The following is a 42,500-nucleotide window of genomic DNA, read 5'->3' as shown; positions in this document are numbered from 1 at the left end:
CGCTTTGCGACGGGGGTCGTGAGTGGCAATGCTGGTTCTAACCCTCTTTGCCACTCACGACCCCCCGTCACGAAGCACGCAAAGCGCCCAAACCGGGCAACTGCACCGTGAAAAGTGTCCCTTAAGGACAGTCAAGGCTCCTCAGGTCTCCCGGGGGAGCCTGCCCCCGCCACATTTGACTTACCCCTCAATAAGTGGAGTAACGGTCCTTGATCGCGCACAGATAGAGTTTGCCTTGGGCGGCGTGGTGTTCGGTGATTTCTGGTCAACCACTTCACGTTCGGTGCGTCAGCGGTGAAGTCCCGGCGCACCAGGTCGTTGAGGTTCCCTCCGGTGGGGCCGCCTCGTCAGAGGCGTTCGATGCGGTCGGCCTGCGGGCCCCGGTCGCTCTGACGCACCGTGTACCGGACCCGGTCACCCTTCTGCAGCGGCTCCGATCCCATGATCACGGACGCGTGAGCGAAGAGATCGTCGCCGCCTGCGTCCGGGGTGATGAAGCCGAAGCCGCGGTCGTCGTCGTAGCGCGCGATGACGCCCTCGCCGCCTCGTACGGGCACGTCCCGCGCCGCCGGCCCTGCGGCCGCGGCAGGTGCCGACCGCTGCGGCGCCGTCTGGGGCTCGGCGCCCCGGACCAGGTGCACGTCGCGGGCCTGCGGGCCCTTGTCTCCACTAGCCACCTCGTAGGCGACGCGGTCGCCCTCCGCGAGCCACGTCAGCCCCTCGGCCAGGGCCCGGGCGTGAACGAAGACGTCCCCGGCGCCGGAGTCGGGGTTGATGAAGCCGAAGCCCTTGTCCTCGTCGTACCAGGCCACCGTGCCGTCGGCACCGTCCGAGATACCAGCCGCAGCGGGTGAGCCGGCCCCTGCTCCCAGCGGGATCACGTGCTCGGCCTGCGGGCCGCGCTCGCCTTCGACGATCAGGAAGGCCACCCGCTGCCCCTCGGTGACCACGCCGCCGGTCACGATGGCGGAGCTGTGCACGAAGATGTCGGCGCCGCCGCCGTCCGGCGACGCGAAGCCGTACCCCTTGCCCGGCTCGTACCAGTTGACGGTGCCGAGCAGGCCCACGGCGCTGCCGGTGGCCGCATCGGCGGTGACGCGAACGCGCAGCGCCTGGGGCCCGCGGTCGTTCTCGCCGACCTCGAACACGACGGCCTGACCCTCGCGGAGCACTTTCGCGCCGCCGTCCCCGACGATCTCGGAGGCGTGCACGAACACGTCCGGCGAGCCGTCCTCGGGCGCGAGGAAGCCGAAACCCCGTTCGGCGTCGAACCAACGGACGGTCCCTTGCGGCATAAAAGACTCCAGGTCGAGAGGGCGGGTACTGGCCCCCAGTCTCTCTGACAGACCTCCGGTCCGTCGGGCCGGGTCCTCAGGCGGGCGGTGCGGAGCCAGGGGCGGGCCATGGTTCACCTAGCGACACGCCGAGTTTTGAGACCAGGTCTAAGTCACTGTTCAGTAGCTGGAGCGAATCTGGAGCACGCCGTCCAACCCCCGGCAGCCGTACGAGCCCGTCAACGCCGATGAGTTGCAGATTCCCTCGGATCAAAAGTCGACGTCTCGGCGGTCAAGCGCCCCGGCTGATGCCGACCCGGTCCAGGTAGTCCCGCACGGCGGTCCTGCTCGCGCCGGGTGCGCGCAGCGCGAGGTAGCCATCAGGCCGCACCAGGACGAGGGTGTCCTCGGTGACGCCGTACGCGGTCCGCGCGTGCCCCTCGACGTCCACCAGATCGGCACCGCTGCCCGGCGCGCCGACCGACACCGGCTTGACGCGTCCACTGTGGGCGATGCCGACGTCCTGCAGTGGACCGGCGCAGGACTCGCCGAAGCCGAGCAGGGTGAAATGCGGGCCGCGGAAGACGTCGAACAGCCGCCGTGACTTACCGGAGCTGTCCACGCAGGGCGCGTCGGGCGCACGATCACCGGCGTGCGGTCCATTCCCGCCGTCGCCGTCGACGGACAGCGAGCTGGCCGGGTAGCCGAGCCCGAGCTGCTGGCCGTCCGGGGTGCGCCGTCCACGATGTCCGTGCTGCCACCGTTGACGAACCGCTCCGCGACCCTGCGCAGCCCCTCGGCACTCACGCCGAGCGTCCACGAGGCGACCGGGAGCCGCTCCTCCTGGTAGCTGTCCAGCAGCGACTGCCGCGCGCCGGAACACACCATGGCGAGCTTCCAGCCGAGGTTGTACGCGTCCTGGACGCCGGTGTTCATGCCGAGGCCGCCGGCCGGCGGATGCACGTGCGCCGCGTCGCCGGCCAGCAGCACCCGGCCCACCCTGAACCGGTCGGCCATCCGCACGTTCACCCGGTACGTGGACAGCCAGGTTGCCTTCGAGAGCCGGATGCCGTGCCCGCCGGCGAGATCGTCCACGATCCGGCGGAAGTACGGCAGCGAGGGTTCGGGAAGGCTGCCCTCCGCGCCGAAGTCGCTGAACGGTACGGCCTGCAGTTGCCAGGACCGCTCGTGGCGGAACGGGCACAGGGCCAGGAACCCGCGCCGGCGGACGGTCCACTGGTACCAGGCGTCCGGTTCGAGCCCGCTGAGCTCGACGTCCCCGAGCAGCATGGCCTGCTCCTTGTTCTCGCCCTCGAAGCGCACGCCGAGTGCCTTGCGTACGGTGCTGCGGCCGCCGTCGCAGCCGACCAGGTAGCGCGCGGCCACCCGCTCGCCGGTGCCCAGCACCGCATGCACACCGTTCGCGGACTGGCTGAACCCGGCGACGCCTGCGGCCAGTTCCACCCGCACGCCGTCCTCGGCGAGCCGCGCGCGCAGGATCCGCTCGATCCGCCACTGCGGGATCAGCAGCCCGCCCTCGTAGGGCCGATCCGGTGTGGGTGCCCGCTGGGCGTGCGGGTCGGTCTCGGCAACCAGGTCGCCGTCGAGGTACCGCCGGTGTGGCAGGTGCCGGAACCCGTAGTGCAGCACCTCGTCGGCGACACCGAGGTCGTCCAGCACCTCCTGGGTGCGTGCGGTGAGCCCCTTGCCGCGCGAACCGGGGAAGTGCTCGCCTGCTCGGTCGACGATGCGCACGTCGACGCCCCGGCGGGCCAGCTCGATGGCCAGCGTGAGCCCGGTGGGTCCGGCGCCCGCGATCAGGACGTCGGTCATCGGTCCCCGTCCTGGCGCACTGCCGACGCCGATGCGGCATACATGCTCGCCATCACACCCTCCCTGATCCGTGCGGTCACTGAGGCGATCGGCGGTGACGCTAGCCGGTTTCCAGGCAGGGTGTCCTGGTGCTGGAGGTGGAGATGGGGTGGAGATCTGCCTGGGAAATCTCCACCGCGGTTACTCCCGTGAACCGACGACACGCCCGGGGTGGTGTTCGTAGCGTCGTCATCAACGGTCATGCCGTCGCGATAGTGACCATCGAAGGAGCATCACCCATGTTGATCGGATCCCTGCTGAGTGCCACTGGCCTGTTGTTCGGTGTGCCCACCGCGGTGTGGCTGACCGTGGCTGTCCTCGCCGTGGTGGGCGTGCTGGCCTTCAAGATTCGGAAACGCCGACGGCGTTAACCGCCGGACTCCTGCTGGATATGCCCGTCCGCGGTGACCCCACATGTCTGTCACATCGATATCGCCTGTCATACCGACCAGCGTCGGCAACCGGGACAGGCAATGACAGGACGTGTGGTGGCCGGGTGTGCAGCACCCTCCCAACCGGATGGACGGCGACCTAGTGCAGCGAGCATGAGGTGATTCACGAAGTGTTCGTCACCGAGGACCGCGAGGCCGTTTCTCCCCCGACCTGGTTGAGTTGATCGGGCGCACAGCTGATCAACAGCCGGGCGGCGTGCGCGATGTGGTCACGCAGCAGTTCCTGCGCGTGATCGGCGTCGCGCGCGAGAACGGCGTCGAGTAGTGCTCGATGCTCGGCGGCGACGTCGCGGCCGGGTTCGTTGCCGAGGGACACCGACCACTGCCGGTACAGCTCGGCCTCCTGCCGCAACGACCGTGCCGCGTCGAGCAGCCGCTGGTTGCGGCAGCCGACCAGCAGCGCGTGGTGGAAGGCCGCGTGTGCCTGCGACCACTCGTCGGACAGGTGGCCAAAATCGGCCGGGTCGCGATACGGCGCGCGTTCCAGAAAGTGGTGCGCGGCAACGGCATCGGCCTCCCAGCGGGTGTCGCCTTCCCGCACCGACAGCCCCAATACGAGGGACTCGATCTCCGCCCGCGCCTGTGTCAGTTCGGCCAGATCCTGATGGGACAGCGGCCGGACCAGGTAACCCTGACGCGGCCTGGCCACCACCAACCCTTCGGCGACAGTGGCTGTGGAGCGAGGCCAAAGAAGGCAAGGACCTGGACGCTCAGTACCGCGAGCTCATCTCCGCCAACAGGGACAAGCCGAACTTCTGGAAGGTGCCGCTCTACGATCCCGGCGCAGACACCTACCTGTCCGCGGTGTACCGGACCGGGCCGCTGATGCTGCACGCACTGCGCCGCAGTATCGGCGATGACGCGTTCTTCCGGGTGCTGCCCATCTGGCAGAACCTGCACTGGGGCGGCAATGCCTCGTGGCCGGAGTTCGAACAGCTGGCCAAACGGGTGTCAGGAGTGGACCTCGACGACTTCTTCAAGGCCTGGACGCGGAGCACCACGATCCCGGCTGACCGGTACCTCTATCTCGGCCCGCTGCGGCCGTGAGCTGTTTTGATCAGCCCGCGGCGGGGATTCCGCGCGGGTCGAAGGTGACGCGGACGGCGGTGATCCTGACGTTCTTCGACGACGCGAACATCTACGGCCGCTACCAGCTCCCGGCGACCTGGTAGCGGACGAACTGCCATCCCGCCACAGGACAGAAGAACTACGAACCAGGCCCGTGAACCGTCCACAACGGACAGATCGCCGAGACCTCGAGTAGCACACATCTCGGGTGACACCCTCGGCGTCGGCCACACTGCCCGCCAGCCGGGTAGACGACCCGAAGACCGGTCTCATGGAGCAAGACAAGAGCGATCAGCTTCGGAGCACGCGGCCGGACCACACCTGCCGGATCAGGCGGCCCACCCCGCATAACCCAAACCAGCGACCGCCAAGCGATCTCACGCTCATCTGCATGAGCGGACGTCGGCAAGTCAGCGCGCGAGGTGCTCATCCTAGTTCGGTCGCCCAGCCTGCAACGTCCCGATGTGGTGGGAACGGTCGCTCAGGTGGGCGATTTCCGCGTGGGGGTTGGCGTCGAACAACAGCGCGTCGGCGACGGATCCCACGGCGATGGTCGCCTGTTGACCGACCTTCTCGGCCGATACCTTGTAGGGGCTGCCACGACACCGAGTGCGGTCGGTTGTCACGGAGAAACGCGGTCGTACCAGGCAAGCAAACCCAATACGACGCACCACATCGTCAGCACACGTGCCGTTGCCGCTCGCAATCGCGTATGGGTTCACGACAATGATGGCCCATCGGTACAAGATGGGCAGCGGGCAACGTTGTGCACCCCCGAAAAGGGTGTCCTATGTCGCTACGAGATATCCAGTCATCTATCCACATCGGACTTGACCGTGCTACGAAGGGCGGTTTGACACACGGGGCGGCGACGATGGGGATTTCGGCGCCGAGCATCTCGTTGAGCACACCCAACGCGAACGTGTCGCTGATACCCGCTGCCCACTTGTTCATCGAGTTGAAGGTCAGTGGCGCGACCAGAACAAGGGCTGCGGTGCCGAGCATGATGCCCCGTAGCGAACTTCTCGGGCTCCTAGGTCATCCCGTGGCGGATGTCTGGCGTATCTGGGTCCGCCCCTACCGGAATGTCTGACGTCTTTCGGAGGAGTGCCATTCAGGCAGAACGGCGCAAAACATCCACGAAGAGGTGCAGCAGATCTTTGTACTGCACTGCCCAGGACGATGCTGTCTGCGGAGGCCTGGAGGGGTCAGCGTCCTCTTTGCGTGTAGGCGCGGAGCGACAGCGGGACGAAGATGACCAGTAGCGCGGCCGACCCGCAGCATCACATGATCACGTCGTCGACGACGCTCGGCGCCGCACCTACGTCAGTCTGGGGTTCGAAACAGTCAGGGAGCACATGGGCCTGAACTGCTCGTCCAAGACCTGACCATGATCCGCCTGACGTGCCGGCTTCGTTCGGCAGGCCACACGTGCGTCACCCGGCGGCCCAGTCAGCGCGGGTGTGCCGCAAGTGGGTGTGCATCAGGTTCTCCAAGGCGTCCCAGTCCCTCGCCGCGATCGCGGCGAGGATCTCCCGATGTTCACTGGCCGCTCCGGTGAGCCGGCCGCTTTCCGCCAGCTTCTCCAGGCCGTACAGCCGGGTCTGGTCGCGCAGGTTGGCGATACTTTCCAGCAGTCGGCGGTTGCCCGCGAGCGAGAGAAGGGCCAGGTGGAACCGCCTGTCCGTTTCAAGGAAGCTGGCGACATCACCCTCGCGAGCGGCGCGCTCGATTTCTCCGGCCAGGTCGCCGAGGCGGTCAAGGTCCGCCGGACCCGCCTTCGCCGCCGCGGACAACGTGCCTGGCACCTCGAGGAGCTGACGCATCTCGTAGATCTCGTCGAGGTCTTGCTCCTCCATCGCGACGACCCGGTAGCCCCGGTTCCGCACGGGTTCCATCAGCCCCTGGTTCACCAGCGTCAACAACGCTTCCCGCACCGGACTGCTGGACACGCCCAGTCGCGTCGCCAGCGCGGCCGCGGAGTAGATGTCACCCGGCCGGATTTCGCCGGACACCATCGCCTGCCGAACCACCTCCAGAACCTGGTCCCGCAGGCTCGTGTGCTGCAGGCGAACCGCTCCGTTCTCCGTCAAGACCCACCCCCTTCCTTCCACGGATCTTGACTTCCGCATCCTCTTGGCGCATCTTACTCGTTACCGGTGAACGGTAACCGGTAGCCGGTTACTAAGGAGTAACTTATGGCAAAGGCGTCTGACCTGCGGGGTTACTGCACGTTGTGCCGCTCGCGGTGCGGTGCGGTCTACACGGTCGACAACGGCTTGCTCGTCAGTGCCCGGCCAGATCCCGCCCACCCCACCGGGGCCGCCCTTTGCCCCAAAGGCAGGGCGGCTCCCGAACTCGTGCACTCCACCGAACGCTTGCGCAGTCCTCTGCGGCGGACCACCCCCAAATCCGATCCCGATCCGCGCTGGCGAGAGACCGGTTGGGAGGAAGCCATGACCGAGGTAGCCGAAAGGCTGGGCACGATCCGGGCACGCGATGGGGCCGAGGCGGTCGCCTTCTCGGTGACCTCCCCCAGCGGAACACCGATGTCGGATTCGATCGACTGGGTGGAACGGTTCATCCGGCGCTTCGGCAGCCCGAACACGCTGTACTCGACTGAGATCTGCAACTGGCACAAGGACTTCGCGCACGCCTTCACGTTCGGCAGCGGACTGCCGGTCCCGGACTACGCGAGTACCGATCTCGCTGTCCTGTGGGGTCACAACCCGGCGAAGTCCTGGTTGGCTCAATCCGCGGCGTTGGCTGAAGCACGCGCCCGAGGGGCGAAACTCGTCGTGATCGACCCTCGACGGTCCACGAGCGCGCTCCAAGCCGATCATTGGCTGCGGGTTCGGCCCGGGACCGACGGCGCCCTCGCTCTCGGAGTCGCCGGGCAGTTGCTCTCCACGCGAGGTCACGACGAGGCGTTCGTGCGAACGTGGACCAACGGACCGCTGCTGGTCCGGATCGACACCGGCAGGTTCCTCCAAGCGAAGGACATCGATCCCGAGCTGTCCGGCTACGTGGTTTGGGACGAACTGGCGGGACGACCCGAACCGTTCGATACCACGCAGGCGGCCTCCCAACCGGAGCGTTTCGCTCTGACGGGACGTCGACGAGTAACCACCCGGACAGGGCCGGTGGACTGCGTGCCGGCGTTCGACCACTACGCCCAGGCGTGCAGCGCCTGGTCGCTGGACCGGACCGCGGCCGTGACCACGATCGACCCGGCCGCCATCGAAGCCTTCGCCGCGGAACTGGCCACTGCTCAGTCGGTTTCTTACGCCGCGTGGTCCGGCGTCGGCCAGCATACGAACGCCACGCAAACCGAGCGAGCGATCGCCACGCTCTACGCGCTCACCGGCAGCTTCGATGTCCCGGGCGGTAACGTGATCCTGCCCAAGCTTCCCGTCAACCCGGTGACCTCGCCCGATCAGCTCGGCGAGCCGCAACGAGCCAAGGCCCTGGGGCTGGACCGGTTCCCGCTGGGCCCGCCGGCACAAGGCTGGACCAACGCACGCGACTTCTGTCACGCGGTCCTCGAAGGCGAGCCCTACCCGGTACGCGCACTGGTTTCGTTCGGCGGAAATCTCCTGCTGTCCCAACCTGATCCACGGCGGACCGCGGAAGCGTTGCGCAGCCTGGACTTCGGCGTTCACCTCGACCTTTTCGAGAACCCCACCTCGCGGTTCGCGGACCTTCTTCTCCCTGTGCAGACGCCTTGGGAACACGAGGCGATCAAAGTTGGCTTCGAGATCACTCGCGCCGCCCAGGAACGAGTCCAGCTGCGACCACAGATGACCGCCCCTGTCGGCGAATCGCGTTCGGACACCGAAGTCGTCTTCGACCTGGCGGTACGGCTTGGATTCGAGGCCGACTTCTTCGGCGGCCACGTCGAGGACGGCTGGAACCACCAGCTCGGCCCGCTCGGCGTCACCGTCGAAGAACTCCGTCGCTCGCCCGGCGGAATCGACCTGCCACTGAGGACCCGCCACCGCAAGTACGCCGAGGAATCGGAGGACGGCTCCGTGGCAGGGTTCGCCACGCCCACGCGCCGGGTCGAACTGTATTCCGAACGGCTCGCCGAGTACGGGCAGTCACCCGTTCCGGACGCGCACCCACCCGCACCCGATTCCCGGTATCCGCTCGTGCTCACCTGCGCCAAGAACGGCTACTTCTGCCACAGCCAGCACCACGGGATTTCTTCGCTACGGAAGCGTTTCCCCGAACCGACCGTCGAGCTGAGCACCGAGCTCGCCCACGACCGCGGGATCGTGGACGGGCAATGGATCAGCATCACGACCTCGCGAGCCACCATCCGGATGCGGGCGCGGATCGACCCGGCGCTTCACCGCGACGTCGTCGTCGCCGAATACGGCTGGTGGCAACCCGCGCCCGACCTGGCCTTGCCGGGCTCGAACCCACTCGACGACGGCGGCACCAACTACAACCTGCTGATCGGCGACGAGGCACGCGACCCGATCAGCGGCTCCGTGGGCCTGCGCTCGACTTTCTGCGACGTCCAAGCGGACGAGCCCGCGCCCTGGACGGCTCAGCGTGAATTCGTGGTCGAGAACACCGCCTACGAAACGGACGAGATCATGTCCGTCGAACTGCGTCCCGCCGATGACGGCCCGCTGCCGTCGTTCCGCGCCGGGCAGCACGTGACGGTCGCGTGGCGTGATGATCCCGGCCTCACCCGTAGCTACTCCCTCATCGGGACCGCGACGGGAGTACGAACCACGTACGCGCTCGCAGTACGACGGGTCGACGGCGGCCACTTCTCACCGACTGTCCACGAGCGGCTGCGTCCCGGCGAAAGGGTGCTGGTGACTCCACCATCCGGGGGCTTCGCCATCCCACTCAGCCATACGCGACCGATCGTGCTCCTGGCCGCCGGCATCGGCATCACCCCGTTCCTGAGCTACCTCGAAACCCTCACCGAGCTGCCTGCGACCGCACCAGAGGTCGTCCTTCACTACGGCAACCGGGACAGCGCGAACCACGCGTTCCGCGAACGGCTCGCCGCACTCACCGCGGCACTCCCCACAGTCCACGTCGTCGACCACTACAGCCGGCCCGCCCCGGAAGACCGCTATGACGCACGTGGGCGGATTTCGGCCGGAAGTGTCGATGCCGCACTGATCCGCAAGCGTGCGCGCTTCTACCTGTGCGGACCCGAGACCATGCTCGACGAGGTGACCGCCGGGCTCGTCGCGCGAGGAGTCCCGCGGTTCGACGTCTTCAGTGAGAAGTTCCACGCGCGACCCGCGCCGATACGGATTCCCGACGACGCCACCGCGATCGTGACGTTCGCCCGCACCGGACGCGAGGTCACCTGGGCCAAGTCCGACGGCACACTGCTGCAACTGGCCGAGAAGAGCGGCATCTCGATGCCGAGCGGCTGCCGCGTCGGCCAGTGCGAGAGCTGTTCGGTCCCCGTGCTCGACGGGACGGTCTCGCATCTCGTCACGCCATCCGAGGATCTCCCGGACGACCACTGCCTCACCTGCCAATCCGTGCCGACATCAGACCTTGTGCTCGACGCGTGAACGAGAAAGGACCACCGTGTACACCGTCTCCGCCGAGGAAACCGCCGCCGCATTGCCGTTCGGCGCGCTGATTCCCGCCCTGCGCGAGGGTCTTGCCCGCGGGGCAACCACGCCCCCACGCCATCACCACCAGATCGACAAGACGGCGGGCTCCACGTTGCTGCTGATGCCTTCCTGGCGCTCAGGCGGCTTGCTCGGAGTCAAGCTGGTGAACGTCTTCCCCGAAAACAGCGCAAAGGGCCGCCCCGCGCTGTCCTCGGCCTACGTTCTCGCCAGCGCGGACACCGGGGAACACCTCGGGGTCATCGACGGGAACGAACTGACCCGTCGGCGCACGGTCGCCACCGCGGCACTCGCCTCCTCCTACCTCGCTCGCCCGGACAGCCGCGTCCACCTCGTGGTCGGCGCCGGCCACGTCGGATCGCTCGCCGCCGAGGCCCACGCGGCCGTACTCGGCATCCGCACCGTCCTCGTGCACGACCAGCGTCGCGAAGCCGCCGCCGCACTGGTCACCAGGCTCCGGGAGTCCGATGTGGATGCTCATGTCGCCGACGACCTCGACACGGCGATCCCCCGGGCCGACGTGATCTCGTGCGCCACACTCGCCACCAGCCCGATCATCCGAGGCGAGCTGCTGACCCCCGGCACGCATCTCGACCTCGTCGGCAGCTTCCGCCAGGACATGCGCGAAGCCGACGACACCTGCCTGACCCGCGGAACGCTGTACATCGACAGCGAGATCGCACTCGACGAGTCCGGCGACCTCACCCAGCCCCTCCTCGACGGCATCATCACCCGCGATGCCGTCGCGGCCACCCTCCCGCAGCTCTGCCGACGGGAAGCACTCGGCCGCAGGGACGACCACCAGATCACCGTGTTCAAGGCAGTGGGAACGGCATTGGCCGACTTGGCGGCCGCAGCCCTCGTCCATCGCGGCCGTGTCCAGCAGGCCGGCTGACCCACCGGGAGCTCCGCATGACATCGCCCGATTCACCATTCATCACCGAGCCGCCCCACGGCCGTCTGGCACGCATCGCCACCCGCAGTGCGGCCTGGTCTGAAAAATGGTTCCCCAACACACTCGTCTTCGCACTGCTCACCGTCGCGGTAGTCGCAGTCGCCGCGATGGGGATCGGTTCGTCACCCGCCAAGGTCGCGACCGTGTTCGGGGACGGATTCTGGGATCTGATCCCCTTCACCATGCAGATGGCCATGGTCGCCATCGGCGGTTACGTCGTCGCCACCGCCGGGCCGGTCCGCAAAGCCATCACCCGGCTCGCCCGCGTCCCCGGCAACCCGCGCGCGGCCATCGCCATGGTCGCCGCGGTCAGCCTGCTCTCAGCGCTCCTGAACTGGGGGTTCAGCCTCATCTTCAGCGCGCTTCTGGTGCGGCGGCTCGCGGAGCGACACGACCTGCGCATGGACTATCGGGCCGCGTCCGCCGCCGCCTATCTCGGCCTCGGCGGGAGCTGGGCACTCGGCCTCAGCTCCTCCGCCGCGCAACTCCAGGCCAACCCCGCCAGCATCCCCAAATCGCTGCTCCCGGTCACCGGCGTCATCCCCTTCCGAGAGACCATCTTCACCTGGCAGTCCCTCCTGCTCGCCGCGGTCGTCGTGGTCGTGTGCGTGATCGTCGCGTTCCTGACGGCTCCTCGCGCGTCGGCCGCTCGCACCGCGGCGGATCTGGGCATCGACCCGCGTGATCCCGTCGAGGACGACACTCCGCGGTCACGCCCCGGCGAATGGCTCGAGTACAGCCCGCTGCTGACGATCGTCGTCGTCGCCCTGGTCGGCGGCTGGGCCGTTCAGGAGTTCGCCGACAACGACCCCATCGTCGCGATCTCCGGCCTCAACACCTACAACCTGCTCTTCCTCACACTCGGGCTGCTGCTGCACTGGCGCCCCCGCCGATTCCTTGCGGCGGTCACCAAAGCAGTCCCCGCCACCGGCGGTGTCCTCATCCAGTTCCCGTTCTACGCCGGTATCGCCGCGATCATGACCAAGGCTACCGACAGTGCCGGCACGTCGATCTCCCATCACCTCGCCGCGCTCTTCACCTCCGCGGGCAACGACACCACGTTTCCGCTGTTGATCGGCGTCTACTCGGTGGTGCTCGGCTTCGTGATCCCCTCAGGCGGCGGTAAATGGATCATCGAGGCGCCGTACGTGATGCAGGCCGCGAACGACGCGCACGTGAACCTCGGCTGGACGGTCCAGATCTACAACGCCAGCGAGGCCCTGCCCAATCTGATCAATCCCTTCTGGATGTTGCCCTTACTCGGGGTTCTTTCCCTCAAGGCACGCGACATCGTCGGCTACACGTTCGTCTACCTCATCGCGTTGTTCCCGATCGTGCTCGGACTGCTGACGTTGCTGTCGGCGACCTTGCCCTACCACCCGCCCATCCTGCCCTGACGCGGAGGCACAGTCATGACCCTGGACAGCGTTTCGAGCACGTCGTACGAGAACCCTCGACTCAAGGGCTCTTCCACGCCCCCGCACGGAGGACACCATGCCCTAGCGCCAGCAGACTGGTCTCACCGTCGACTACTACGGCCCCCGCTTTTTGCTGCGTCACAAGGCCTAACACCTGCCGCTGACTCCCGCATTCTTCGAGTGGGCACCCAGGTCCTCGACGACCGTGACCAAGGTTTGTCGTCATGACACTTCGCCGGGGGAAGCGTGCGTACGTCGGGTCGGGTGCCGCGTTACGAACGCCTGTTTCGCAGCATCTGCTCTCCTGCGTCCACATAGGACTCGAAGAAGTCCGCGACCTCCGCGAGCCGGGACTGGGCGCGTTCGTCCTCCGCACTCGTCGTTCCGGTCCGGAGCACCCGGACGAAGGCCCGCGTCCGCTCGTGACTGGCCGCGAGGAGCTGCTCGAACCCGCCCACCACCTCGACGAGCAGCCGGCGACTACCCGGCTGCGGGATGGTCCTGGCGAGCCCCCAGGAGACCAGCTCGCGGACGGCCACGCTCACCGCTCCCTTGCTGAGGCCGAGTGCCTCGCCGAGTTCGTCCAGCGACACGGGACCCGCGTTGAGCAGAAGCCGCCCGTAGACCCGGCCCGTCGCCCGGGGCAGGTTCCACGACGCGAGGAAATCGCCCATCGCCGTGGCGAACGCGGCCCGGTCGTCGGCCGCGGTCATACCGGGCGCTCCTCGATCGTCGCGTCCCAGCCGTTGATGATGTCCCGGATCGCCGTGCTCACCGCGTCCGCCGCGTCGAGGGTGACCACGTGTCCGGCATCGGGAACGACGTGCTCGGTCATGCCTTCGGCCCGCGCCCAGCGAGGCATCGCCACCGCGATGTTGCCGGTGCGGTCGCGGTCGCCGCGGATGAGGCCCAGTGGCACGGGAGTGCGGTAGCCCGGTTCCGGGGCGACGAACGACACCGTGGCCCGCCAGACGTCGAGGAAGACCTGTTTGGGCATGTTCGCGAACGTCGCCTCGGACTCGGCGATCCCTTCCGGAGTCACGGCCGAGGCCCTGGCCATGAGACCCGGGAGCCGCGAAGCGGGGATGAGGGCGAGCGCCGGAGCGACGAGTTTCAGCGAGAACCGCTCGACCGCGGTGAGCGGACCGGTGTTCCACGCCGAGTCCACGACGACGAGACCGGACACGCGCGCGGGAAAGCGGCGGACGAGTGCCTGCGCGAGGTTCCCGCCGAGCGAGTGCCCGACGAGGACCGGACGGTCGAGACCGAGGTGATCGAGGAGGGCACTCAGATCGTCGAGCGCGCTCTCCGCGGTGAACCGGACACCCGGCGCGAGGCTCGACTCGCCATGGCCCCGCTGATCCCAGCTGACCACCCGGTGACCAGCCTCGTTCAGGGCCAGTGCCTGCGCGTCGAACATCCGGTGGTCCATCCCGGCGCCGTGCGTGAAGACGACAGGACGCCCGGCCCCCGCCAGATCGCAGTACCGCAGAACCCCACCGTCGCGAGTGAGCACCCGATCCAAATTCACCATATTCTATATATAGACTACATGGCGTGCCGGGCCGAAAACTGACCCTGGAGTCCCCCGCCGTGCGCTGGCGTGAGCACGCTGGAGCATCGACTGGACCCAGCGGCTGGTCGGCAACCGCAAGGAGCGGATGCTGATCAGCGGTGTCGGCAGGCCGGGTGATCACTGGTCGGCGTAGCGCTTGGCGAGCTCCTCCTCTCGGGCGGTGGGCCAGGGGCAGCGGATGTCGCCTTGGGTGGCGGCGAAGAAGAGTTCCATGTGCACGTGCCAGGCGGCGAGGGCTTCGGGGCCGTGTGCGTTTTCTTGGAAAAGGGTCACGGTGGTGCCCTGCAGACGTTCGTGTTGGAACTCCCAGCGCACGACGCCCCGCGGGATCCCGTCCTGGAGCCACTCGTACTCCAGCAGGTGGGGTGCTTCGGAGCGGGTGAGCTTGCCCGGGGTGATGCCGGGGTGGGCGGCACGGGTGGGAACGGTGTCGGTGGCGCCTTCGGTGAGGAGGGCCCAGATGTCGTCGAGCGGGGTCCAGGCGAGGTCGCGGGTGAAGTGGATGCCGTCGGGGTTGTCGGTGCCCTCATCGAGGCCGAACTTCGCGATGTAGTGCTCGATGCGCGAGAGCCACTCGGTGGGTGGCTCGAACTCGGTGCCGTCGGCGTGGGCGACCAGGGCGTCCAGGCAAGTGATCCAGCCGGGGACCTCGCGGCCGGCGGAGAGCTTCGACGAGACCACGGCGGTGAACACCAGCAGGCAGCCGTCGGCCTGAGGGAGGATCTCGAAGCGCAGCACGTCGTTCGCCCAGCGGAAGGCGAAGACCTTCGGCGGGTCGGACTCGAGCAGTTCGCCCTCGCCGCCGTCGGCATCGACCGGGGCGGCGTCCGGGAAGGTGAAGCGCAGGGTGCGACCGTCGATCGTGACCTCGGCCGGGAACCAGTGCTTCATCTCGGCCGGTTCGGTGACCACTCGCCAGACCTTCTCCGGCGAGTGCCGCAGCCGGCGCTCGAAGCGCAGCACAGGTTTGCCCTCGATCATCTGCAGTTCCGCGTCCACGGGTCAGTCCCCTTCGATCTCGTCGAGTCGGTGTTCGAGCGCGTCCAGGCTCTTCTCCCACATCGCGCGGTAGGGCGCGAGCCAGGCCTCGATCTCCGCCAGCGGGCGCGGGTTGACGCGGTACCAGCGGCGCTGGGCGTCCGTGCGCACCTCGACCAGGCCAGCCTCGCGCAGCACCTTGAGGTGCTTCGACACGGTCGGCTGGGTCAGCGTCAGCCGGTCGACGAGGTCGCCGACCGGCTGCTCGCGTTCACGCAGCAGGTCGAGGATCTCCCGGCGACTCGGATCCGCCAGCACGACGAAGGTAGATGCCATGAAAGCAATATAGCCGAAGAAGCATATAAGTGCTCGGTGCGCCCGCCACGCGGCTCGACGCGGCGGTTCAGTTGTTCAGGCGGATGGCCACGTCCGTGGTCCACCTGTGCGGGTCGAGCTCCACCGCAGACCGAGACTCGACTACGGCGAGCTCGGCGAGTCAGCAAGTCGAAGCCCGTACGGCTCTGGGCGACATCCTCCACCCGGGCGGTCATCCACATTTAACCCGGCTGTCACGCTGACCAGCCACATGCCTCGAATGCGCCCTCACCGCAAGCGTCACGCGTCCGATACTGCGGTGCAGTGCCGCACTGCACCGCACATGACTGTGGGCTATTCACTGAACCTGACGTCGTGAACGGCGCCGGGAGCGGCGAACTCCAGTAACCGCAGGGCTTCGGCTTCGATGGCTTCTCGGTCGGTGGCGGCGATCGAGCGCAGCGGTACGACGGTGAGCACACCTGTGCGGTCCTTCGTCCAGGTCGCGGCCACCGTGCCGTCGACGAGCACAATGGCCGCGACCGCGGCGCCCTGGCAGACCTGACGCAGGATCGGCTCGGTCATCACGCGCGTGCGGTCGGCGTGGGCGGGCAGGGTCGCGTCGAACTCCGCGAGGAGCCGGACAGGCGCGGGCAGTTCCGGCGACGGGATCTCGTGGTCCGGCAGGTCGAACAGCTCGCGCCCCGCTTCGTCGGTGTATGTCCGCAGTTCCGGCCGCAGCTGCTCGAAGACCTCACGCAGTCCGCTCACCCCGGACCAGGTCCGGGCGTCGGCGACGGTGGCCGGCCCGAACGCTGCGAGGTAACGCCAGATCAGCTCGCGCGCCGCCATCGGCATTGACAGCACACCGTCGGCTGGTCCAGGCCGAATCCCGGAAAAGTGAAACCATGAAACTGGCCAATGTGGACGGACGCGCGGTCCTGATGACCGCCGACGACACCGGAATCGACGTCGAAACCGCGTCGGGTGGCAAGTTCGGCCCCGGCCTCGTGTCCGTTTACGAGAACTGGGACGGCTTCCGGGCCTGGGCACGACAGCCGCCCACCGAACCCGGCGTCGCCTTCACCCGCACGCAGCTGGGCTCACCGTCGCCGGCCCCGCGGCAGATCGTCGCGATCGGCCTGAACTACGACACCCACGCCACCGAGTCCGATTTCGAGGCACCTGAGAGACTTCCCCCCGACATTCACCAAGTTCGTCTCCGCGCTGACCGGCCCCGACGCGGAGGTCGCACTACCGGCCAGTGGAGGCCATCAACCCGGTGCTCGCCGCCCAATCGTGCCAAGATTCTCGTGGTGGCTCCGCGTTCCCTCCCCTTCGACGTGGAGCCACCCCCTTTCCGCGCAGTTGCCGCGCGCTCCCGACATCGCCTGTCATCATTCACACGAATTTCCCTGGGGCAAAACTGGGGCACGAGGGGGTTCCGAACGGTCTTAAAGTGCATCCAGCAGCGCTGAACCACAGCGCTTTTCCTGCGGTTTCTCCGTTCCCGCAGGTAGAAAGCCCCTGCGCACCTCACTGGCAGTGAGGGGGTCACGAATGCTGTACTCGCAGATCAGAAAGCTGTCATTTAAGTGACTCAGAGATTCGCGCAAGACGACACGCACCGCCGAAGCCGACTACCCACAGTCGCAGGCGAAGGCGTCAGACGAGTCTCCGGCAATGACGTCAATCCAGAGCTGACCACTTCGTGAGCAGGTATCGACAAGCAACGCACGCGTCCACGACCGCAGATCCCCACCGCAGCCGTCGTGACGAGGAAGCAGAAACGCTGCTACGCCAACAAGCGGCTCCGCAGAGCACTCCTCCACCTATGAGCACACCGGAACAAACGGAGACATAACGGAGCCCAGTCGCGATCAACGTCGAGGCGAAATCGCCGCCGAAGGGCCAACATCCCCGCAGGTCGGCAGCGATGTTGATGTTGTGGGCCGGGTCGGGCTCGAACCGACGGCCAAGGGATTATGAGACCGCAGCTCCGGCATGCCAGCCAGTGACGTCGGATGCTAAATTCTGCCGGTTTGTTCAGGTCAACGCCTAGTTAAGCCGGGGCCGAGTGCCGCTGTATGTCGGCTTGTATCGGGCTCTACGTGGGCACCGGAGCCCAATCGGAGACGACGTGCCCGTCCATTCGGCAGCGCGTTGCCGCCAGCAGGACCACCACGCCCGCCCCGCTCACCGGCACGGCATCCCCGCCTGCACAGCCGGAATCGCCCCCCCCAAAAAAAACGATCAAGACATTCCCGTCACACCCTGCATCGCGATATCCACCGCCCAGCTGCACGAGGCCTTCACGGCTGGCAAGTCTCCACCGCTTCGCGCCGACATGGCCTTCGACACCATGACACCGCCGATCACCTCGGAGTCAAGTCCGCACCGACGTCGTCGAACGGGACTGTTCCAAGATCGGTGTTTCCGGCCCGACACGCTGGGCTGAGGTCCGGCGGGATGGGCGCGTGCACCGAGTTGACCCGGACTCCGCGGGTGGCGTATTCGACGGCGGCGGTCTTGGTCAGCAGCCGCACTGCTCCCTTGGTCGCTTGGTACGCGGCGGCGGCGCCGCTGCCGACCAGGCCGAGCACTGAGGAGGTGTTGATGACGGAGGCGTTGCCGGAGACACGCAGCAGGGGCATGGCGGTCTTCATTCCGAGCCAGGTGCCGGTCTGGTTGACCGCGACCACCCGGTCCCAGCCGTCCTTTGTGGTCTCCTCGATACCGGGCCAGTCCACGACACCGGCGATGTTGACCAAGACGTCAAGGCGGCCGAAGTACCGCCGGGTGAGCTCGATCGCCTCGCTCCAGTTCTCCGGCGATGAGACATCCAACCTGACCGACAGCACATCGGTGCCCTCGGCTTTCAGGCGCGCGGCGAGCTCGTCCGTGGTGTCCTGGGCGATGTCGGTGACGACCAGGCCTGCTCCTTCGCGGGCGAACAGTTCCGCGGTTGCTCGACCGATGCCGCCGGTCGCGCCCGTGATCAACGCGACCTTGCCTGCGAGGCGTCCGGGCATGACGTGCTCTTTTCTCTCGTCGTGGTTGTTGGGAGTCAGGCGGCGGTGTAGCCGCCGTCGGTGGCGATGACCGCGCCGGTGATGAAGCTGGAGCGGGGCGAGGCCAGGAAACCGATCACCTCGGCGATCTCTTCGGGCTGCGCGACCCGGCCCAAGGGGTGGGCGGCGCCGAAGGAGCGCAGATACTCCCGGCTGTCGGCGCGGAAGTTGTCGAGCATGTCGGTCTCGATCACACCGGGGGCGACGACGTTGGCGCGGATGCCGTGCGGGCCGCCCTCCAGCGCCAGCACCTTGGTCAGCTGCGCCAGCGCTCCCTTGGACGCGCTGTAGCCCGCGGCTTCGACCAGCCCGACGGTGCAGGCGAACGACCCGACAGTGACGATCACACCCCCGCCGTGTTCGCGCATCGCCCGGAACGCCTCCCGGGCGTGCAGGAACGCCCCGCGGGCGTTGATCGACATCAGCTCGTCCCAGTCGGCCGCGGTGGTCTCGGTGATCGGCTTGTTCACCGATCGACCGGCGTTGCTGACCAGGATGTCCACGCTGCCGAACCGGTCGATCGCCGCGGCGATCGACCGCACCGCGGTGTCTTCCCGGGACACATCGCCGATCAGGGTGGACACACCGTTGAACCGGGTGGCGAGATCGTCCACCTCGGGGCGGAGGTCGGTGGCCAGCACACGCGCGCCGCGGGCGTGCAGCCAGGCGACCGTGGCCGCACCGACCCCGCGGGCGGCACCGGTGACCAGCGCGACCTTGCCCTCCAGCTCATGGCCCACGAACTCGCCGTCGGTGGGTGGCACGCTCATCGCCGTGCCTGCCCTTGGTGATCGGCAGCGGCGGACTCGCGATAGAGGACGAGATGCTCGTGGTAGAGCACGCCGTCGCGGATGTCGCCCGTCGCGGTGAAGCCGGTGTCGTCCACGTAGTCGAGGTGGTTCCCGGTCACCGCGTAGCGACCGGTGTAGGCGCTGCGCCGTTCGCCGCGCGCTTCGTCGTAGCGCCCGTCGGCGCGCAGTTCTTGCCGGATGTGCCCGTCCGCGGTGACCCACATGCCGACCACGTCGATATCGCTCGTCATACCGCCCAGCGTCGACGACGGCGACAGGCGATGGCAGGACGTGTGGTGACTGGGTGTGCCGCACCCACCCAACCGGGCGGCCAGCGACCTACCCTGATGCCATGGCCAGTGGTGAACTGGGGGCGTTCCTGCGAGCGCGCCGCGCACAACGATCTCCCGAAGACGCGGGCGTGCTCTACTCCGGCAGGCGCCGGGTGCCCGGCCTGCGCCGCGAAGAAGTCGCCGTGCTCGCCGGGGTGAACGCCGACTACTACACCCGCCTGGAACAGGGCCGCGAGACCCACCCGTCACCGCAAGTGCTCGACGCCCTCTGCCGCACGCTGGATCTCGACCCCGACGCCCGCGAGCACCTGTACCGGCTCGCGGGCACCACACCGGACAACACACCCACGCCTGCGCCCCAGGCCGTGAGCCCCGAACTGCGGCAACTCATGGACGGCTACCCGCACACCCCCGCCTTCGTGCTCAACCGCATCCTGGACGTCCTGGCCGCCAACACCCTCGCCGACGCGCTGTTCTCACCATTCCGCGCGGTGGACAACCTCGCCCGCATGACCTTCCTCGACCCCGCAGGACGACAGTTCTACGCACGCTGGGACTGGACCGCACAGGCCACCGTGGCGAACCTGCGGGTAGCCGCGGGCTTCGACCCACATGATCCTGGCCTGCGGCGCCTCGTGGCCGAACTCAACGAAGGCAGCGCGCACTTCCGCACCTTGTGGGAAACCCACCAGGTGCGCGGCAAGACACGCGAACCCAAACACCTCGTGCACCCCGACGTCGGCCCGCTCACCCTCACCTACCAGGCATTCGACGTGCGCAGCGCCCCCGGCCAACAACTGATCATCTACCACGCCGAACCCGCCACACCCAGCGCCCACACCCTCGCACTGCTCAGCAGCCTCCACGCCACCACACACCACGCGCGCACGGTCGACACCTAACTCGCAAAACGGCCCCAAAGAGCCACCCCAGTAACCAGACGACACCAGCCTCAGCGCAGCCCCCGTTCGAAGCCACGCCCTGGCCCCCGGTTGCCCCCACATATCCGGAGAAGGCCGGCTCGGCGCTTGGCCAGCCACCCCCTGCGTGAGCGGCACGTCCGCTATTCGGCATGTGCGGGCGTTTGCAGAGACGCACGATCAGCGGCAGAAGAGGATGGTTGCCGGACCATGCGTGTCGGCGGATCCGGAATCGGCGCCGGGTAGTCCAGTACGAAATTGGAAGTTCAGTTCTCGGCTGTGTTGGCCCGGCCGCTGTAGTCGGCAATTCGATGCCCGGTGTGCCACGGTCGCGCCGCTCCGGATGTCCACCAACGTCGCCATAGCGAGGGATGTTTGAGTAGCGTCGGCAGAAGCGGCAGAGGGTCGAAGTAGGTCATGCGCTCGATCGCTTTGCCGTCGCGCAAGACGAACCGGTCGATGTTCGGCCATTCGATCAGTTCGCCCCTGACGTGAGCGCGCAGCCGGAGTTCGATGAACATCAGATCCGAGTCGCCTCGCCACCGGTCCACTTGTGCGCGCAGGTCGGGCAGCAAGCGCCAGATCCGCCGGAACTCTTCCTGTGCGGCCGCGATCCCCTGCATCGGTACGGCCAGGGGCTGGGTCAACACGATGTCCGGGTGCAAGATCTCTGGCATCCGCTGGGGAGAAGGGTCGTTCCAGAAGTCGATGAAGTTCGCGACGAACTGCTCGGGCTCTTGCATGTGGCCGTCTCTTCCGTGCGGGCTGGTCTTGGTTGTCAGGCATGGTGTTCGAGAGGTGGCAAGAATTGTCACGACGCGACCGGACAGATGCTGTCCTCCACCACAAGCGGCGGTGCTCCGTCGCGTGGCGCTTATTCTTGATCACATGACCGCTCCGGCACTTCCACAAACGTGCGCTCCCGTACGGTTGTGGCTTCGGCTCGGGCACGCCGTCTACCTTGGCCCTCTGCTGCGCCTTGGCCCCCACTCCTCGGCGATCGCCTGTCTGGGCGTCGGCCTCGACGCGCCCTTCACCGTCCGGGCCGACGGGGTGCCGGACCTGACCGTCCGCAGTTTCCTGTTCCGCGCCAGGGTCCGGTACGAGTTCCGCGACGGTGCGGGCCGGATGCTGTTCTGCTACTTCGACCCGACCTCGGCGCGGATGTCCCGATGCCTGGGCGGTATGCGGCGCGTCACCGACGCTTTTTGCACCGGCCACCGCCACGAGGCGGACCTGATCGACCTGGCCACCCGGGACGAGGTGGACTTCGAGCAAGTGCTGGCGGCGGCCAGCATCCCCGTGGTGGGCACCGGCGACGCGCGGATCGCCCGCGCGGCGGCCCGAATCCGGGCCGACCCGGCGTGCCCGCAGCGCGCCGAGGCTGCCGCCCGCGAGGCGGGGCTGTCCAGGTCACACTTCCTGCGGAAGTTCTCCGACCAGACCGGCACCAGCTTCCGCCGCTACGTGCAGTGGGCACGGATACTGCGCGTGGCCGAGGCCTTCGCCAACGGCCACGATTTCACCCGCGCCGCCGCCGACGCGGGATTCGCCTCGCCATCACATCTCACCGGCACCTTCCGCGGCATGTTCGGACTCACCCCCACCGCCCTGGCCGCCCTCAACCCCCAAATCCTGCTCCACGAGCGCGACACAGCCGACCACGGCCGATAACACGTCCACCAGCTGTCCGACTTCCGCGTCTCGGCATGAGCGCGCGCTCGGCTGTCCAGCGTCCGCCTATCAGCAGGTGAGTGTGGTCAGGTACCGGATGCCATGTAGGCGGCGAGGATGTAGTTCGGGTGACGGTCGAGGTTCTTGCGTGCCCGGTTGTAACGCATCGTCGTACGCGAGTCCGCATGGCGGGCGGCGATCTGCACGTCCCGCAGGTCGACGCCGGCGTCGAGCATCGTGGTCACGAAGGTGTGGCGCAGCATGTGCGGGTGCATCCGCGGGAGCCGCACAACCGACTGCTCGGCCAGTCGCCGCAGCCGGCGGGTGGCACAGTGCCGGTCCATCCGCCGCCCCCGCAGGTTGAGCAGGATTGGCCCCGAGGGGCGGTCACCCATAGCGTGGTCGATGGCTCGCCCGACCGCTGGCGGAAGCGGCACCAGAACGATCTTGGTGCCTTTGCCGACGACCCGCAGCACCCGGTGCCCATGCTCCTCACCGACATCGGCGACGTCGCTGCCGCAGGCCTCGAAGATCCGTAAGCCCAACAGCCCGAACATTGTCACCAACGCGAAGTCGTTCCGGTTACCCGACTCACGGGCCGCGCTCAGCAACGCTTCGAACTGCAGATGCGACAACCCCAGGGTGGGTGATTCGGCGGGGGACGACCGGTTGGCGGACGTAGTCCGCGGGTGAGTGCTCCAGCACGGCGTCGATCACGCAGGTCCGGTAAAAGCCGGTGACGACCGCCATCCGGCGCGAGACAGTCGACGGCTTGAACCGGCGGACCTCCTGCATCCACCGCACATACCGCTCGACCTGCGCCCGCCGGATCTCCAGGGGGCCGATGTCCTGATCAGCGCACCAGGCGAAGTAGATTCGCAGGTCGGACTGAGTGTGAACCCGGGACGTGCCGGTGTATCGGCCGAGATATGCCTCCGCGGCAAGTCTGAGGGTAAGGTCGTCCTCGATCGAGGTGTCGGGCTGGGTTCCGGGTGGATTTGCCATGGTTTCCACGGTCGACGCGAGGCCTACTTGCCACTATGCCCGTCGCCCACCCGCGGCATAGCGGGCATTTGACTTACTGCGAATGGTCCTGTGTCTCCAAGCGATGGCGTGGGCTACCAGTGCTGCTGCGATGGCAGTCCGCCCCCAGTATCAATACCGTCATGTCCAGAAGTCTTTAGTAGTACTCGCGACCGTAGGCGTCCAGCTCAGGGATAACCCGAATGAGTCGCTGTTCGTATTCGGCGAGGACGTTCCATCTCCAGTCATCCAGGAGACCTCGTTGCTTCAGCCAGACGGAGACACAACCGGCTGGGTCTGCATCAAGCATCACCATGTCGAAGCCTGCCACGTCGGCACTTCGCCCAGGCTCGGGAACGGCGCCTTGTTGTGGGCCTCGAAAAGCATCGTGACTGTTGCCGGCCGATCCGTGAGATCCAACGACTTCCTCCTCCTGAGAGTTGTCCCGCAATCGCCGTGGCAGGAGCGGTCCGCGCGTGCTCGGCCCTCGCACAGTGACGAACCCGGTGTTGCGAGAGCGTTCGGTGATGTGCGTCAGCTCGGGCATGAGCGACACGTTTAAGTGATGTCGCCGAGGCTGGCCGCACGGGCCCGGAGGTAGCGCTGTTCGGGGAGACTCAGGGTCTTGGCGGCGGCTGACTCGTAGGCGGCTCGGGTGGCTTCGGGGTCGCTGGCGTGTTCCAGGAGGTGGGCGCGGACCGAGTCCAGGCGGTGGCCTGTGGTCAACTCCGGTGCGAGCGCGTCCAGTTCGGCCAGACCGGCCTTCGGTCCGTGGACCATGGCGATGGCCACGGCACGGTTGAGGCGTTCGACAGGGCTGGGGACAAGGTGGACGAGGACGTCGTAGAGGCCGAGGATCTCGGGCCAGTCGGTGCTGTCGGACGAGTCCGCCTCGTCGTGGACGGCGGCGATCGCGGCCCTCAGCTGGTAGGGGCCGGGGCGGCGTTGGGACAGAGCCCAGGTCACCAGGGCCACGCCCTCCTCGATCGCCGCCTTGTCCCACAGCCCGCGGTCCTGCTCGTCGAGGGGGATCAGTTCGCCGCCCGCCCCGGTCCGCGCGGCGCGGCGGGCGTCGGTGAGGAGCATCAGGGCAAGCAGGCCGGTGACCTCACAGTCGCTGGGCAGCAGGCGGTGCACCGTACGGGCCAGCCGGATGGCCTCGCCCGCGAGTTCGGCCCGCTGGAGAGAGGCTCCGGAGGTGGCCGTGTAGCCCTCGTTGAAGATCAGGTAGAGCGTGTGGAGGACGGCGGGCAGCCGCTCCTCCCAGTGATCGGGGCGGCCGAAACGCGTGCCCTTCACCCGCTGCTTGGCCCGGCTGATCCGCTGGGCCATCGTCGCCTCCGGCACCAGATGCGCGCGGGCGATCTCGGCCGTCGTCAGACCGCCGACGGCCCGCAGTGTCAGCGCGATCTGGGCGGGCGGGGGTAGATCCGGATGGCAGCAGAGGAAGAGCAGCGTCAGTGTGTCGTCCTCGGAGGGCGCACGATCGGGCCCGGGCGGCGGCGCGGTGAAGGCGTCGCGCGGTGTGAGCGCCGCTGCCTTCTCCTCACGCAGCCGCCGCGCCTGATCACTGCGCAGGGCGTCCGTGAGCCGCCGCGAGGCGACTCTGATCAGCCAGCCCCGCGGATTGTCCGGAACCCTCGACTCGGGCCATTGCCCGGCCGCTGCCAGCAGCGCCTCCTGTACGGCGTCCTCGGCGGCGTCGAAGTGCCCGTACCGGCGCACGAGCGCGCCGAGGACCTGCGGCGCGTGCAGGCGCAGCAGGTCCTCGACCTCGCTCGTACGTCTCAACCGTCTCCCCTGCTCACACTTCGCCGAGCGGCCGGATGACGACGGGGTACGTGTTCGTGCCCTCGGGAACGGGGCACTGGGTGATCCGCGCGGCGATCTCCGTGACCCGCTCCAGGCTCGCGCACTCCAGGAGCCAGTAACCGGCGATCACTTCCTTGGTCTCGCCGTACGGCCCGTCGGTGATCACGGGTTTGCCGTCCGCGCCGGCACTGACGAGGCGGGTCCTGGCAGGTTCGGCCAGCCCCTGGGCATCGATGAACTCGCCTGTCTCGGCGAGGTCGTTGTTGATCGCCCCCATGTGCTGGAACATCGCCTGCATATCCTTGTCGCTCCAGGCCGGGAGACCGGCGGCGCCCGCCTGGGCCTCGTAGTCCGCCTGCGTGCCCTGCACCATCACCAGGTACTTCATGAGTCCGCTCCTTCGGCTCGGGCCGCCCTTGGCGGGCGGCTCTCACAGGGGATGTCGGAGCCGGCCCGCGCTTCTCTACACATGCGCGGAAGTTTTCCAGTCTCGCGGGAAGAGCGTCCGGAGTCCCGCTGCTTGGCCTGTCGACCGCCGGTCCATTCTCCGTCGTGAGGACGGGCTCCGACTCGGCCTCTTCCGCCTCGTACGCCTGGCACTCAGGGTTCTTGCACGGGCCGGGACGCCACAGGGGCACGAACACGCCCACGGTCTTGTGCCGGCGCACGACCTGCTCGACAGGGTGGCCGCAAATGGGACAGACATACCCATCACTGGCCATGTCCTCAGGATATTGCGGTATAGCCCGGGCCGACAGGTGAGCGACGTGCCCGCGTCAGCTAGGCGCAGTTCTTCGATGCGGCGTACGCCGACATGTGGCTTGGCCATCGGCGGGCGGCCGGTGATTCCGTAACACCTCGGTGAGACGGCGCGGCGGATGGAACGATCTTGTCGTGGCTGGTGTGATCACGGCGTCGGTGCCCGTCTTGGATAACCCCGTTCAGCGGGCTGAGCCTGCGTAGCTTCCGCAAGCTGATCACCGCGCTACGACGAGACCGCGTGGACCAGGTGCGCCAAGGTCGGCCTTGGAGCCTGCCGCTGGAAGACCGCGTGCTGCTGGTCACCACCTATTGGCGTGTAAACCTGACGCTTCGCCAGCTGGCCCCGCTGTTCGGCGTCTCGAAGTCTGCGGCCAACCGCATCATCGATCATCTGGGGCCGTCACTCGCGCTCCGGCCCCGCAAGCGGTTCCGCAAGGACACGGTGCTCATCGCGGATGGCACCCTGGTGCCCACCCGCGACCATACGATCGCCGAGCAGTCGAAGAACTACCGGTACTCCACCAACCACCAGGTCGTCATCGACGCCGACACCCGGCTCGTCGTGCTGGTCGGCCAGCCTATGCCCGGCAACCGCAACGACTGCAAGGCATGGGAGGAGTCCGGAGCCAAGACCGCCGTCGGCAACACCACGGTGATCGCAGACGGAGGCTACCGGGGTACCGGGGTACCGGCCTGATCATCCCGCATCGTCGCGAACGTGGTCAGCGCGACCTCCCGGCCTGGAAGGAGGAACACAACCGCTCGCACAAACAGGTCCGAGCCCGCGTCGAGCATGCTCTTGCTCGCTTGAAACCTCGCCCTCACCGGATGAGCGGGCAAGCCACACAGTGCGCGACTGTGTCCCAAGCGACCCGAAGATCACTTACGGGACAACTCTTAGGCCGACGAAGCAATGGTACGGGCGCACGCTCATCGGCAGAAGCGGACATTCAACGAACGGGCCCGCCCAGCGGCATGGGAGTGCATCCGGTCGTCACGTACCCGAGGAGCGAACTACGCGCCTGGCGATCTCCGCGTCCAGCGGGCTCATGTCTTCGCTGACCGGCTCCGATGGCGGCCACCACCGGAAGTCCAGCGCTTCAACGTTCACGGTCAGGCTCGGCACGACCTGAAGTCGAACCACATAGACAGCGAGGAGTTCCCGACGCTCCGGCTTCGTGAGATCGAACTCGGCCACCGCGCCGAAGGTCAGCTCCACCTGATGGATGCCGGTCTCCTCGCGCAGCTCCCGACCGGCGGCCTGGCGGGGGGTCTCGCCTGGCTCCCGCGTTCCTCCTGGAAGCTCCCATTGCTTTCGCCAGCTGTCGAACATCATCAGGACGGCGTTCGCGTGGACGACCACAACCAGCGACGCGGGCACGGTCACTTGCTCGACCGGGTACGCCAGCTCCTCTTCCGCCGTGAAACGCAAGTCGATCAATGCATTGCCCGTACGATCACGGATCGGAAGTGCGACCATGACGCCAATCTAAGCCCCGGCCCGCGGCGTCCTCGGTCACCGGGGTCCTGCGTGCTGCTGGCGGTAGGGGTACGGAATGGTGTTTGTCAGAATTTCGTACAGGAGTTCCTTAACCGGGCTGGGACACTCACGCCGCTGGTCAGCGCTTTGTTCGTGGTAGGCGATCTTCCACTGATCGCTGGAGTCGGTGATCCACTCGAGGTCTTCGTCTCCGAGGATCAGGCCTGGTCGATTGCTTACTCTCCGGGGCTTCCGATGGAAGGCGAGATCGGTGAGGCGCCGGGCCGCCCGGTAAGGCAAACGCTCCTGGCGGGTCGGGTAGCCGAACTCGGCGGCTGCGGATGTGTCGCGACGTCGAACTGCATCGGTCCGACCTCTGCGCGCACCGGACCTGGATCACTCGGTTCACACCGAATTTTCCGACCCCTCGCGGAACTGCCAGGCTCGGCCGAAGTCGCTGGGCCGGGCGACGGCGCCGCGGGTGGTGACGCGGCTGGGGAGGCCGGGAAAGCGGACTGTGGGCCGGCCGGTATACACCGTGTCGCCAGCCCTCAGCGTGGTGGCGTTGATCAGCCCGATCACGTCTCCAGGATAGGCGGAGGTATCTCTGGCGTGGAGGTGGCCGAAGACTATTTGTGCGTACTCGGTGGCGAAAGGCTTGCCGGTGGTGGCGTGAGTGACGACCATTCCGCGCTTGAACACCCCGGAGCACACACGGGCGAAGGCCACCTGGCCGCGGCGGTCCGGATCCATTCTGGTCTGGACCCTGAACACGAACGCCGAGAACGGTGCGTCCAGGGCGCGGGCCCTGCCGTCGGTGTCCGTGCGCGGCATGGGCCGAGGGGCGCGTTCGGCCAGCAAGTCCAGCAGGTGTCGGACGCCGAAGTCGCACACGACGGTACCGAACAGCACCGGAGTCGCGGTGACGGCGAAGAACCGGGACGCGTCGAATTCGCCGCCGGTGGCGCACACTAATTCCACTTCTTCCTGGGCTCGCACCCAGTCCGCTCCGAGATCGCTCTCGTTCTGGTGTGCGACGAACCGTCCCTCCGGCGCGGTGATCGCCCCGCTCGGCGTGGGCCGATACGGAACGAACTTCCCGCTCGAGACGTCGACGACGCCGCACAGCTGCCCGGCGATCCCGACCGGCCAGGTCAGCGGCATGGGCTGCAACCCGATCCGGTCGGTCAATTCGTCACAGAGCTGCAGGGCTTCCCGGCCGGGCCGGTCCCACTTGTTGATGAAGGTGATCACCGGGATCCCCAGGTGGCGACAAACATCGAACAGTTTCAGCGTCTGTGGTTCCAGGCCTTTGGCCGCATCCAGCAGCATGACGGCGGAATCAACGGCCGAGAGGGCCCGGTAGGTGTCTTCTGGGAAGTCCGCGTCCCCCGGGGTATCAAGGAGGTTGATCACCGTGTCGCCGTAAGCGAACTGCACCGCCGCGAAGGACATGGAGGCACCGTGTGCGCGTTCCGTCTCCATCCAGTCAGTCCCTGTCGCCGAGAGCACTCGCGCGTGATACGCCAACTTCCCGATCAATGTCGACTTGCCCGCGTCCGGCTGGCCGATGACCGCGAACGTGCGGCGACGGCGTGCCTCGGCGATCACCTGACTTCCGCCCCCTTCGGCTGTGTGCACACTTGCCTCCTGCGGGTCATGAGCGTGGGTGCCGGCCGACACCCTGACTTCCCTTCACGTCCGCGTCACTCGCCGACTTCAGGCGGCACAGTTACCCGAAGAACACCCGGCGAGCACAAGGGTCACCGCGCGCGCGAGAACGGCCGCGACGTCAATTCTTGGGCACGATTCAAGGATTCGGCACCCTTCCCGGTCGTGGCAACCACGAGGCAGCATCCTGCCACTGAGATCGCTCACCCAGGACGTGTGCGGAAAGGTCGAGACGGATCGCGAGACCCCGCGCCCTCGCACAGCAGCCGCAGATGGAGGAGCTCGACCTCGGGATTCTCGATAAAGTGGAAAAGCGCCGCCATGTCGCATCCAACCGCGACTGGATAGCACTTAGCCGCGGTTGCGTTCGTGTGCCATGGTCAGCACGCTCGACATTCTCGAGGCCTCATCGTCGGAGCCGCTCAGGTTCGGCGCGACGAGCTGGACGGACGTAAATCTCCCTCCACTGCAGGCTTGTCCGTTGATGGCTTTGGGGTCCTCCCGACTGGGAATCAGATTCACGGTGCGGGAGCTGCCGGCCGGTTGCCCTTGAACCTCCAGCAGCGTGGAGAACAGCTCACAGGCACGATCCGGCGCGATCTCCTTGCCTGAGGCGATCAGGTCGCGAGCCGCTTCCAGTTTACGAGCCGTCTCCGGATCGTCGAGCAGTCCCGATCTCTTCACCTGCTCTATTGCTGCGGGCAATTGCGTTGCCCACGTTCCTGCTGACGCACCGAGCACCTGGACGCGACCCCCTGCAGGCGTCTCCCAGTGACACGCGGGCAGCCCGCCGACAGACAAAGTCTCCGGATCGGACACCTCTCCGGCAAGCATCGACAGCTCAGCCGGTGTGAGAAGTTCACACAAAGCGCCCGGAGTGGACGTCGTGGTAGGCGGGTTAGCGGACGATGGGGCCACGCTCTCGGCGACCTTGCCTTGCGGCGCCGACGCCGAACCAGACTTGTCCGACGAACACCCAACCAGCCATAGCATTGCCGACACGGCGACAAACACCGCGATTCGAGCGGCTCTCAGATAGCCGAGGCGCTCCACGTTTGACATCTTGCGCTCATCTCCCCCACCCAAAGTGAACAGAGGCTACCAGGACCGCAGTTGCGAACAGGCTGTGAGCGTGTCGGCGGACGCACGACGAGGATGATCGCGTGTCCGACGACCACCTGTGAGTGATGTGACACCAACAGCGGCGAGATATCCCCGTCAGGCCACACGTTGAAGCACGCCTGTCGCGACCGGCGGGTACCCATCTTCCGACTGCTGTCGGTCGCTGTTTTTCGAATCAATGTCTCACGACAAGCGTGTGCCACCCTCCACAGAGGACTGACAGGTTCGTCGAGTCTGTTTCACGCCGGTGGGACTGGAGCAAGGGTGTGGTGGTTGCCCAACTGCACCGTACTGCATCGAATTGCCTTGCTTGCATAGGTTCTGACGTGACGTCTTGTATGGTCACAGGTCAGAGGCACTGTCCAAACCAGACTAACAGCGAGAGGGTCAGAATCGCTGTTCTCGCGGGGCAGCGCGTCCGCTACCGCAGAGTTGATCCGACAGGCGACTGGATCGCCGGGTCGTTGTCGGCGTGGTGGTCCGGTTAGCGTGGCCGGATCGATCATCCACGCTCCCGAGGGACGGGCCAGCCGATCATGAGCACGTCGTACGTCTACCGGATCACCAAGTACAACCCAGCCGATCGCGACGACCAGGGCGCGTACCGCGGTACCGAGGACGTGACGAGCGACCACGGTCCGGTGGAGGCCGCCTACCTCGCCGCCGTGACGGCGTTCGCCGAGGACACCGGCGTGACCCTGCTGAACATCCGCGACCCCGAGGTCAGAGGATTGGCCAACTTCGGGGTAGAGCCGCCCGTCGAGGGCCACGGACTGCATGGGCTGTTCCCTTCCGACCTCACCGGCTACCACGACGGCGCGCAGATCACCCTGGACGTCGGGCGTGAACTGGTGCGCGCCATGCTGCGTGACAACGGTGCGTGGTGCCGGCTCGAGGCCGAAGACCGCTTCTTCGTCCACGTCGGCTACGACCAGTACCTGTACATCGGAAGCGACCGGCAGTGCGGACGTGCGGTCACGCTGACTACCGCGAGCGGGTTGTTCGTCGAACCGCTGGACGGTTCGCCCTACGACCCGGACGGTGACGGGCCGCACGAATCGCGTCCGGCGGACGCGGCGTTCTGGGCCGAGGTGGCGGCACTCGTGGCACAGCGCGGCGGGGTCCTGCTGGAAGAGCAGGTCGTCGGCAACCACTCCCGCTGGCATCGGCTCACCGCTGACACGGTGCCCGACCTCGGTCCGCGCGCCCTGCTGAACTTGTGGCCGGACCTGTCCACCGATGTCGCAGCAGTGCTGCACACGATGTCGCCGACCTTCACCGGCTGGGCCGTCCTGGAACACGCGGACGGCGGCATCCACTGCTTCCACGCCGACGGCGATGACCGGGCAGCCCTGGCCGAAGCGTTCACCGGCGCCCGCGCGGCCACCCTCCTGTCGCACACCACCGACGGCCACAACCCACTGCTCGTGGCCGTGCGACCCGACGACGACGGAATCGTCCGCGCCCGCTGGACCATCTGAACCACGGCGGCGAACAGAAGACCGGCTCAAAGAGATTCACGGCACAGGAACTCGGTCATCCAGACGAGTGGCGAACGCCAGTCGATTCCCTGGCCGTCGCCGGAAACGAAGGACTGGCGCCATACAACAGGTGACGTCCCAAGCCCCAGTCCGAATCCTCATGGAACCTCCGAATCGGCCGGCGACCGCACGACCGTGACCCCACACCCCTGCCGCCGAACAAGACCTCGTAGATCCTGGATCCACTCTCCTGGCCCACCCCACGCGACGCTTGACCCGCACTCTCCGTGTATGGCGAACGGGGGCGAACCTCAACCAATGCGACGCCGAGCTCATGACTCCCATCGGCTACCTCAAACGCACCGCCCACGTGACCGCGTCGGTTCCAAAGTGCGCAGGGCGAGAGTGAAACCGTAGACGTCACTGGCCTTCTGCTCGAGAACACGGATCACACCCAGCCGACCTGCGACCACACCCAGCATGCCCAACTATGGAAGCAAAGAGCTCCGAACCTGCTGAAAGTCCCACCACACCGGTCGTGACGAGGAAGCAGAAACGCTGCTACGCCAACAACCGGCTCCGCAGAACACTCCTCCACCTATGAGCACACCGGAGCAAACGGAGACATAACGGAGCCCAGTCGCGATCAACGTCGAGGCGAAATTGCCGCCGAAGGACCAACATTTCTGCAGGTCGGCAGCGATGTTGATGTTGTGGGCCGGGTCGGGCTCGAACCGACGGCCAAGGGATTATGAGACCACAGCTCAGGCATGTCAGCCAGTGTCGTCGGACACTAAGTTCCACCGTTTTGTGCAGGTCAACGCCAGTTTGCTTCCGGGCCGAGTGCCGCTGTGTGTCGGCCTGTATCGGGCTCTACGTCGGCAACGGAGCCCAATCGGAGACGACATGCCGCCCATTCGACTGGGCGAACGGGCGACCTTGCCAGTAACGAGGTTTCGTTGTGACGTATCGTCACTTTGGGGGCAGTGCACCAAGGGGGAGGGAAATTATCCGCTCGAAGGTATCAGCGTCCGCATCTAATTGCCGGTATTGGTGTAGGCGTCCGGGCAAGTTGAGCGACGATTAGTAATCAAGAAGGCAGCCGCCGCGTGAGCAACTTCAAGGTGTTCCATCTACTCCGCCGCGGTGATGACCCATGACGCCGTTCGCTCGATCAGCGGACGCGACGAGCCGACCATCGGGTGTTCACTACGTCGGTGACTGAACAGCTCGCAATCGACCGTGTCACCGTGCTGCGCCGGGCCTGGCGACACGACGACGCCGAGCGGTTGATCGCGGAAGAGCTGAGCGGTGCCGCCGCCGAGGTCGAACTGGGCCGCATCGCCGTCCAGCGTGGTCGGTACGCGCTCGCGGAGGAGCATGTCGAGCGCGCACTGGCGATCTCCCCGGACTTTGAGACGGCCACTGCCTGGCGAGTGGCGATCCTTAGCATGCGTCTTCGCTACCCGGAGGCGCGCGCGGTGGCGGACAAGGCCCTCGCGGTGGCGCCGAAAGCCCACCTCGTGCGGCTCGCCCGCGCCAGGGTCGCCGACGATGAAACCGGTGACGTCCAGTACCTGCTGGACGAGGCCGAGGTCATCCTCGAAGAAGACCCGGGCCACCTGGAGGCGCTGGAGCAGCGCATCTCGGCTCTGGGTGATCTTGCCCGCTACGACGACGCGGCCGTGGCGGCGGAGGACGCGATGCGCCGGCATCCCGGCGCCGCCGAGCTGCTTTTGCGCTGGTCCGCAGTTCTCTCGGACACAGGACGGTGTTCCGAAGCTGTCGAGCACTGCGAGCGCGCCTTAGCTATCCAGCCCGGTTACGTCGATGCGCTGCGAGGCATCTCAGACCACCTGCAGGACGCTGAACGTCATGACGAGGCCCTGGCGAACGCCGAACGAGCGGTACTGGCCAACCCGGAGGTGAGCGGCCTGCACCTGGTGTTGGGGCGGACCTTGGATGGCATCGACGACCATCACAGGGCACTGAGCCACTTCGAGAAGGCCGTCACACTCGACCCCGATATCGTCACGCAACACTGGTGGACGGCACATACCTTGCGTGCTCTGGGACGGTGGGACGAGGCGTTGGAGGTGATCCACGCGGGGTGTGCACGCTTCCCGGACAGTAGCGGTCTGCTGGTGGAGAAGGCGCGGCTGCATTCGGCTGCCGGCGACCTCGCCGCCGCTACCGCGGCCAGCGCGGAAGCGCTGGTTCTCGACCCCACGAATTCGTCAGCCCTCAGGTGCCATGTCGAAAGGCTGAGGAAAGCCAGTAGATTCCAGGAAGCGGAAGCGGTCGCCAGATCGGGCATTGAACTCCGTCCGCACGATGCGGATATGCCTGCTTCTCTTGGCTGGTTCTATGCCTGGCAGGATCGTGACCAGGAAGCCCTCGACTGCTTTCGCCGCGCGGTTACTCTGCGACCGAACTCGGCCTGGCGCATCAGCAGCGTGTGCGCCGCTCTGCGGTGGCTGAACCGGGACACCGAAGCCGAACGGCTCCTCGCCGCAGCCAGCCCACGATTGTCGGATCCGACCGCACTCGTCATGCAGAGCGCCCTGATCAACCAAGAGGCTGGCCGGGATCACGAGGCTCTGGCCCTCTACCAGCAGATCAACGAGAAAACGCCGCGGTACATCTACGCCTGGGACTACAGGGTCGCTGTACTTCGGAAACAGCGACGCCTCGCCGAGGCCGAGCAGGTCGTGCGACAAGCGGTCGAAGTGAACCCTTTCAACGCCGATCTGCGACTGGCACTGGCCTACGTACACGAGGAACGCGGAGGCGACAGCAGCGCGATCACCACGCTCCGGCAGGCCCGCGCCGACATACCACACAGCGTGATGCTGGCCCACTCCCTGGCCGTGTATCTCCGTAGGACGGGCGAGTTCGACGAAGCGTGGGAAACGTTGTCACAGCTGCCGGACAGCGCCGACACCGAACGAGAACGGATCGAGCTATGGCGTGAGGCTCGTGACCACCGACGTGCCATCGCCATCGCGACGGCAGCCATCGACCGCTATCCGCACGATGTCCGGTTCAGGATCGCGCTCGGCGAACTGAGAGTCCAACAGGACGACGACGAAGCCGCGCTCGCGGAGTACGAGACCGCCCTGACGATCGACAAGGCGTCTCGTCTCGCCCTGCGCGGAAAGGCGAACTGTCTGCGCAAGCTCCGGCGGTTCGCCGAAGCCGAGCACTTCCTGATCGCGGAGATCGCTCGATTGCCGAACTACGCGACGATCCGCATGGAACTCGCGTGGACCTACTCGCAGATGGAACGACGCGACGACGGTATCGCCCAGTACGAACAGGCACTGGAGATCGACCCACGCAGCCTTCTGTTGCTGAGAAACTATGCCAACGCGCTGAGCCTGGTGGGTCGCTGGCAGGACGCGGAACAAGTACTGAGTGATGCCGTCGACCGGTTCCCCTATGACGCAGGGCTCATGACCGCACGAGGTAAACTGTGCGACACGTTGAACCAGCGAGAGGAAGCGCTCACCTGGTTTGACAAGGCACTCGCGATTATGCATCGCGCCACTTGGCCGCTGAAGGCGAAGTCGGCAACACTCCGCTCGCTTGGCCGGTTCGACGAGGCGGAACGGCTGCTCATGCCCGCGCTGGAACACAGGACTGTCACCTCGGACGTGGTAGTGGAGTGGGGCTGGGTTCTGCGTGATCGTGGACAGCTCACCCGGGCCAGGCAGGCATTCCAACGAGCGCTCACGCTGACCGTCGGCAGGCGCGACCGGGCCGACGTGCTGCACGGCCTCGGTTGGGTCGCGTTAGCCGCCGACGACTTCCAGCAGGCCGCCACCCACTTCCGGGAAGCCCTCGACGAACATCCGAACTCGCTCGACGCGAAGATCGGGTTGGCGTGGACGCTCCTGCGAGACGGGCAGCCGAACGGGGAGGCTGAGGCCGAGCGGCTGTGTCTCGAGGTCCTCGACCGCCGGCCGCGGCGACACCTCGCGCACACCTGCCTCGGCGTGCTGTACGCACACCAGAACAACCTCCCCCAAGCCGAGCATCACCTGCGGCGGGCCATTGAGATCGACCCATACGGCGGCAGCTACGTCGACCTCGGGGCGCTCTTCGTCCAGATGGATCGGTTCGAGGAAGCAGAAAGCCTGCTGCGCAAGGCGTTGGACCGTGACTGGTACGACAGCCAGGCCCACATCGAGTTGGGCGGCCTTTACCTCCAGCGCGACTTCGACGAGGCGGGGGCCGACGCGAGGCAGGCGGCACAACACCTCCGGCAGGCACTGGTCATCGACCCGTCGCGCGGCGCGGCGGCGATTGGGTTGTCGCTCGCGCTGATCAGATCGCCGGGAGATCTGCCGGCAGCCGAGCGGGTACTGCGCGACGCGCTCGACCGCACCGACTGCGACCAGCCACGCTGGCAGTTGCTGGTCGCGCTCGCCAGGCTGCTCATCAGACACGGCGACGCGGTGCAGCGGCGGGACCTGTATCTGGAAGCGCTCAGCTGCGCGCAGCAGGCGATCGAGCTCGCTGAGAGCCAGGCCGACCCGCACTACGTGGCGGGAGTGGCCGCCTACAAGGCCGGGGAGAGCGGACCGGAAGCACAGGCGCGGCCGTTCTACCGCCGCCGTGCGTTGCGGTACTTCCGACGATGCCTGCGGCACGACCCCCGTCACACCGAGGCCCGGCGGGTGATGAACCTGGCAGAACAGAGCCTCGCGATCACCAGGACCAGCCTGGTGGGCAGCGTGCTGATGATGTTCGTCGCGACGGCCATACTGGTCGTCATGTGGGTCGGTTTCTTCCTGACCGACAAGGTTTCGACCGTGGTGATCACCACGCTCACCCCGGTTCTGGTCGGCCTAGTGGCGTTCGGATTCGTGCTGCCCTTCCTGGTGCGCCTCAAGCTTCCCGGTGGTGTCGAGGCGGACCTGTCCGCCAGCCTCAACCAGGTCTCGTCCGGGCCGACCGGAGAGGACAGCACCGGTCCGGGACAACTCGTCGGCCGCAGCTCGGACGGCACAGGAGGCAGCTCTCCGCTCGGCACTGGGCCACGGGGCGAGCTACCGAGACTCGGGTAACACGCCGGACAGAGACAAGGGCACCTTGGACAGATTCGATACCCACGACCACAACGGCGACCAACCAACTCAGGACACCGAAACCCGTCCTGGAGGACGTGCGGTGGTCCCTTTTGCCGTGACCTGAACAGACGGAGTCGTGCGCAGAGCGGGTTCACGCGCGGAGCGAGGTGGGGCGTAGCCCCTGGTTACCGCTCTGGCCGCGAAGCGACAGATCCTAGCCCGACGCGTTCGCGGTTGTCGACGTCGGCTTCAGTGGAGTGCTGCCGCCGTCGGGCGAGGTAGAGGGCAACCACTCCGCCGCTGCCGACGCCGATGCTCAGCACGTTGAGGCGGGCTTTGACCAGGTCGAGGCCGACGAGTTCGGCGGTGGCCGGCCACCACAACACAGTCACCGCGGCCGCGGTCAGCACCGCCACTACCAGCGCGGTGGTCCACAGCGCCGTCCGGGTCGACTCCGGCAACCGCCGCACCGATAACAACGTCGTCGTCGGGCCCGGTGGCGAACTGGTGGCGGCCTGGGGTCGCGGGGCGCCGGTCATGACCTTCATCGTCGCGGGAACCGGCGGGAACGGTTCGACTGCCATCTGCGGCAAGTCTTCTTCTGCTGTGCAAGAGCTTCGTCGATCGAGGCCTGGCCTGGGGCTATCCTGTGGCCGTTGACTCGCCGTCGTGACGGAGTCCTTGCGGATCCCGGTGGGCCTTGACGACTTTGCGTGCCGAGCGGAGGCCGCCGAATTCTGAGGTTCGGTCATGACTTTGACCTGTTAACGCGAAACCCCGGAGGAGATTCCTCCGGGGCTCGGGTGGATGGGCACCGGGCCAACGGTGGTCCATCGCTCCCTTGGCTCGAGCCAGAGCATTAGTTCGCGCCCAGGGGGTATCGACCCTTCGGATCGATATGACGAACTCTAACCCCCGGCGGGGTGTCTGGAAGTGCCGGTAGCGACGGTTCCAGACACTGTCGCTGTCCAAAACCGCGGGGGCGTGCGTGGCTGCGACCTCGACAAATGCCGCGAAGCCGGTGGGATGCCGAATTTGTACAGGTGCTTCATCTCTGTGCCTTCACTTACGGGCATAATATGAAGCCCGCCCCCACGAGGCGTGCCACACGACATCGTGGGGGCTGTTTCCTTCCGGAAGGCCAAATCCGGCGGGAAACAGGCAGTGATCAACAAGTCTTGAGCCAGAGCACGTGACCTGCTGTCCATCGCACGCTGGGCAGCTTCATAACCCGTGTCCCGAAGGGGGAACTCCACGATGGTGACGGTGTCGTCGATACCGGTCATGCCCGATCCCAGTACACCTTTCCAACCGCATGCCGCGTCCTCGACAACATGGCCGCAAGTGGTCATGACGCTCGGGGTGCTGTTCTTCACTGGCTGGGCACTCACTCGCGGCTATGACTGGTACCTGGCGCTGCTGATCGCCACCTGCGCGGTCATCGTCGGCACCGGGCTGGCCTACATCCCCCGGGTGTTCATGCGCGTCGTACGTGCGCTCGGCAGGGAAGTGTGAGACATGGTCCAGCTTCTTGAGAGCATGAGCGCAGGAGCCAGCGGTTACCGCTTCTTCCCCCCGCGCATCACGAAATCTGAGCTTGCCGCGCACGTCAAGGCCAAAATCGCATCCAATGGTCGTCTCGGCTGGCTGAGGGGCAGGGACGAAGGAAAAGCAGCAATCTACGTCGACCTTTTTCTGCTCGCGGAAGAGAACGACTTCGATGTGGCCGGGCAACTGCCCCGTATCGAGCACCTGGGCGTACAGGTCGGGGTCGAGGCCATCGACCAGCAACCAAAGACTGGAACGCTCACTGCGGACGAGTTAGCGGTCCGGACCCCCAATGATGTCTCGCGCATCGTGCAGCTGGCGATAACTCGTGCCGGGCTCACGGCGGGGCAGGTCGCAATGAAAACAATGATCCACCGCAGTCAGGTCTACAGCCTGGCCAAGCAGGACGGCGCCCTTCCGCACGAGCCAGACCAGCTCCTCGCTTGCCTGAGTGCTTGCAGAATGCCCGAGGAGCAGATCGACCTAGTGGTCTTGCAATGGCGCCTGCTGCGAGAACGCCGCCGCCTAGGGAAGACGCTCGAGTTGAGCTATCACTTGACCGAGAGCGAGACAGCGGTCAAGCAATCAGGCCTGCGCAGTACTGAAGATGACGTGGCCAGGAACGTCGACCAGCTTGCACGTACCCGAACTGACCACTTGATGCCGTCCCTGCCAGCGGCGAAGTCGGTCTTCACGGTCGCTGAACGCTGGATGTTATCTGGCCTGACTGTGCTGTTTCTCATCGTTGTCGGCGGACTCGTAGCCAGCTTCACTTGGGCGAGCGGCCGGATCACCAGCTTCCAAGCCGCCTTCACCTTGATATCTCTCACGATGGGAACGCTCAGTCTGTTAGCCGTCCGGCACGCAATGAATCGCACAAAGGAAATGCGTGCGGCAACAGGATCAGCCATTCAGCTGAGCCGCGGAATCGAGAAGACGGTCGGTAAGACCAAGGGCAAGCAGGTGGCGCCCAGGCCCAAAGCGATCTCGACGTTTAGAGCACCGGATGCCCGAGAGGAGGCCGTGGAAGTAGAGTCGGAACGCGATCGCGGCGTCGCGGCGCCCCAGATCAGGTTAAGCACGCAGAAGACATCCTCTGCAGTGCTGGGCGTCGGGACGGGATAGCGTGACATGGGTGGCGTAGCCGACTAGCGCACCACTGCCCTGGTCAATTCCGGCAACCGCCGCGTGACTGGGTGGGTTCCCGCAGCGGTGGCTGCGGGAACCCCGTGGAATCCGCCGCATCCGAATTCACAGCCTGAGGCTCGACCTGCCCATGCTGGCGAGCCTCGAACACGGCCGGACCAGTCGGTCGGTGTCTCCGTGCCCTCGGCTCGCGCATAGATATCGGCCAGCACGGCGTCGAAGTCCGTCTGGTCGTCCTGGCGATCGGCCATGGCCTTGAGCACCTCCGCGAACTCGGTCTCGAATTCCTCGCCCATGCCGTCCTCCGCTCGTTCTCGTCCGGGTCGGTGAGGATCCGAAGGTCTTCCAGTCGATGACGATGCGGATGCGGGCGTGTTCGACCAGCCCGTCCAGGTCTTCCCGGGCGATGGAGGTTTCGTGACGCAGTACCGCAACGTCGAACCAGCTGGTTGCCCCCTCTCCCAATTCGCAGGTGGAGTGGCTGTCTCGAACTCGAAGATTCCGGTCACGCCGACCTGCCACCATAAAGTCGCTCTCGGCTCTCACGCCAATTTTCCTGAAGCTGGATCGCTGCAAGCCAGTGACCTTCCGGACGTCTCCGGTAACCACCCCGAAACCTGTGCGCCCACCTCACCACGCTCGGCGCAATACCGGAAACCACTGTGATCGATGTCGGCGACGAAACGCGGCTGCCGACCGACGGCCCAGTCACTTACCACCAACGCCTCGTAACCGTTGACGGAAATACTTTCCTCAACCTTGAAGACGAGTCCAGCATGATCAACGACGTTGTCTCCCACAGCCTGCTCACGGGACCAGGAAGCTGCTCAACGGTTGCCACCTGACGCCGCGCAGCTCCACCGTACCAATGCTGTCTCCATGGCGGACGCTTCATACGCCTAGGATTATTGTCACCGCGCCAATCTGAGGTGGCGTGACGTGGCATGACCTAGCGGAAGGCACTCTCGATGGCACAACAGGTATCCGTTCAGATCGTCGACGACATCGATGGTGGCGAGGCCACCCAGACCGTGCCCTTCGCGCTCGACGGTGTCACCTACGAGATCGATCTCTCCGACGACAACGCCGGTGCCTTGCGCGCTGAACTCGAGCGCTTCATCGACGCTGGAAGGCGGGTCGGCGGACGCAAAGTGAAGGTCGCAACCGGACAGTCCACCGTGGCCGGTGGTACGGCGAAGCCCACCGATCGCGAACGTAACCAGCAAGTCCGCGCCTGGGCCACGGCGAACGGGTACGCGATCGCCGACCGCGGCCGTATTCCCCACGAGATCTACGACGCGTTCGACAACGCTGAGTCGGCCCCCGCCGAACCGGTCGCCGAAGAGGCTCCCGTCAAGCGCAAGCGCGCACCTCGCAAGAAGGCCTGAACCCGCACATGCCGTCCCTTCCCCGAACCAACAGGGAAGGGACGGCACGGGTGAGACACACGAGCCAGTCGAAACCAGGCTCGGAATTCTTCCATGAGGATCTGCTGATCAACAAAATTCGCCGCTGCCAGTTCCTGAACGACTGTGCGGACAAAGCCTCCACCGAGTGCGGGCCGAGGAACTGGCGAGGAGCGCGTCAAAATCGCCGCCGACGGGGATGATCACCCACACTGCATGGTGCAGCGGGCGGTGTCGAACCGCCCTGCCTTCAGATCGTCGGTCCGGATGAGCCAGTACAGCGTTCCGACGTCACCCCACAGCATGCCGGTGTCCTCGTCGCTGTCGAACTGGGCGAGCAGCACCCAGCGGGCCGCTTCCTCGGACAGCCGCGGATCACTCCACTCGCCCTCCAGCACTGCCGCCGCGATCTCGTTCTCCACCGCGTCCTGGACCGGTGAGGCGAAGCCACCGACCTGATGTTGCGGGATATCTCCATTGACTTCCCAGGTCAGCTCTCCGAGCACATCGGTGCCCACGCGCCCAGGACCAAGGACTGACTCGACAGCGTCAGCCAGGGACACTCCGCTCGCCGTCTCGGTCTGGTCGAGGAGGATGTGCTCTCGCTCCGGGGCCGTGGCCACGACCTCCGCGAACACGTCACGGCGCGGGTAAGGACCGAGGCCCGCTGGGGCTGTTCGTTCGACGATCGGGTCGCCCGCTGGCACGAAGATCACTCGACAGCCGTCGACGTCCTCGGCCATAGCTGGATGGCCCTCATCGGATGCGTAGCGTCCGTCGAAGTAGAAGAACAACAGCGTTCCCGCGTCCGGTAGCGGGATGGTCACACCCCAGATGCAGCTTCGTGGTCACCCCACCGCGGGACCGGCCCAACGCGTGATCATCAGGCTCGGTGGTGATCCCGCCCGGCGACTCGGCCTGCAGATCCCCCTTTTCCGCGCACCCGCCGCATGCTGATGCGCCCGGGCGATCGTGGAGTCCACGCTGACGTCCCACGTGATCCGCCCGGCCGCCTCAGCCAGCGCCTGCAACACGGTCAGGATCTGCTGCCAGGCACCAGCACGCTGCCACCGCCGGAACAACCCGTACACCGCAGCCCAGGACCCATACGCCTCAGGCATGTCCCGCCACGGCGCACCAGTGCGCACCCGCCACCGGATCCCGTCGATCAACTGCCGCTTGCTCCACAACGACGGGCGACCCGGCCGCGACGGGACAGGCAGCAACGGCTCCAGCGTTGCCCACTGCTCGTCGGTCAGGTCGAACCGCCTCGTCACCGCTAAGGTGTCCACGAGGTCTCCGGTGGTGCTCAAGGTTCTTCTTGGTCGACGAACCAACTACCGGAGACCTCACCCATGCCGACCACCGACACGCCCAACAACCCCGAACCAACTTGCTCAAGACGACTTCGATACAGGCCCTAGCACGGTAGCGGCGAGCGGGATCAGACCAGTCAGGCGAACTGCTCGTCGTCGGCTTCCTCGCACAGCTCATCCTCGTCGGTGACTGCTTGTTGCCTCTCTATCCAATAGTCGAGCTTCTCGCGCGTGGCTAAGGTCAGAGGCTGATCAGGGCCGATGACCTGCAGCTGGTCGGCTAGTGTTGCGCGTCGTTAATTAGTTTACGGGCGTGGGTTTGCGATGATGGGTTATGCCTTCGTCGGGTTTGGTGGTCAGCAGCGAGGATCGGGCAGTCTTGG

Annotated in this window: 37 protein-coding genes and 4 pseudogenes; 15 read left to right on the top strand and 26 right to left on the bottom strand. The window is 66.5% G+C overall.

Annotation, left to right across the window (positions count from 1 at the left end):
- Nucleotides 1-196: 196 nt before the first annotated feature.
- From ACZ5IK_RS43435 to ACZ5IK_RS43425, 3 genes and pseudogenes are all read right to left on the bottom strand, one after another.
- Nucleotides 197-320, bottom strand: a pseudogene (locus ACZ5IK_RS43435) (IS3-like element ISAar45 family transposase); the annotation flags it as partial.
- A gap of 27 nt (nucleotides 321-347) precedes the next feature.
- A complete protein-coding gene (locus ACZ5IK_RS43430) occupies nucleotides 348-1,295 on the bottom strand; it encodes a cold-shock protein (RefSeq protein WP_465493074.1) in 948 nt (315 codons plus the stop codon).
- Between the two features lie 271 nt (nucleotides 1,296-1,566).
- Nucleotides 1,567-3,107, bottom strand: a pseudogene (locus ACZ5IK_RS43425) (FAD-dependent oxidoreductase).
- A gap of 278 nt (nucleotides 3,108-3,385) precedes the next feature.
- Between ACZ5IK_RS43425 and ACZ5IK_RS43420 the strand changes: the two are divergent.
- Nucleotides 3,386-3,517 (top strand): hypothetical protein, encoded by a 132-nt coding sequence (locus tag ACZ5IK_RS43420; protein WP_465493073.1) that lies wholly within the window; start codon nucleotides 3,386-3,388, stop codon nucleotides 3,515-3,517.
- Nucleotides 3,518-3,701: 184 nt separating this feature from the next.
- Here ACZ5IK_RS43420 and ACZ5IK_RS43415 read toward each other — a convergent pair whose 3' ends face one another.
- On the bottom strand, nucleotides 3,702-4,247 hold the full coding sequence (locus ACZ5IK_RS43415; protein ID WP_465493072.1) for an FCD domain-containing protein: 546 nt from the start codon (nucleotides 4,245-4,247) through the stop codon (nucleotides 3,702-3,704).
- Nucleotides 4,248-4,360: 113 nt separating this feature from the next.
- Between ACZ5IK_RS43415 and ACZ5IK_RS43410 the strand changes: the two genes are divergently transcribed.
- Nucleotides 4,361-4,645 (top strand): hypothetical protein, encoded by a 285-nt coding sequence (locus tag ACZ5IK_RS43410; RefSeq protein WP_465493071.1) that lies wholly within the window; start codon nucleotides 4,361-4,363, stop codon nucleotides 4,643-4,645.
- The gene (locus ACZ5IK_RS43405; RefSeq protein ID WP_465493070.1) at nucleotides 4,642-4,770 is read left to right on the top strand and encodes a hypothetical protein; all 129 of its coding nucleotides are present in this window, start codon (nucleotides 4,642-4,644) and stop codon (nucleotides 4,768-4,770) included. Before ACZ5IK_RS43410 ends, ACZ5IK_RS43405 begins: the two co-directional genes overlap by 4 nt.
- A gap of 574 nt (nucleotides 4,771-5,344) precedes the next feature.
- Here ACZ5IK_RS43405 and ACZ5IK_RS43400 read toward each other — a convergent pair.
- Nucleotides 5,345-5,671: a flavoprotein gene (locus tag ACZ5IK_RS43400; protein WP_465493069.1), complete on the bottom strand. Its 327-nt coding sequence runs from the start codon at nucleotides 5,669-5,671 to the stop codon at nucleotides 5,345-5,347.
- A 431-nt stretch (nucleotides 5,672-6,102) separates the two neighbouring features.
- The gene (locus ACZ5IK_RS43395; RefSeq protein ID WP_465493068.1) at nucleotides 6,103-6,759 is read right to left on the bottom strand and encodes a GntR family transcriptional regulator; all 657 of its coding nucleotides are present in this window, start codon (nucleotides 6,757-6,759) and stop codon (nucleotides 6,103-6,105) included.
- A 105-nt stretch (nucleotides 6,760-6,864) separates the two neighbouring features.
- Between ACZ5IK_RS43395 and ACZ5IK_RS43390 the strand changes: the two genes are divergently transcribed.
- From ACZ5IK_RS43390 to ACZ5IK_RS43380, 3 genes are read left to right on the top strand one after another with little or no spacing between them, the layout of a single operon-like run.
- Nucleotides 6,865-10,221 (top strand): molybdopterin-dependent oxidoreductase, encoded by a 3,357-nt coding sequence (locus ACZ5IK_RS43390; protein WP_465493067.1) that lies wholly within the window; start codon nucleotides 6,865-6,867, stop codon nucleotides 10,219-10,221.
- Between the two features lie 16 nt (nucleotides 10,222-10,237).
- Nucleotides 10,238-11,179, top strand: a complete 942-nt coding sequence (lhpI, locus tag ACZ5IK_RS43385; RefSeq protein ID WP_465493066.1) for a bifunctional Delta(1)-pyrroline-2-carboxylate/Delta(1)-piperideine-2-carboxylate reductase — start codon at nucleotides 10,238-10,240, stop codon at nucleotides 11,177-11,179.
- Nucleotides 11,180-11,196: 17 nt separating this feature from the next.
- Nucleotides 11,197-12,636, top strand: coding sequence for a short-chain fatty acid transporter (locus ACZ5IK_RS43380; RefSeq protein ID WP_465493065.1), 1,440 nt, complete (start codon nucleotides 11,197-11,199; stop codon nucleotides 12,634-12,636).
- A 293-nt stretch (nucleotides 12,637-12,929) separates the two neighbouring features.
- Here ACZ5IK_RS43380 and ACZ5IK_RS43375 read toward each other — a convergent pair whose 3' ends face one another.
- The 5 genes from ACZ5IK_RS43375 to ACZ5IK_RS43355 form a co-directional block, all read right to left on the bottom strand.
- Nucleotides 12,930-13,370 (bottom strand): GbsR/MarR family transcriptional regulator, encoded by a 441-nt coding sequence (locus ACZ5IK_RS43375; protein WP_465493064.1) that lies wholly within the window; start codon nucleotides 13,368-13,370, stop codon nucleotides 12,930-12,932.
- A complete protein-coding gene (locus tag ACZ5IK_RS43370; protein ID WP_465493063.1) occupies nucleotides 13,367-14,191 on the bottom strand; it encodes an alpha/beta fold hydrolase in 825 nt (274 codons plus the stop codon). The genes ACZ5IK_RS43375 and ACZ5IK_RS43370 overlap by 4 nt, the downstream gene beginning before the upstream one ends.
- 159 nt (nucleotides 14,192-14,350) lie before the next feature.
- A complete protein-coding gene (locus ACZ5IK_RS43365; RefSeq protein ID WP_465493062.1) occupies nucleotides 14,351-15,232 on the bottom strand; it encodes an SRPBCC domain-containing protein in 882 nt (293 codons plus the stop codon).
- A 3-nt stretch (nucleotides 15,233-15,235) separates the two neighbouring features.
- Nucleotides 15,236-15,547, bottom strand: a complete 312-nt coding sequence (locus ACZ5IK_RS43360) for an ArsR/SmtB family transcription factor (protein ID WP_465493061.1) — start codon at nucleotides 15,545-15,547, stop codon at nucleotides 15,236-15,238.
- 333 nt (nucleotides 15,548-15,880) lie between these two features.
- Nucleotides 15,881-16,393, bottom strand: a complete 513-nt coding sequence (locus tag ACZ5IK_RS43355) for a DNA glycosylase AlkZ-like family protein (protein WP_465493060.1) — start codon at nucleotides 16,391-16,393, stop codon at nucleotides 15,881-15,883.
- A gap of 41 nt (nucleotides 16,394-16,434) precedes the next feature.
- On the opposite strand from ACZ5IK_RS43355, the gene ACZ5IK_RS43350 reads away from it, so the two are divergent.
- Nucleotides 16,435-17,004: a hypothetical protein gene (locus ACZ5IK_RS43350; RefSeq protein WP_465493059.1), complete on the top strand. Its 570-nt coding sequence runs from the start codon at nucleotides 16,435-16,437 to the stop codon at nucleotides 17,002-17,004.
- Between the two features lie 897 nt (nucleotides 17,005-17,901).
- Here ACZ5IK_RS43350 and ACZ5IK_RS43345 read toward each other — a convergent pair.
- From ACZ5IK_RS43345 to ACZ5IK_RS43335, 3 genes are read right to left on the bottom strand one after another with little or no spacing between them, the layout of a single operon-like run.
- Complete coding sequence (locus ACZ5IK_RS43345; RefSeq protein WP_465493058.1) at nucleotides 17,902-18,558, bottom strand: SDR family NAD(P)-dependent oxidoreductase; 657 nt, start codon at nucleotides 18,556-18,558, stop codon at nucleotides 17,902-17,904.
- 35 nt (nucleotides 18,559-18,593) lie between these two features.
- The gene (locus ACZ5IK_RS43340; protein ID WP_465493057.1) at nucleotides 18,594-19,367 is read right to left on the bottom strand and encodes an SDR family NAD(P)-dependent oxidoreductase; all 774 of its coding nucleotides are present in this window, start codon (nucleotides 19,365-19,367) and stop codon (nucleotides 18,594-18,596) included.
- On the bottom strand, nucleotides 19,364-19,639 hold the full coding sequence (locus ACZ5IK_RS43335; protein WP_465493056.1) for an Atu4866 domain-containing protein: 276 nt from the start codon (nucleotides 19,637-19,639) through the stop codon (nucleotides 19,364-19,366). Before ACZ5IK_RS43335 ends, ACZ5IK_RS43340 begins: the two co-directional genes overlap by 4 nt.
- A gap of 101 nt (nucleotides 19,640-19,740) precedes the next feature.
- Here ACZ5IK_RS43335 and ACZ5IK_RS43330 point away from each other — a divergent pair, with 101 nt between their 5' ends.
- Nucleotides 19,741-20,583: a helix-turn-helix transcriptional regulator gene (locus tag ACZ5IK_RS43330; protein WP_465493055.1), complete on the top strand. Its 843-nt coding sequence runs from the start codon at nucleotides 19,741-19,743 to the stop codon at nucleotides 20,581-20,583.
- A 284-nt stretch (nucleotides 20,584-20,867) separates the two neighbouring features.
- On the opposite strand, the gene ACZ5IK_RS43325 is transcribed toward ACZ5IK_RS43330, so the two are convergent.
- Nucleotides 20,868-21,344 (bottom strand): nuclear transport factor 2 family protein, encoded by a 477-nt coding sequence (locus ACZ5IK_RS43325; protein WP_465493054.1) that lies wholly within the window; start codon nucleotides 21,342-21,344, stop codon nucleotides 20,868-20,870.
- A 145-nt stretch (nucleotides 21,345-21,489) separates the two neighbouring features.
- On the opposite strand from ACZ5IK_RS43325, the gene ACZ5IK_RS43320 reads away from it, so the two are divergent.
- The gene (locus tag ACZ5IK_RS43320) at nucleotides 21,490-22,275 is read left to right on the top strand and encodes a helix-turn-helix transcriptional regulator (RefSeq protein WP_465493053.1); all 786 of its coding nucleotides are present in this window, start codon (nucleotides 21,490-21,492) and stop codon (nucleotides 22,273-22,275) included.
- An 86-nt stretch (nucleotides 22,276-22,361) separates the two neighbouring features.
- Here ACZ5IK_RS43320 and ACZ5IK_RS43315 read toward each other — a convergent pair whose 3' ends face one another.
- The 4 genes from ACZ5IK_RS43315 to ACZ5IK_RS43300 all read right to left on the bottom strand — a co-directional run bounded on the left by ACZ5IK_RS43315 (nucleotide 22,362) and on the right by ACZ5IK_RS43300 (nucleotide 25,498).
- A complete protein-coding gene (locus ACZ5IK_RS43315; protein WP_465493052.1) occupies nucleotides 22,362-22,910 on the bottom strand; it encodes a tyrosine-type recombinase/integrase in 549 nt (182 codons plus the stop codon).
- Nucleotides 22,867-23,280, bottom strand: coding sequence for a hypothetical protein (locus tag ACZ5IK_RS43310; protein ID WP_465493051.1), 414 nt, complete (start codon nucleotides 23,278-23,280; stop codon nucleotides 22,867-22,869). The genes ACZ5IK_RS43315 and ACZ5IK_RS43310 overlap by 44 nt, the downstream gene beginning before the upstream one ends.
- A 576-nt stretch (nucleotides 23,281-23,856) precedes the next feature.
- Nucleotides 23,857-25,089, bottom strand: a complete 1,233-nt coding sequence (locus ACZ5IK_RS43305; RefSeq protein WP_465493050.1) for an RNA polymerase sigma factor — start codon at nucleotides 25,087-25,089, stop codon at nucleotides 23,857-23,859.
- A 13-nt stretch (nucleotides 25,090-25,102) separates the two neighbouring features.
- Nucleotides 25,103-25,498: a YciI family protein gene (locus tag ACZ5IK_RS43300; protein ID WP_465493049.1), complete on the bottom strand. Its 396-nt coding sequence runs from the start codon at nucleotides 25,496-25,498 to the stop codon at nucleotides 25,103-25,105.
- Between the two features lie 506 nt (nucleotides 25,499-26,004).
- Here ACZ5IK_RS43300 and ACZ5IK_RS43295 point away from each other — a divergent pair.
- Nucleotides 26,005-26,686 (top strand): annotated as a pseudogene (locus ACZ5IK_RS43295) (transposase family protein); the annotation flags it as partial.
- Nucleotides 26,687-26,866: 180 nt separating this feature from the next.
- Here ACZ5IK_RS43295 and ACZ5IK_RS43290 read toward each other — a convergent pair.
- From ACZ5IK_RS43290 to ACZ5IK_RS43280, 3 genes and pseudogenes are all read right to left on the bottom strand, one after another.
- A complete protein-coding gene (locus ACZ5IK_RS43290) occupies nucleotides 26,867-27,352 on the bottom strand; it encodes an NUDIX hydrolase (protein ID WP_465493048.1) in 486 nt (161 codons plus the stop codon).
- A gap of 261 nt (nucleotides 27,353-27,613) precedes the next feature.
- Nucleotides 27,614-28,960: pseudogene (locus ACZ5IK_RS43285) on the bottom strand (GTP-binding protein); the annotation flags it as partial.
- A 414-nt stretch (nucleotides 28,961-29,374) separates the two neighbouring features.
- On the bottom strand, nucleotides 29,375-30,076 hold the full coding sequence (locus tag ACZ5IK_RS43280; protein WP_465493047.1) for a DUF3558 family protein: 702 nt from the start codon (nucleotides 30,074-30,076) through the stop codon (nucleotides 29,375-29,377).
- Nucleotides 30,077-30,681: 605 nt separating this feature from the next.
- Between ACZ5IK_RS43280 and ACZ5IK_RS43275 the strand changes: the two genes are divergently transcribed.
- Both ACZ5IK_RS43275 and ACZ5IK_RS43270 read left to right on the top strand, forming a co-directional pair.
- Nucleotides 30,682-31,626 (top strand): RNA-binding protein, encoded by a 945-nt coding sequence (locus ACZ5IK_RS43275; RefSeq protein WP_465493046.1) that lies wholly within the window; start codon nucleotides 30,682-30,684, stop codon nucleotides 31,624-31,626.
- Nucleotides 31,627-32,843: 1,217 nt separating this feature from the next.
- The gene (locus ACZ5IK_RS43270) at nucleotides 32,844-36,698 is read left to right on the top strand and encodes a tetratricopeptide repeat protein (RefSeq protein ID WP_465493045.1); all 3,855 of its coding nucleotides are present in this window, start codon (nucleotides 32,844-32,846) and stop codon (nucleotides 36,696-36,698) included.
- Nucleotides 36,699-36,886: 188 nt separating this feature from the next.
- Here ACZ5IK_RS43270 and ACZ5IK_RS43265 read toward each other — a convergent pair whose 3' ends face one another.
- Nucleotides 36,887-37,285 carry a hypothetical protein gene (locus ACZ5IK_RS43265; protein ID WP_465493044.1) on the bottom strand — a complete coding sequence of 133 codons (399 nt, stop codon included), beginning with the start codon at nucleotides 37,283-37,285 and terminating at the stop codon, nucleotides 36,887-36,889.
- A gap of 760 nt (nucleotides 37,286-38,045) precedes the next feature.
- On the opposite strand from ACZ5IK_RS43265, the gene ACZ5IK_RS43260 reads away from it, so the two are divergent.
- Together ACZ5IK_RS43260 and ACZ5IK_RS43255 are read left to right on the top strand one after the other, a co-directional pair.
- Nucleotides 38,046-38,216, top strand: coding sequence for a hypothetical protein (locus tag ACZ5IK_RS43260; protein ID WP_465493043.1), 171 nt, complete (start codon nucleotides 38,046-38,048; stop codon nucleotides 38,214-38,216).
- Between the two features lie 3 nt (nucleotides 38,217-38,219).
- Nucleotides 38,220-39,374 carry a hypothetical protein gene (locus tag ACZ5IK_RS43255; protein WP_465493042.1) on the top strand — a complete coding sequence of 385 codons (1,155 nt, stop codon included), beginning with the start codon at nucleotides 38,220-38,222 and terminating at the stop codon, nucleotides 39,372-39,374.
- Nucleotides 39,375-39,397: 23 nt separating this feature from the next.
- Here the strand turns inward: ACZ5IK_RS43255 and ACZ5IK_RS43250 are convergent, their stop codons facing one another.
- Nucleotides 39,398-39,691: a hypothetical protein gene (locus ACZ5IK_RS43250; RefSeq protein WP_465493041.1), complete on the bottom strand. Its 294-nt coding sequence runs from the start codon at nucleotides 39,689-39,691 to the stop codon at nucleotides 39,398-39,400.
- A gap of 672 nt (nucleotides 39,692-40,363) precedes the next feature.
- Between ACZ5IK_RS43250 and ACZ5IK_RS43245 the strand changes: the two genes are divergently transcribed.
- Nucleotides 40,364-40,783 carry a histone-like nucleoid-structuring protein Lsr2 gene (locus ACZ5IK_RS43245; protein WP_465493040.1) on the top strand — a complete coding sequence of 140 codons (420 nt, stop codon included), beginning with the start codon at nucleotides 40,364-40,366 and terminating at the stop codon, nucleotides 40,781-40,783.
- Nucleotides 40,784-41,004: 221 nt separating this feature from the next.
- On the opposite strand, the gene ACZ5IK_RS43240 is transcribed toward ACZ5IK_RS43245, so the two are convergent.
- Together ACZ5IK_RS43240 and ACZ5IK_RS43235 are read right to left on the bottom strand one after the other, a co-directional pair.
- On the bottom strand, nucleotides 41,005-41,628 hold the full coding sequence (locus ACZ5IK_RS43240; protein ID WP_465493039.1) for a DUF1963 domain-containing protein: 624 nt from the start codon (nucleotides 41,626-41,628) through the stop codon (nucleotides 41,005-41,007).
- A 21-nt stretch (nucleotides 41,629-41,649) separates the two neighbouring features.
- Nucleotides 41,650-42,114, bottom strand: coding sequence for an IS5 family transposase (locus ACZ5IK_RS43235; protein ID WP_465493038.1), 465 nt, complete (start codon nucleotides 42,112-42,114; stop codon nucleotides 41,650-41,652).
- Between the last annotated feature and the right edge of the window lie 386 nt (nucleotides 42,115-42,500).

The organism is Amycolatopsis sp. NPDC031561, from assembly GCF_055580625.1.
The sequence above is the reverse complement of the archived record's forward strand: the minus strand, read 5'-3'. Positions and strand labels throughout refer to the sequence as shown.

What these genes read in the sequence shown, in the direction of transcription:
- ACZ5IK_RS43430 (WP_465493074.1), bottom strand. Translation starts at nt 1,295, where the DNA reads ATGCCGCAAGGGACCGTCCGTTGGTTCGACGCCGAACGGGGTTTCGGC.
- ACZ5IK_RS43420 (WP_465493073.1), top strand. Translation starts at nt 3,386, where the DNA reads ATGTTGATCGGATCCCTGCTGAGTGCCACTGGCCTGTTGTTCGGTGTG.
- ACZ5IK_RS43400 (WP_465493069.1), bottom strand. Translation starts at nt 5,671, where the DNA reads ATGCTCGGCACCGCAGCCCTTGTTCTGGTCGCGCCACTGACCTTCAAC.
- ACZ5IK_RS43390 (WP_465493067.1), top strand. Translation starts at nt 6,865, where the DNA reads ATGGCAAAGGCGTCTGACCTGCGGGGTTACTGCACGTTGTGCCGCTCG.
- ACZ5IK_RS43380 (WP_465493065.1), top strand. Translation starts at nt 11,197, where the DNA reads ATGACATCGCCCGATTCACCATTCATCACCGAGCCGCCCCACGGCCGT.
- ACZ5IK_RS43375 (WP_465493064.1), bottom strand. Translation starts at nt 13,370, where the DNA reads ATGACCGCGGCCGACGACCGGGCCGCGTTCGCCACGGCGATGGGCGAT.
- ACZ5IK_RS43370 (WP_465493063.1), bottom strand. Translation starts at nt 14,191, where the DNA reads ATGGTGAATTTGGATCGGGTGCTCACTCGCGACGGTGGGGTTCTGCGG.
- ACZ5IK_RS43360 (WP_465493061.1), bottom strand. Translation starts at nt 15,547, where the DNA reads ATGGCATCTACCTTCGTCGTGCTGGCGGATCCGAGTCGCCGGGAGATC.
- ACZ5IK_RS43350 (WP_465493059.1), top strand. Translation starts at nt 16,435, where the DNA reads ATGAAACTGGCCAATGTGGACGGACGCGCGGTCCTGATGACCGCCGAC.
- ACZ5IK_RS43345 (WP_465493058.1), bottom strand. Translation starts at nt 18,558, where the DNA reads ATGCCCGGACGCCTCGCAGGCAAGGTCGCGTTGATCACGGGCGCGACC.
- ACZ5IK_RS43340 (WP_465493057.1), bottom strand. Translation starts at nt 19,367, where the DNA reads ATGAGCGTGCCACCCACCGACGGCGAGTTCGTGGGCCATGAGCTGGAG.
- ACZ5IK_RS43335 (WP_465493056.1), bottom strand. Translation starts at nt 19,639, where the DNA reads ATGACGAGCGATATCGACGTGGTCGGCATGTGGGTCACCGCGGACGGG.
- ACZ5IK_RS43330 (WP_465493055.1), top strand. Translation starts at nt 19,741, where the DNA reads ATGGCCAGTGGTGAACTGGGGGCGTTCCTGCGAGCGCGCCGCGCACAA.
- ACZ5IK_RS43325 (WP_465493054.1), bottom strand. Translation starts at nt 21,344, where the DNA reads ATGCAAGAGCCCGAGCAGTTCGTCGCGAACTTCATCGACTTCTGGAAC.
- ACZ5IK_RS43320 (WP_465493053.1), top strand. Translation starts at nt 21,490, where the DNA reads ATGACCGCTCCGGCACTTCCACAAACGTGCGCTCCCGTACGGTTGTGG.
- ACZ5IK_RS43310 (WP_465493051.1), bottom strand. Translation starts at nt 23,280, where the DNA reads ATGGCAAATCCACCCGGAACCCAGCCCGACACCTCGATCGAGGACGAC.
- ACZ5IK_RS43300 (WP_465493049.1), bottom strand. Translation starts at nt 25,498, where the DNA reads ATGAAGTACCTGGTGATGGTGCAGGGCACGCAGGCGGACTACGAGGCC.
- ACZ5IK_RS43290 (WP_465493048.1), bottom strand. Translation starts at nt 27,352, where the DNA reads ATGGTCGCACTTCCGATCCGTGATCGTACGGGCAATGCATTGATCGAC.
- ACZ5IK_RS43275 (WP_465493046.1), top strand. Translation starts at nt 30,682, where the DNA reads ATGAGCACGTCGTACGTCTACCGGATCACCAAGTACAACCCAGCCGAT.
- ACZ5IK_RS43265 (WP_465493044.1), bottom strand. Translation starts at nt 37,285, where the DNA reads ATGGCAGTCGAACCGTTCCCGCCGGTTCCCGCGACGATGAAGGTCATG.
- ACZ5IK_RS43255 (WP_465493042.1), top strand. Translation starts at nt 38,220, where the DNA reads ATGGTCCAGCTTCTTGAGAGCATGAGCGCAGGAGCCAGCGGTTACCGC.
- ACZ5IK_RS43250 (WP_465493041.1), bottom strand. Translation starts at nt 39,691, where the DNA reads ATGGGCGAGGAATTCGAGACCGAGTTCGCGGAGGTGCTCAAGGCCATG.
- ACZ5IK_RS43245 (WP_465493040.1), top strand. Translation starts at nt 40,364, where the DNA reads ATGGCACAACAGGTATCCGTTCAGATCGTCGACGACATCGATGGTGGC.